We start from the raw sequence: 57,671 nt of genomic DNA, 5'->3' as shown, positions 1-57,671 counted from the left end.
CGCTCTGCACTTTCTAACGAATCAGAACCATGGATAATGTTTTTCGCAACAGTTACACCGAAATCTCCACGAATTGTTCCAGGAGCTGCTTCATGTGGTCTTGTTTTACCCATCATGTTACGAGCTGTATCTACTACGCCTTCACCTTGCCATACCATTGCGAATACAGGTCCAGATGTAATAAAGTCTACTAATTCACCAAAGAAAGGTTTCTCTGTGTGCTCAGCATAGTGTTGTCCAGCAATTTCCGGAGTGACTTGCATTAATTTTGCACCAACTAATTGAAAGCCTTTTTTCTCAAAACGAGCTACGATTTCCCCAATGAAGGCACGTTGTACACCGTCTGGTTTTACCATTAGAAATGTTTTTTCCATAAAAAATCTCTCCACTTCTGAATTATGTATGTAATTGTATATCCCCACACACATATTAACACCCTTATCACAATTGCGCAATAGTTTTGAAATAGAGAGATTATTTTATTTTTTAGAAAAAACACTAAAATTTTCGTTTCCCAATATACTTTGCTACATTTTGTAATGCATACTTCGCTTGTCCACGCGGAAGTGGTTTTATGATTTCTAATGCTTTATGTAAATAACGTTCACTAAACGCAAATGCTTGATCAATAGCGTCACTATTTTTTACAGCCTCAATAATTCCTTTCATTTCGTCCGCTGTTGTATTTTCATGTACAGATGTGATTTTCTTACGAAGCACGGGATCTTCCATAGCGTATAGGGCAGGAAGCGTAATATTCCCTTGTAACAAATCACCACCAGCAGGTTTTCCAAGCTTCTCTTCTGTGGAAACGAAGTCTAAAATATCATCAATAATTTGATACGACATTCCTACAAAATACCCATACCAAAATAGTCGATTTACCGTATCACGATTAGCGCCAGCAGCAATTGCTCCTAGTTGACAACTCGCAGCAATTAATAAGGCTGTTTTTCGCTTTATTCTTCTTAAATACGTTCGTAAATTTTGGTCATAATTGTACTTATCTTTAATTTGTTCAATTTCACCTTTACACACTTCTAAAATGGTATGCGATAGCGCCTGATGCGCCTCTGGAATTTCGATATTTGTTATACATTCAAGAGACTTAGCGAACAAATAGTCCCCTGTATACATTGCAATACGATCTCCCCATTTCGCATTCACAGTTGCACTACCACGTCGTAAAAATGCAGCATCAATAACATCATCGTGAACAAGAGAAGCCATATGAATAAGTTCTAACGCAACAGCTACATGTTTAATTGCATCTAACTTATAATCTCCAAATTTTCCCGCAAGCAACACAAATACAGGACGAATTCGCTTCCCACCAGCTTCAATAAGTTGTAATGCCGCCTCTTCTACCAATGGCTGTTCAGAAGCAACTGTCTTTTTTAATTCTTTTTCTATCACATTAATATCCGATCGTAAAAAAGAGTACATAAGTTGTAACTTCATATTGTTCACCTTAACCTAAAACTTCTTTTTTCTTTTTTCTTTTTTCTTTTTTCTATTTTGATTCTGGTTTCATACCTAAGTGCATCGCTGCTACCCCAAAAGTAAACGGCTTCACTTGTACACGTTCAAGTCCAGCTTTTTCGAACATATGAGCCAATTCTTTCATACCTGGGAATGTACTAGCAGATTCTTGCAGCCATGAATATTCTTTAAAACTTTTCGCAAATAACTTTCCAAATAACGGCATGATATATTTAAAGTATAAAATATACCCTTGTCGAAAACCAATCATTGTTGGTTGAGATGTTTCTAAACAAATCACTTTTCCACCTGGTTTTACTACACGCGTCATTTCTTTTAATACGTGCATATAATCCGGTACGTTACGTAAACCAAATCCAATCGTTACATAATCAAATGTGTTATCTTCAAATGGAAGTTCCATTGCATTCCCGTGTAAAAGTTCTACTTGTTTTAATTGTAACGCCTCTACCTTTTGCTTACCGACAGATAACATATTTTCACTGAAGTCTAAACCAACAACCTCGCCCTGTTCACCTACCGCTCCAGCTAGCGCAATTGTCCAGTCCGCTGTCCCGCAGCATACATCAAGAGCTTTGCTACCTGGTTTTACATCCATAATGCGCATCGTCTCTTTACGCCACGCTTTATGTCTTTGAAAACTAATGACAGAATTCATCACATCGTATTTATCAGAGATTTTCTCAAATACATCATGTACTCTTTCTTCTTTTGATTGTTGCATGCTCGTACCTTCTTCCAATGTAAAATTGCTTATGTCTTCGATTTATCTCTTAACACAGAGTTTATTTCGCTTATATCTGTGTGGTTTTCCAAATATTGATTTTCTTTCTTTCTGAGTTCCATCATCCATCCATGAATAACTGTTTCTACCTCCGCTTTATCCTTCATAATCCCTTGAACTGCTTGAAAAACAGGCGAATGTTGTTTATCAGCGTGCAGTTCATATTCTTTTTGAAGACGGTTTTTTCCTAGTACATACGTTATAAATGGCTTCCAATGCGATAAATGAAAATGATCACATGTTTTTTGCAAGAGTGCAGACTCAATCGTTACTACACTTTCCATTATGTCATCCATCGTTTCATGCGCTTTTTGATATAACATTATTTTGTGTTCATTAATTTCTTTAATTCCTTCAGCAAGCGCGCGAATTAAAACAATATCACAATTCATAGACAGTAAGTAATAATATAACCCGCTATAGTAATCACCAGCAAGCACTGTTAACTGGCGACGTTTATGCGATTCAACCGCTTCTTCCCCTGCTTTATTTGATACTCTTTCATGTGTATCAAGCGCAATTTGCACAAGCATAATCGTTACTACATAATGCTCAATTTGTTCTATATGTAAATTTTTACTTTTTAAAGCACCATATAACAATGCTATTTTTTCTTCATCAATAAATGGTTCTTCAATATAGTTTATAAAATAAGGATGGCGTAATTTCTCCATCAATTTCTCTCTTATACCCGCATACCCTCCGTAGATGTCACACACAAAAATCACCCTTGTTTTCTAATTCATAAAACTTATTATAACACATACATTCTATTTTCTATAACCAAAACTTGGCTACTCTTTCCAAACTTCCACCGAACTAAATAACATCTTCCATTCTTTTTAGTAGTCTTTCTATTCTCACTCTGCCTTGCTAAAACTATATCATTTATTTACATAAAAAAAAAAGAAAAGCAGTTTCCTACTTTTCTTTACTTTGTTTTAATAAAAGATAAAATTTCACTACGTGCCGCTGCATCATTTTCTAACACACCACGTACTGCTGTTGTTACAGTTTTCGCGCCCGGCTTTTTCACACCACGCATCGTCATGCACATATGTTCCGCTTCTACTACTACCATTACACCATGCGGTTCTAGTACTTCCATAATAGAGTTCGCTACTGTTGATGTAATACGTTCTTGCAGTTGTGGACGACGTGCAATTGTATCTACAGTTCGAGCTAATTTACTTAACCCTGTCACTTTTCCGCCTTGCGGAATATATGCAACGTGAGCAACTCCATAGAATGGAACTAAATGATGCTCACACATCGAATAAAACGGTATATCTTTTACTAGTACAAGCTCCTCGTGATCTTCTCCGAACACTTTATGCAAATGTTCTTTCGGATCTTCATGCATACCCGCGAACACTTCTGCGTACATTTTTGCCACACGCTTTGGTGTATCAAGTACTCCCTCACGATTTGGGTCATCTCCGATTGCCTCTAAAATAAGGCGTACTGCATGTTCAATTTGTTCTAAATTAACTTTTGCCATCCGCTAGCCCTCCCGAAAACCTAAAAGTGATACGAACACATTCTAGCATATTTATGTTTTTAAAAGCAAAAAGAAGAGTTCCCAAAAAGGAAACTCTTCTTCCCTGTTAATATGTAAGGATTATTTAACCGCATCTTTTAACGCTTTACCAGGTTTGAATGCAGGTACTTTACTTGCAGCGATTTCAATCTCCTCACCTGTTTGTGGGTTACGACCTTTACGAGCCGCACGCTCACGAACTTCGAAGTTACCGAATCCGATCAGTTGTACTTTATCACCTTGTTTTAAAGCTTCTAAGATAGAATCAAAAACAGCGTCTACTGCTTTTGTTGCGTCCTTTTTAGAAAGGGAACTTGCTTCTGCAACAGCATTGATTAAATCTGTCTTGTTCATGCCATTCACCTCCTCCCAAAGATAAGACTGTATAATGATCATAAAATGAGTCTTACTTTCATTTGTAGGCAATTTTTACAAATTCTATACTACAAAGATGTAGATAAATCATTATCAACGCCTATATTATACGATTCTCCTTTATAATTCAATATTTTTAAGGAAATTGTTACTCTTAAAATGTGAAAATCTGATGAAACTTGACAATTTACAACAATATATTAGATAATGACTGTTTATTTTGCTATTCTATACGCGAAAATCAAAAAAAATCCCTCTAAGATGAGAGGGATTTTTTCTTATAATATAATCGCAATTAATCCGCCAGATCCTTCATTAATAATTCTTTCTAGCGTTTCTTTTAATTTATACCTTGCATTTTCTGGCATTAAAGATAGTTTCGCTTGAATGCCTTCTCGAACAATAGAGCTAAGTGAACGTCCGAATATATCAGAATTCCAAATTGATAATGGGTCATCTTCAAAATCCTGCATTAAATAACGAACTAATTCTTCACTTTGCTTTTCAGTACCAATAATTGGCTCAAACGTTGACTCCACATCTACTTTAATCATATGAATAGACGGAGCTACAGCTTTTAGTTTCACACCAAACCTTGAACCGTGACGAATAATTTCTGGCTCATCTAAGCTCATGTCAGCTAACGCAGGCGCTGCTACACCATATCCTGTTTGCTTTACCATACGCAGGGCATCCGCCACTTGATCGTATTCTATTTTCGCATGAGATAAATCGAGCATAAGCTTTAATAAATGATCTTTCCCTCGAATTTCTACTCCTACTACTTCTTTTAAAATTTGATCATATAATTCATCTGGTGCATATAAATCAATCTCTGCTACACCTTGCCCCATATCAATGCCAGCTAAGCTCGCTCGATCAATAAATTCATACTGACTAAACTGCCAAACGACACGGTCCACATCACGAAGACGTTTTATATCCTTCACAGTCTCTTGAACAGCTTCTTGATAACTTTGACGCAACCAATGCCCTTCATTTAACACCATCACCCAGCTCGGAAGGTTAACGTTCACTTCTAAAACCGGGAACTCAAATAAAGCCTCTCGAAGCACATTGTACACATCTGTTTCCCTTAAACTTTCTACACTCATCGCAATGACTGGGATATCATATTCTTCAGATAAACTTTGGCGCAATTGCTCTGTATCTGGATGATACGGCTGTACAGTGTTAATGATCATAATGAAAGGTTTTCCGACTTCTTTTAACTCATTTACTACGCGTTCTTCTGCCTCTATATAATCTCTTCTTGGAATTTCACCAATCGTTCCATCTGTTGTAATTACAACACCAATTGTGGAATGTTCTTGAATTACTTTACGTGTTCCGATTTCTGCAGCTTCATGGAATGGAATAGGTTCTTCATACCAAGGAGTATTAATCATGCGCGGGCCATTCTCATCTTCATAGCCTTTTGCTCCTGGAACCGTATATCCAACGCAATCTACCAATCGAATATTCACTTCAAGACCTTCATCTACTTCGATAGAAACCGCTTGGTTTGGAACAAACTTCGGTTCCGTCGTCATGATTGTACGACCAGCAGCACTTTGAGGCAGTTCATCCTGCGCCCTTTGACGGTCAGACTCATTCTCAATATTAGGAATAACTACAAGTTCCATAAATTTTTTAATAAATGTTGATTTCCCTGTTCGAACAGCTCCTACAACTCCAAAATAAATATCACCGCCTGTGCGTTCCGCAATATCTTTAAAAATATCTACCTTTTCCAAGTGATTCCCTCCCTCAATATTTTTGGGAATAATTCCACATTTATAGTCAACTAATACCTTCTCTAACGTTGCCTATAATATCTGATATAATATAATGGTATTCTAGAAGTTCGGACAATATATCATATAATTTTGTCCAATTTCATATGACTATTAAAAAATACCTTTTGTTTGCATCGCAAGTTGTGTAACATAAAAAACCTTTCTTCTAGAACTTATTCACTAAAAGAAAGGTTCATGACTTATGATTTTAAAAAAATTGGTTCTCCATTCTTTACCGTATACGGTAAAGAATACGCAGGTACAAATGGAGAATCTTTCGAAAGTATATTCCGAATATCTTCCCCTTCCTTAAATTGCCCTTCGTTTTTTTTCAATGCTTCATATAAGTCGATTCGATAATCAACATAAATTTCTCCCTTTTCATTGATTACAAAAGGAAGCCCTTTACCAGAATACGGACTTGTCACTTGCGGCACATCTTTATATCCTAGTTTTTTGAAATCTAATTCATATACACCATCTGAAATTACCTTTTTAAAAGGCGGATATTGATGTTCATCCCGATACATCCTAAGCTTTAATGATAATTCCTGGATTTGTTCAGCCATCCTAACATCAATTAACTTTACTGTCGGGTTTGTTTCAACGTCTATTAATACGTATTGGTATACTCCTCCGCTTTCATACGCATTTCCTGGCGCTTCCTGTATGTAACGCGGAGCAATCTTTTGAAAATCGATTGGATACTTTTGATAAATAGGCGTACTCATATCCCGCGTCTTAATTGGCAATATCCCCTCATTTTGCTCCTTAAATGTCACTACAGCTTTTTGAACAACCTGTATCTGATCTTCATAAGGAACGGCATTTTGTTTCATATTTTCTTTCGGATACAGACATCCTGTTAAAAGGCTCATACAACAAAATATTAAAATAATATGGACTTTTTTCACTAGCAATCACCTTTTCATACTAATATAACTTGCTCCGTATGTAGCATTTTCGAGACCATTCCCTTTACTGCTGTACAGGTCCACTAAATACAACAAGAAAAATAACAATTCCTGACACAATCATAAGGGTGTACGCTACTAACGCTGTAATCCCTTTCAAAAATTTATTCTTTATTTTGTATCTACTTAGTAAAATAAAACTTACTGCAAAAAACATAAATCCAATTGCTCCTAAAGCAAACCACATTTTTATGAGCCCTTCTGACATATACACACCCCTTTTTATTAATCTATTTTTATACTATTTTAACAAATTAAAATCTTTAAACAAATACAAAAAGAACATTTTACTACAAATTACGAATATATAACTTTAATCAACAGGGTTTTTCGCATCTTCCACTAATCTAAATAAAAATAAAACCGAAGCGAGTGTATCTCTCGCTTCGGTTGACTAAATATGCCCAAAACAGCTCTATTCCCATACTTTCATGGCTATCATATGCAATCTACAAACTCTTTGTTTCTTATATCTTATTTTTTAAACATTTTGCTTAACGAACCAAAATCAGCGGGCATATTATTGTTAATAATCGCTTTTACAATTTGATCCTCTTGTTCTTTCGGCACTTCACGTCCTGCCATAAGAGCCACTTGATGAATCAATTGACGAAGCACAGTCTCATCACGTAAATTCGCATTCTGTACAGATGATGCTAATTTAAAAATATCTTCTTTATTCACTTTCGCTTCTTTTTCAATGTTATTAAAAATGTTATTATCCATTCTTTTCACCCTCTCCTCAAGTTACTCTTCATCCTATGCAAAATTTAAAAAATGGTGAAAAGACCCATAAAAATAAAAAGCGACAGAAGTACAAATGTACTTCTGTCGCTTTTCTTTAAAGTAAGTCAGGTATAGCTTCCACTTCATGTTTTCGAACACGTCCCATTAATGAGCCTACTGCATCTTTCACATTATTCCCATTGAATAGCACGTCATATAAAGCAGCTGTAATCGGCATTTCAACTTCCATTTTCTCTGCTAATTCGTGAGCAGCTTTCGTTGTTCTTACACCTTCTACAACCATACCCATGCTTTCTAACACCTCTTCTAAAGAGTGTCCTTTTCCAAGCATATTTCCAGCGCGCCAATTTCGGCTATGAACACTTGTACAAGTTACAATTAAGTCTCCCATACCAGTTAGACCAGCAAACGTTAATGGATTTCCGCCCATTTTTCTTCCTAAACGAGCAATCTCCGTTAAACCACGTGTCATTAATGCCGCTTTCGCATTATCACCTAATCCAAGTCCATCAGTTATCCCAGCAGCTAATGCGATAATATTTTTTAACGCACCACCAAGCTCAACTCCAACGATATCTGGATTTGTGTATACACGGAAGTAACTATTCATAAACAAATCTTGTACTTCCTCAGCCGCTTCCATACGCTTTGCTGCAGACGTAACAGTTGTCGCTTGACGTAAACCAACTTCTTCAGCATGACTCGGTCCAGATAGTACAACAACATCTTTAATCAAGTCCTCTGGAATTTCTTCCTCAATCACTTCCGAAATACGTTTTGATGTACCAGGTTCAATCCCTTTACTTGCATGAATCCAAGTAGTCGGACCTGCTACATATTTCTTCATATCTTGTAATACCTCTCTATACGCTTTCGTTGGTACTACAAGAAGTACTACATTTACATCTACTAATGCTTCTTCTAAAGAAGAGTAGGCTGCGATTGTGCTTGGCAATGTAATTCCTGGAAGGTATCGACTATTCTCATGTTTTGTATTAATCTCATCCATAAGTTCAGAACGATTTCCCCAAATACGTACATCATGTCCATTGTCAGCTAATACCATCGCTAACGCTGTTCCCCAGCTACCTGCTCCAACTACTGTGATTTTTGTCATAAAATCACATCCTCTCCATTAGTCTCTTGCTCTAGCGATAATGTGAATCGGCGTTCCTACAAAACCGAACGCTTCACGTAAACGATTCTTTAAGAAGCGCTCATATGAAAAGTGCATTAATTCTGTATCGTTTACAAATATAACAAATGTTGGTGGTTTTACCGCAACCTGTGTCGCATAGAAGATTTTCAGACGGCTACCATTATGAGTTGGTGTTGGATTCATCGCTACCGCATCCATAATTACATCATTTAACACGTTCGTTTGAATACGGATACTATGGCTTTCATTTACTTCATTAATAACTGGTAATAATGTTTGTGTACGTTTTTTCGTTTTCGCAGATAAGAATACAATCGGTGCGTACTCTAAAAATTGGAAATGAGCACGGATGTTTTCTTCAAATGCTTTCATTGTTTTTTCATCTTTTTTCACTGCATCCCATTTGTTTACGACGATAATAACAGCACGTCCTGAATCATGAGCATATCCAGCAATTTTTTTATCCTGTTCAATAATTCCTTCTTCTCCGTCTAAAACGACTAAAACAACGTCAGAACGTTCAATCGCTCTAAGTGCACGAAGTACACTATACTTTTCTGTGCTTTCGTATACTTTCCCTTTTTTACGCATACCAGCTGTATCGATGATTACATAATCTTGACCATCTTTACTATATGGTGTATCAACAGCATCACGTGTCGTTCCCGCTATATTACTTACAATTACACGTTCTTGACCAAGAAGTGCATTTACAAGTGATGATTTCCCTACATTTGGACGTCCAATTAAAGAGAAACGGATTGTTTCATCATCATACGCTTCTTCTTCAATCTTTGGAAAATGATTTGCAGCTTCATCTAACAAATCACCAAGTCCTAAACCGTGTGTACCTGAAATCGGGAATGGCTCGCCAAATCCTAATGCATAAAAATCATAAATATCACTACGCATTTCTGGATTATCAACCTTATTTACCGCAAGTACAATTGGTTTTTTAGAACGATATAAAATTTTAGCAACTTCTTCATCTGCTGCAGTTACACCATCGCGACCATTCGTCATAAAAATGATAACATCTGCTTCATCAATCGCTACTTCCGCTTGTTGACGAATTTGTGTCAAGAACGGCTCGTCTCCAATATCAATTCCACCTGTATCAATAATGTTAAATTCATGATTTAACCATTCTCCCGCACTATAAATACGGTCTCGCGTTATACCTGGTATATCTTCTACGATTGAAACTCTTTCTCCAACAATTCTATTGAAAATAGTAGATTTTCCTACGTTCGGGCGGCCTACTATTGCTATTACTGGTTTCGGCATATACTTTCATCCTTTCAACTTGCTTCTGTTTATTATGTAAAAAACCCTTCTTTGTGCAAGAAGGGATTTGCATTCCAGAATATTTCTCAGCGTATCAAAACACCTCACATTATACCACACGTTACTAATGTTTCACAATAATATATACATTCTCTTGTAAGCGATGCGCAATACCATCTAAAATTGCCTCTAAATTATTTGCAACAAATTCTAACTCATCTGTCGATTCACAAGTAAACAAAGGGGCACCACCAGCAAATTTCTCCGGCGTTGTTGTAATAACCGCGAGAATTACACTTTCTAACATCATCTTTTATCTCCCCTTCCTTTCAGGGCTTCCGATGACATATGAACAGCACTTTCTAACGTCGGCACATTCCCTATGACACCTATCGCTTTCTCTGCATCTTGATCTTGTGGCAAGACAAAAATCCCAACCCTACCATCTTCTAAATCACGCTTTGCTAGCGGCACAAGCGCCGGCGTACCAGAATCTCTATAAATCCCTAAAGCAACAGAAACATCATGTAAAATAGCTTGTCGTTGTCCTAAGTTTGAGATTGTCACCATCGCATCAATTGTTTTCGGCCTTAAAATAAAGCCCATTCCATATTTCATAATTTCCTCTTGCCTTGCTGGTAATCCAATATTCATAATGTAAATATTATCAATATACAGCCCCGCTCCTTCAAAACGAAGTGGAACATGCTCGATATCAACAAGATCATGTAACCTTCTGCCAGACATTAATTTTTTCGCGATAATAAATGCGATTATAGCCATAATTACTCCAGCAATCCATGAATGGAATCCTATATACGCAAACGTCGTTGCAAACGACGTTAACATCGCCAAATAGTTTCGACTTTCAAAAACTAATGCAATCCCTTCAATATATGTATTTCCACGCGGTACGAGCTCATATCCATCTAATTGTTGAAGGGTATTTCTTTCCATATTACGCACATCACGAAACTGTGTTGCTGCTAATGTAAGAAATGTAATAGCAGAAAAATCTTTTTTCAAAATTGACGGAATCGCAATCGCTCCTAAAGCCGCTGCAATTAACCCCATCGCAACGTGAATAATTTTCCCGTGGAGCCTCGTCGGATATTGACGCGTATCTGTGCGGAGCATTAGCACTCTCGTTACTGTCCCCGCTATTACTCCGCATAAAATGGCCGGTGTATATTCAGTCATGTATTACCCTCGCCTTTCTTTTACGTGATTTCCTCTTGAACTGTTCCATGTATACTGATGCTTTTGCAATCCAAAACAAAATTGCCATGAAAAATGTAGCAACGGCGACGATATCAAAAAATGCTAAACTTCCGTAATCATAAGGGAAATGTAGTTTTCGAAAAATAAGTGTCACTAACAATTCCCCCTGTAACATTCCTATATAAAGAGAACATAATCGTAATATGCGATCCTCATGCAATAAAACCGATGCATACACAAGAGCACCACTTACCAAAAACAACCTGTCCACCACAATCCAAATCGGATCATATACTTCTAACAAATGAAAACTTGTATATAACATTGCAATAATAAGTGCCGAAAGTAAGCTATATAATTTTTTCCAAATAGAATATAGTGCGATTCCGATAAAAGCAACAATACAAAGCAAAATTGCATTTACTGATACCGTGAATGAAGCAATCGTTACATGTAACGGAGAGCAAATAATAAAAATCAATATACAAGCGCTTATCTTCCACCGCATAGAGTCCTTTTTCATAAAAAAAGTTACAACAATCCACCCTATCCAAGCTAAAAAATAAAAAGTACTCCCTTCCATCATTTCACCTCCTATGTTTTCCATTATGGGAACTTTTTATGAAAGTTAATCCACTTTCTTCGCGCATAGTTTTTTCATATAACAGCAACACTTTTAATAAGGAGGTGCTATTCATTATGGGTAAAGATCGTCAAGAACGAAAACTAAGAGAATCACGACGCGTTGAATCTGATCGTGACCAATCACTACAATATCCGGGTGCAACTGGACTGGATACACCAGAGCAAGCCCGAAAACAAAATCAGCACTAATGAACACAAAAAGACGGTTTCGATATTGTACGAAACCGTCTTTTACATAATTATTTTAATGATTTTTACTTATATCAAAATAACATTTAACATCCGAATTCTTCTATGGTTTATTTTTATCTCCACCTATTTTTCCTTTGCGAAATTAAACCCTCCCCAATAATTCAGTAGCAAACTATCTACATTTTCCAGCCTCTTTTTCAGTCGCAACTTGCACAAGATAGTGTTTATATAGGAATAATTTTATTTTGATAGAATATTAATTCCATTCCTCACCTTATATTACTAAAACGAACAAAAAACAAAAAAATCAACCAAACGGTTGATTTTTTTATCTTCTACTATAATGCGTCGTATCAATACCACGCTGCGTTAACCAATGATACGTTTCGCCCTTTACAACAAGAGGTACAGCCTGTAACTCTTCTATCGTCTTTGCACCAAGAGCTGTCATAATAAATTTCAAATCTGTATGTAAAAGATCAATTTCATCCACTAACTTCTCGATACCATCTTGCATTAAAATACGTAAAAAGTATCCAGCAAACGCAGTTGTATTCGCCCCTAATGCGATTGCTTTCGCTACGTCAAGCGCTGTTTGTATACCCCCAGATGCAATAAAAGAGAGGTTATTATTTGTAGAGGTTGCTTCAATAATCGAGGTTGCTGTTTGTATGCCCCAGTTATTAAAATAAGAAAGCATTCGCTGTCTTCTTTCATTTTCAACAGCAGCAAAATTTGTACCACCTTGTCCACCAATATCAATTGCCGTTACACCTATGCTCGCTAGCTGTTGTATTGTTTCCTTACTCATTCCAAATCCAACTTCTTTCACAATGACAGGAACTTTACTATTTAATACAATTTTCTCAATGCGCTGAAGTACACCAGTAAAGTCACGGTCTCCTTCTGGCATCGTTAACTCTTGTATGACATTTAAATGAATTTGCAATGCATTCGCTTCAATCATATCAACGGCACGCTCTGCTTGTTCGATAGTTGCCTCACTACCTAAATTAGCAAAGAAAATACCATTTGGATTTACCTTTCTGATAATCGTATAAGAAGCAGCCTCACTTTCATCTTTTAACGCCGCCATTTGCGACCCTACAGCCATAGCAAGATTATGATGTTTCGCTACATATGCTAATTGCTCATTAATATGTAACGTTTTCTCTCCCCCACCACCAGTCATCGCATTGATAAAAATCGGCGAACTTAGTGAAAGTTCGCCGATTTTTGTTTCACATGTTATTGTGTCATAACTTGAATTTGGCAATCCTTGATGCACAAAATCAATATCATGAAATCCATGCGTACGAGACTGACCAGTAGAAAGAGCGTATTCAATATGATCTAATTTACGTTTTGCCCTTACCACTTGTACCCCTCTTTATTTCTTTAATTTTTTCAGTTGTTCACCAATAATATCACTTAATTGGAAAGTAGCAGAATCAGCATTTGGTTCATACTGACTGTAATCCTCAATTACATTATTTTCCTCAAGCGTTTCTTTTATACTTAAAGAAATACGTTTCTCTGCAACATGGACTTCAAGCACTTTCACTTTTACTTCTTGTCCCATTTCCAATACTTCATTTGGATTTTTCACGTGACGATTTGCAATTTGAGATACATGCACAAGACCTTCAACGCCAGGTAAAATTTCAACGAATGCACCGAATGTAACAAGACGTTTTACTACTCCCTCACGAATATCTCCAGCTTTTATTTCGCCAGCAACATTCTCCCAAGGTCCTGGCTGAGCTGCTTTAATTGATAAAGAAATACGTTGTGTATCAGCATCAACAGATAATACCTTTACCTTTACCTTTTGACCTTGCTCTAATACTTCAGAAGGTTGCTCTACACGTTCGTGTGAAATTTGTGAAATATGAACTAAACCGTCCACACCACCAACGTTAACGAAAGCACCAAAATCCGTTAATCGTTGCACTGTTCCTTCAACAACGTCCCCTTCTTTTAATGAAGAAATCGCTTCTTTTTTCTTAGAATCTAGTTCTAATTCTACTACTGCTTTATGCGAAAGGATTACACGATTTTTTTCGCGGTCTAATTCAACAATTTTCACGGCTAATGTTTTGCCTTTATAGTCAGTAAAATCTTCTACATAATGTACTTCTACAAGTGAAGCTGGGATAAAACCACGAACACCAAGGTCCACAACTAATCCACCATTCACGATATCTTTTACAGTAACATCAAACACATGACCAGAAGTAAATTTATCTTGTAATTCTACCCATGCTTTTTCTGCATCAACAGCACGTTTAGATAAGACAAGATCATCTTCTTCTAATTTAATAATTTTCAATTCTAGTATTTGATCTAATTCTACAACATCGCTTGCTTTTTCAATATGAACGTTAGCTAATTCACTAATTGGAATTACGCCATCTGTTTTGTATCCAACATTTACAAGCACTTGTTTCTCTTCAACTTTCGTTACAGAACCTGTAACAACGTCACCAACTTGTAATTCTTTTGAATCCATAACTTCTTCATTCATTTTCTCTACCATGGAAATACCTCCCTACAGAATTGACAAAGCATTTTTTATGTATATACGAAATGAAAACATATGTTTTCATTTGCATGTTTAAGAATTTATCATCACATACTCAGTTTTCATACATTTCACTAGAAAATATATTAAACCTATATAAATAGTATACAGCAAAATCATCTTGAAGAAAGTATGTTTTGAAATATAATAGCGAATATATTCTGAAAGTTTTATCCTTCTTTTACTAACTTCTTACAAATCCGAGCATTTGTCAAGGAAAGAGACTCACAATTCACGCATCCTTTACATTTCTATATAAACAAAAAAAGAAAGAGGTTATCCCCTTTCTTTATTTCGCAAACACTCCCGAAATAATACTCATAATTTTTTGGACAACTTCTTCAATTGATAAAGAAGTTGTATCTAATTCCAATGCATCATCAGCTTTCTTTAGAGGAGAAACCTCGCGTTCTGAATCTAATTTATCACGCTGAGCAATTTCTTTTTTTAACTGCTCTAAATTAGAATCGAAACCTTTATTTATATTTTCTAAATGTCTTCTTTCTGCTCTTTCTTCAACAGAAGCAAGCATAAAGATCTTCACTTCAGCATCTGGTAACACATGTGTACCAATATCACGGCCATCCATTACAACGCCGCCTTTTTCCGCTAACTCTTGTTGACGACGTACCATTTCTTCACGAACAAGGCGATGTTTCGCCACAATAGATACTCGATTCGTCACCTCAGGTGTACGAATTACTTCAGAAACATCTTGTCCATTTAAAAATACAAGTTGTGTATTTTCTCCTTGCTGAAACTCAATATTTACATTCTTTACAACTTCCATTAACTTCTCTTCATTTTCAATGTCCACTTTTTGTTCAAGGGCTGCATATGTAATCGTACGGTACATTGCGCCTGTATCAATATAAACGTAAGAAAGTTTCTTTGCCACAACTTTTGCAACCGTACTTTTTCCAGCAGCTGCTGGACCATCTATAGCAATTGAAATTCGTTTATCCATTGTAACACCTCATTTTTTCACTTATAAAACAAAACGAAAAGCAGGTATTCTCCTGCTTCTTCTCATTTGCTTCACGTCATTAAATCCTCAATTATTGTAGCATAATCCTTCATAGAAGAAAATGAAAACTACCTATTCACCTGTAAGATTTCTGCTTTGTTTTTTACCATGACACCTTCATAATAAACAATTTTAGATAAATATTTCACTGATGACTTATGTATAAATAACAATTGCACAACAGAAAGACAAATGAATTGTATTACTAATATACGAATAAAAATTTTCTCCATCTTTTTCAATGTAATTGCTCCCTCCTATCCTACATTTACACATTTCGTTTCGTGATTTTATACATCGTATATATAGCAGCTAACTTTATTGTCATTTTCGAGGCATACTTTTATACATTTCCATTGTCGAATTTACTCAAAACATGTTATGTTCTAAATGTATTTTTCAACTTGAAAGGGGTATAAGCATTGAAAAGAATCCTAGTTTTACACACAGGTGGAACAATTGCAATGGAGGAAGATAAAGAAACTGGGGTCGTACAGCCAGGTGAAAAAAATCCTCTTTTAAAATTTATTCCTGATTTAGAAGGCGATGTTGATTTAATCGTTGAAGACGTGTTCCATCTACCATCTCCTCATATGACACCGAGCGAAATGTTACAATTACAAGTCATCATTGATGAAAAAGTAAAACAAGACAACATTCATGGCGTAGTCATTACGCATGGTACGGATACATTAGAAGAAACAGCCTATTTCTTAGATTTAACAGTGCAAGCAACTATTCCAATCGTTGTAACAGGTGCAATGCGTTCTAGTAATGAATTAGGTGCTGATGGTCTATATAACTTCTTATCGGCTGTAAAAGTAGCTAGCTGTAGTGAAGCTGCTGAAAAAGGTGTTTTAGTCGTATTAAACGACGAAATCCATTGCGCTACAAATGTAACGAAAACACATACAAGTAACGTGGCAACATTCCAGAGTCCACAGTATGGACCAATTGGTATGGTAACAAAGCGCGGCGTTGTATTCCATCACGCTTTAGTACACCATGAAACATATTCAGTAAATAAGGTTTCTAAAAACGTAGTTGTTCTAAAAGCATACGCTGGTATGGACGATACATTGTTAGCAGCAATTGAAAACCTTCCAGTAGACGGGATTGTTATTGAAGCACTTGGACAAGGTAATTTACCTCCAAGAACACTTCCTAGTCTAGAACGATTAATCGACAAAGGAATCCCTGTCGTATTAGTTTCTCGCTGTTTCAATGGCATCGTGCAAGATGTATATTCATATGAAGGTGGCGGCAAACAATTAAAAGATATGGGTATTGTATTCACATACGGTTTAAATGCTCAAAAAGCACGTATTAAATTATTAGTTGCATTAGAGAATACAAATTCTCATGAAACAATCCAAAATATGTTTATGCATAATTAAAAAGAAGCTGTCGAAGTTTATTTCGACAGCTTCTTTTTATATTTCCCTTGACGCAATGGTTTGCGCAATCGCATCCCCATGAAATCGACCGTTCTCAATAAATATTTCATTCGCATTATTTCCAGCAGCAATTACACCTGCAATGAAAATATTTTCAGCGTTCGTTTCCATTGTATCCTCTGCATAAATCGGACGTCCTGTTTCTACATCAATCCGAACACCCATCTTCGTTAAGAAACTATGATCAGGATGGTAACCAGTCATCGCAAATACAAAATCATTTTGGATTGTATATGCCTCATCATCGACTGTAAACGTTAATGTATGTTCAGTAATTTCTTTCACGTGAGCCCTGAAATGCATTTGAATTGTGCCGCTTCGTACTAACGCCTCAAACTCCGGCAAAATCCACGGCTTAATGCTTGGTGAATACTCACTTCCGCGATATAAAACCGTTACACGCGCACCGGTTTTAACAAGTTCTAACGCGGCATCTATACTCGAGTTTTTCCCACCTATAACTACTACATCTCGATCAAAATAAGGATGTCCCTCTTTAAAATAGTGAGCTACTTTCTTCAGTTCCTCGCCGGGAACATTCATATAATTTGGATTGTCATAATATCCAGTTGCTACAACAACATATTTCGCTATATATATTTCTGTACTTCCGTCACGCTTTGTTGTCTCAACATGAAAAACTTCTCCATCTTTTTGTACTTTCTCCACTCGCTCAAAAGCATTTACACGTACAGATTTACGCTTTACTACTTCACGATAATACGCAAGCGCTTGATTTCGAACTGGCTTACGATTTTCTGTAATAAAAGCTACATCACCAATTTCTAATTTTTCACTAGAAGAGAAAAATGTTTGATGAGTTGGATAATTATAAATCGCATTTACAATGTTTCCTTTTTCAATTACTAACGGATTTATCCCTACCTGTTGCAACGAAATTGCTGCTGCTAATCCGCACGGACCGCCTCCAATTATGATAGCTGTTTCTTTCTGCATACTCAGCTCACTCCTAGTCTTCTACCAATACGCTATTTATAAAAACAAGAAAAAACCTACTTACAGCAGTAGGCACCTATCTTTATTGTATTCATTTTTCATATATTTGTCATCTAAACGAAACGTACATCCGATAGACATCTGCTAAAAACTGCTGAAATTTAATACCTTGTTTCCCTAATACATTTTCAGGATCAATCTTTCTAGCTGGGTCAAGTGTTTTATGTGATACGATATCTTTCTTCGGATTCAAGCCGAAGTTTTGACATAAATACGCATGATACCACGTAAAACGGGTATACGCTTCCCAAAAGTTAACATCACCGCCATAACAAAGTTCCACTCCAATGGCAGCCTTATTAGCATCATAACCATATAAGTCATTATCTGTCGGCACACCATATCGAACGTGATAGGCAACTTCATTTATAGGAACAATTTCCAATATTGTTTTATCATCTATAAATGTATGTGCCGAAGCTTTCGGTTGTATTTCATTAAAATAATCCCGATTCCCTATCGCATTGCTACCAGGGTTCCCCGTATCATGACTTACAATAAACCTTACTTTAGAAAGAGGAATTCCCGGTCGTGAACTTCCATACCCAATATAGTTACGCTCTATAGGAAACATCGCCATTACTACCAACTCCCGCTTCAGAAGATTACCTTACTTCTTTATATATGTATTCGGTAGCAATGTCCTTATCGCATATTTCTTACGCGAAGAGAAAATCGAAAATATTTGATGTGAACACCATAAATAATAAAATACTTACAGCAACTCCATAAAAACCGTAAAACCAAACACAATCTTCTTTCGTATCTAAACCGAAAAATTTATTTACAGATTGTAATAATGTGCCGCGCTTACTTTGTTTGTTTCTTAATACTTCCACTCGTTCTACAACATCTGCTGGCATCATAAATCTTTGGTCTACTGTCATTTTCATCATTTATCTCTCCTTAAAATCATTTCCATTTTGTTTATCTAAGGAAAGTATAGCACGTTTGTTCGTGTAGAACAAGCGTTCTTTTTTGTTTTTATTTTATTTTTCAACAATCCAAGTAAGAATTGAGATTACAAAAGCGATAATCGGCCCTACTACAACTGCACCAAATATTAAAAACAGTAGTCCTTCTCCGAACATCCGAACGTTACTTGTTTTTCGGGCTTTCATCGTTCTTGAGAGTTCTCCCTCTAACCTCTTAACCTTTTCTTCTAATTGTTCTACTCGTTCCATCATTTCATTTTCCATGTACAACACCTCACACTAATACTTCAACAAAAAAACGTGATTCCCTCGAAAGGAATCACGTTTTCTCACGATATAATATTATACCCAACCTCTGAAGCGACTTGCTTCAGCCATTTTACGAACACCGACCATATACGCAGCTAAGCGCATGTTCACTTTACGAACTTGTGCTGTTTCATAAATAGAATCAAATGATCTTACCATTACTTTTTCTAAACGTTGTTCTACTTCTTCTTCAGTCCAGTAGTAACCTTGGTTATTTTGTACCCACTCAAAGTAAGATACTGTTACACCGCCAGCACTTGCTAATACGTCTGGAACAAGTAAAATTCCGCGATCTGTTAAAATTTTAGTTGCTTCTAATGTTGTTGGTCCATTTGCAGCTTCAACAACGATTTTTGCTTTAATATTATTAGCATTTTCTTCTGTAATTTGGTTCTCAATTGCAGCTGGAACTAAAATGTCGCAATCAAGTTCTAACAATTCTTTGTTTGAAATTGTATTATTAAATAGTTTTGTTACTGTACCGAAGCTATCACGACGGTCTAATAAATAATCAATATCTAATCCGTTTGGATCATGCAATGCACCGTAAGCATCCGAGATTGCAATAACTTTCGCGCCTGCATCATGCATAAATTTAGCTAAGAAGCTACCAGCATTACCGAATCCTTGAACAACAACGCGTGCACCTTTAATATCAATGTCGCGTTTTTTTGCAGCTTCGCGAATACAAATTGTTACACCTTTCGCCGTTGCTGTTTCACGTCCATGCGATCCACCTAATACAAGTGGCTTACCTGTAATAAATCCTGGTGAATTAAATTCATCAATACGACTATATTCATCCATCATCCATGCCATGATTTGAGAGTTTGTGAATACATCTGGAGCTGGAATATCTTTCGTCGGTCCTACGATTTGGCTAATTGCTCGTACATAACCGCGGCTTAATCTTTCTAACTCACGGAATGACATTTCACGTGGGTCACAGATAATTCCACCTTTACCTCCACCGTATGGTAAATCAACAATACCACATTTTAAACTCATCCAGATTGAAAGTGCTTTCACTTCATTTTCTGTTACATTCGGATGGAAGCGAATTCCACCTTTCGTTGGACCAACAGCATCATTATGTTGTGCACGATATCCTGTAAATATTTTAACAGTCCCGTCATCCATACGAACTGGTATTTTCACTGTCATCATACGAATTGGTTCTTTTAATAATTCATATACTTCGTTTGGATAACCCAATTTTTCTAATGCTTCACTAATAACAATTTGTGTCGAATTCAATAGTTCAAAATGTTGTTCCCTTTGTTGTTGTGTTTTTGTTTGAGTTCCCTTTTCGGCTACCATAGTAAGTAAACCCCCTGTAATTTCACTTGTTTAGTAAACCTTCATTGCCTAGTATACACCGTTAAATTTGGAATGCAATAGAAAACGCTAACAAATATATACAAACTATTTCCTGTTGCAAGCGTTTTCACTATCATTATAGTCCTTTTATTGCTTTTAGAAAAGTAAAATACTTAAATATTTAAATATTTTTTATTTTACTTATATATAACAACTTAAGAAGATATTTTTAAGTATAGTAAAGAGCGCCCAAATATTTATGATTCCCGCTATACCATTAATCGTTTTGACATTTTCAGACCAACATTTTAGGTTTCTCCAAATAAAAAACAAAACCTTAGCTTTGTTATATTAGCTAAGGTTTTGTTTTTTCACAAAGTAATTGTGTATTTGTTCAATTGCTTGAGAAGCCATTAATTCTTTACCATACTCCATTAGACGATAAATAGTTGCTGTAGACGGATTACCATATTCCGCTAAAATAGCTATAAAATCTGCCTTCAGTAATTGAACCTGCTCCTCTTCTTCCATCCAAAGATAGAAACGCCCATCCCACGTATATAGTTTTCCGCCAGTTACATCAAGGTTATATAAACGATTCGACAGGTTAATTACGTCATCTAGTGTAGCAAACTCATAAAGTATATGCTCGCTTTCATCTAGAGTCACTTGCATTTCAATAAACTCGTCACGGAACTCATCATCTGTATCCACATCTTGATGTTCTTTCGTTACAATTACGACCATTCCTTGCGCTTGTAGAGAAAATACTTCAACTGCAATTGGACCATCCGCTTCAAACCCTAGTTCCTTATTTGCTTCTTGCATCATATCACGAAATAATTGCTGTACTTTCGGTGCATTTCTCCACAAATCTTCTTTCGTTAATCCTCGTTCAGATAAATCATCAAATGTTAAGAAAATTTTTATCTTATTGTAATTTAATCGTTCCAGCCTCATCTCATACCCTCCCTACGTAACCAATGAATATAATTTTTATTATATGAAATAGAAAATAGATGGTTCTTTTCGAACAACTATTCTAACATTTTTAACCAATCATCCCATTCTTCTTTCGTATCACCAATTAGGCATGTTTGAATGTTCAACTGATCTCGAGCACCTATTTCTCCTATAAACCCAACAGAAAGTTTCTCACTTTTTTCTTGCAACAAATTCATGTCCTTCATCGCGTTCTTAAGTTCTCGTTCCTCATCAAAAGAGACTACTACATATGTAGGTTGCATTTGCTCAACAGCTAACAAAATACCATCTTCCGCTAAGCTTGACCTAATATATATCACCTCATACCCTTTTAAGCGTAAATACGTTGAGAAAACAAATCCTTTCAACATATTATTTTCTAACACGACAACTTTGTGTATAGAAGAAAATGATGATGCATTATGATACACCATTCCTAGACGAGTTTGTAAAAATGATACGACATATTGGAATTGCACCATTGTAACTTCATTATTATTTTTTAACGTTAACAATTTATTTGACACTTGAAGAACAATACTTGCTATGACTTTTTCTGTTGCATAAATACTGAAAGCCTCGTTTAACAATGCAGAAGTTGTAATTTCATCAAATTTTAACAAAGCTTGCAGTAAATCGTCCACTAAAACAACTTCTCTATCGTAATGTATTTCTTTTTGAACATTACTCTGCAAACGATTCCCTTCTAATAATTGAACTGCTTGTCCAATCATCATGCCGGAAGAAACCTTGTCCATTAACCATTTCAAAATTTGAATATGCTCTTCTGTATATAATCGATGCCCCGCATGATTCCGCTTTGGGGCAATAATTTGATATCGTCTTTCCCATGCACGAAGCGTACTCGGCTGAATTCCAATTATATTCGAAACAGCTTTTATGTTATATTTCCCGTTTAGAGTTGGCATCATTTCCCTCCGCATAACGTAATAATATGTGTTTGAGCAGGTGCTCGGAAGCGAAGTGGAATCAACGTTGTTCCATACCCATTACTAACAAAAAGAGTCATATTTGAATGCTTATATACGCCACCTTTTAAATATTTTTTAGATGGGAATAATCGAATCTGTCCTCCATGTGTATGTCCACTTAACACAAGTGAAATTTGTTCTTTTCCAGACATTTTATTTATTATATCAGGGTTATGGCTAATTAATATGCGAAAACCATCTTCTTTGCAATCAGCCAAAGCTAAATCTAAACGATCACGCTTCAAACCAACATCATCTACACCGAGCAAACAAATTTTTTCTCCTAGTTCAGAATCAAATACAACTCTTGTATTATCTAAAACTTTCACATTATTTTCTAATAACAAAGCATCTAATTCATGATATTCAATCTCATAATCATTATTTCCCCACACAAAATATACAGGAGCTATCGCTCTTAACTTTTGTATATTCGCAGAAATTTTCGATAAAGGGACGCCTCTTTCCGCTAAATCACCGCCAATAATTACAAGGTCTACTTTTCCTTTTACTTGTTCAATTAATGAACTTGAAATGACCCTTCTATGAATATCAGAAATAAAAAACACCTTTACTTTTTGAAAACTTTTCGGAAATTCTTCAAAAAGTAAAGTATGTTCTAACACAGTATTACGCATCGCTTCTGTATACATTACAAGAAGAAATATAATACCAATACATATGAGAGCACTTAATAAGATAATCCATATCATATATTTTTCACTCCCTTCCGCATAAAGATAATCCTCAGTTTTTATAGTAGGTATGTTACTAGCTATCCTGTTTTGCGGACTTATCTTTTATCGGAATTTTTATTTCTTGACCTACATTCACTTCATCTTCTTGTAAATCATTATACTTTTTAATCACTTCAATCCCAGTTTCATCTGAAAAATATTGCTTCGCTATACTTTCTAAAGTTTCTCCTTCTTTTACCGTATGCGTTACTACTTTCTCAGATGTTGCCTCAGACTCAGATTTAGCTGAATCAAAGAAAATGACCTCAAACGCACTTTTCCCAGCGTTATTACCATCACTTTTCACCTGAATATATTTATCTGTATACCATAAGATACTAATTGGTAGTAATATGAATAGAAATGTTAAAACTCGGACGAAAATATGATTCATTTTAAACTTTTCTTTTTTCTCTTTATTTCTATGAATTTCACTACGCGGCGGTAAACTTTCTTTTTCTTCCACTCGCTCAACTTCTAATTCCTCTTCGAAATCAGGAATTCGTTTTCTCATGTTGTTCACCACCACCTTCCATTTATTTTCTTAATTGGAGTCCCATTATAAAATCAACAAGAAAGTGTGCAAAGATTGTTATAAACAAATTTCCTGTCCATTCAAACACATAACCAAAGACAAAACTAATGAAACAGACGAAACAAAACAAAAATGGCTTTGTTATATACCGAATATGTAACACTGCAAATACTAAACTCGCTATTACAATTCCAAAGTGCGTCTGCACTACACCTCTAAATAAAAATTCTTCTGCAAAGCCGATAATGAACGTAATAACGAGTAGGTGCATAACTGACATTCCTTGAAACATCTTATCGTTAATACCACCATCATCAAACCAAGACTCTGGAAATACTCGCATTGCAACATAATCTAATAACACAATACCAATCGCCAACAAGCCACCTATTATAAGTATAGACACCGGTTCCCACTTCCACAGACTATACACCGATTTTATATCTCGGAATAATACATATGCTAGTAAACAACCGATACCGATAATAATGAACTGTGTGATATACAGATTCAGCCTTATTTCTTTCGGACTCATATCTTCAATATTATGCCTTTGAATGTTCATCATTCCCCCATCTTTTCTAGACCGAAAAGCTTTTGTAACTCTGTTTCCCAATTATAGTCGAAATCCGATTGTTGCGCTTGTCTTTTTTTATAATCTGTTTTTGTAATACCACAATAGTCACAGCAATTTTTCAACTCGTTCTCTTTTCTATAACCGAACTGTTGTAACAAATATTCACGCCTACATTCTTTCACTTGTATCCACGATTTCATGTTTTCTAGCTCACTATATTTATTACGTAGCCTTATTTCTACTTCAGCTATTAATCTGTTCATAATTTCATCTGACAAGCTCTCTAATTTTAATTTTCGCTGTTGTATGATTCCAAGCTGTTCAAGATGATAGCGAATGAAACGCCAATATTGTTCACTAAATCTTGCTGCATTATAACAAATTTCTTCTACCTCTTCTATTGGTAATTCTTTCGTTTGAAACATTCTTTCTTGTAGTAAAGAGAATAAAAATTGTATTTGCGACTGACTTGGCAATTCATCTTCAATTATCGAAATTGGTAAATCGTGATCTAACGGACTACATAGTAAGATAGCTATACTTGGTTCACCATCTCTTCCAGCTCTTCCGATTTCTTGTAAATAGGAAGCTATATTAGTCGGATAATGAAAATGAATAATATAGCTCGTATTCGACTTATTTACTCCCATACCAAAAGCACTTGTACATATTACAAGCTGCAACTGGTCATTCATAAACTGCTGTTGAATTAACATACGCTCTTCATGTTCCATACCACCATGATAAAAAGCGACACCAGTCACGCCTTTTCCTCTTAAATACTCCGTTAAACGTTCTGTCCACGCTCTGCTTGAACAATATACAATCCCTGGCCCTTGTAAATACATCACCTGGTTCAAAAGCGCTTCTTTCTTCTCTTCTATCGTCTCCACAAATTGTACTTCCATCGCAATATTTGGACGATCAATAGAGTATACATGCTGCGTCACTTTCTTCAAATCTAAACTCTCTGCTATATCTCGGAGTACATCTTTTGTCGCTGTTGCCGTTAATGCTAGCACCGTAGGAGACCCGATATTTTCAATGACTACATTTAGTTTTTTATAGTCTGGCCTAAAATCATAACCCCATTGTGAAATACAATGAGCCTCATCCACAACAAATAATGAAATATGAACTTTCTTCAATTCTCTTATTAACACTTCCGACTGCAACATCTCTGGTGAAACAAAAATAAATTTATATGAAGCTAATTTTTTCATCGCTTCTCTTTTTTCATGTAATGTCCGAAAACTATTAAATGCTATTACTCGGTTTTTCACAACATACTTTAATTGTGTAACTTGATCTTCCATCAAAGATAATAATGGTGATACAACAAGCACGGTTCCTTCTTGCATTAGCCCTGGAAGTTGATAGCACATAGACTTCCCTCTTCCAGTCGGGAGCATTGCTATAACATCTTTTCCTTCTAATAAATCTGTAATTACCCCTTTTTGCCCTGTACGAAATTCAGAATATCCAAACCATCTATATAAATATTCCTCAAGCTTCATTTATACCCTCCATCCGCGCCAATACAAGACGAACTTCAAAATAAGAGATACCCTCTCCAACCGCTTGTTTCAACTCACGCAACTTACGTGTTTGTAATGCCTCAATTACTTTTGTTACTTTATCTATTTTGTCTTTTTCCATAAACATCTCGATTGAAAACTCTTTTTCCCGCAAAGCAATTTCAACAAAATGATCTTCTATCGTTGCAACCTTTAAATTTCTAATTGTCGCTATTTCATCTAAAGAGCGTCCTTGTCTCCAAAAATTATATGTTTTTTTCGTTGATAAACTAAATAATTCAGCTCTCTCATTTGGATAAGAGATAATCTCAGCCAATAGCGGAAATTCATTTTCTTTATCGTGAACTTCTTGTATAAAGAAGTGAATCGTACCCCAAAATAAAAAATACACCCGGAATATATCTTGTTTCGTAATTTCCGCTAATTGCTGCAATGTACAACCGATACGTTCATATCCTGTTAATCTATATGTTACAATCGTCGCTTCTACTACATCACCTTTTCCTAAAAGATTATGTATTTCTTTCCATAATCTTTTAGCCAATTCACTTCGCCTATATGGTATACCTGTTAAAAAGCGTTTTACCCACATCATTATTTCTGTATCTTGTTGAATGGGAATAAATTTCGTATTATTCTGTTGTAAATTAGATATAGTTTGAATAATTAATGATAAACGTTTCCAAAATGTTTCACCTAATTCACCATAGTGTAAACTATGTAGATGCGCGGGAAAAGCATACACTTCCTCCCATGTATGTAACTGCATTTTACCTTTAGGTGTTAACAAATATGTATTTTCATGTATTTCTCGAATCAAATCTGCTTGCAACAACTTTGCAACTTCACGATCATAGTCTGTTCTATTTAACGATTTATATATTCCAAACAAAAATGAAATTCGGAACATGTTTCCATCTTGTAACGTTTGCGAAGATCGTTTTCCTTTTAATAAATAATAAATAGAAGAAACGGTCCTTTCACCATTCAATTGTTTTAAACAATACAATAAAGTATATTGTAGTTGCATTACCGCTTCCACCTTTCAATCTAGCTTAATTACTTTTTAGTATGATTGCACTTACTCATTAAACTTATCATATCGGCACTATGTACTTGTATATAGTATATTGTACCAAACGAAATAACATTTACGTATTTTGAAAATCTTATGACATAATGTAAAAATTAGTTGACACTCTAATTGATAAGGATTATCATTATAATTTTATGTTGAAAAGTTTTAAAAACCGTTTTACAATAAGGTTATAATTTTTATGGCGAGCTTTTCACATACATATTATCAGGAGGGAAAAAAGATGGCAAAATATACAATCGTTGATAAAGATACTTGTATCGCATGTGGTGCTTGCGGCGCTGCTGCACCAGACATTTATGATTATGATGATGAAGGTATTGCATTTGTAACGTTAGACGATAACCAAGGTATCGTTGAAATTCCAGATGTATTAATTGAAGATATGATGGATGCATTCGAAGGTTGTCCAACTGACTCAATTAAAGTTGCTGATGAATCATTTGATGGCGACTCTTTAAAATTCGAATAGTCTTTTATTAACTTCAAAAAATATCCCTCATTCATATGAGGGATATTTTTTGTTTTCTATTTTCATTCTACTTAATAAAAAACCACTAGTAGTTCCATACTACTAATGGTTTTATTTTATATTTTATGCATTTTTCATTTTTGCAAACACCCATACTTTCAGGCGTGAGAATAACGCTACAAATACAATTGTCACAACAATTCCTTTAATCAAATTAAATGGTAAGATTGCCGTTACAACCGTTGTTCTTATAGCCTCGCTAGACATAGCTGGTGAATTTAAAAACCAAGTGTAAGCCGGGAATATAATGATGTAATTTAATACACTCATAATGAGCGCCATTGTAATTGTCCCTAGCATTAATCCTGTCGTTAAACTCTTAACAGTACGATACTTTCTAAATAAGAAAGCTGCCGGTCCAATAAATAAACATCCTGCAATAAAGTTAGCAATTTCTCCAACTGGCACTCCCGTTAAACTCCCTTGAATTCCGTAATGTAAAATATTCTTTATCGCCTCTACAATTATCCCTGCAACTGGCCCGAAAATAATTGCTGCAATTAGAGCTGGTACATCACTAAAATCAATTTTTAAAAATGGCGGAAGCCCTGGAAACGGGAAATCCAACATCATCAGTAAATATGCAATACTACTTAGCATCGCTACACTCACCATCTGCACTACACTGTTTTTTTGTTTCATCTTTCTCTCTCCTTTTCCATCGATCTTCTCATGGAAAGTGGAAAGGTTCTGCTATGCCTACTTTTTCATAGAACGAAAAAACCCTTTGTGTTTTACACAAAGGGAGAATTTAAGGCACATCAAACAGACGTTCAAATCCATATCTTTTTTGAACGCTTGAACCTCCATCTTCTCCCATCCAGACTATACTGTCGGCTTTGGAATCACACCAAATCCTGCCTTAACGGCTCGCGGGCTTAGAACAAAATCACATATAGTTCATCACCGCCGGTCGGGATTTTCACCCTGCCCCGAAGATAGACCGATATTCTATTTTCCACTTTATTATACAACAACATAATCGTATTGTGAACAAAAAAAGTGTAACTTATTAAAAATAAGTTATTAATTTTATATAATTAAAACCAATCACTATATTTTACAATACACCCCAGATTTTTTAGTATTCGGCATTTCCCCTATGAATCCCCTAGTCATATATAATGAAAAGTGATAAGATGTTGAATTGTTAAGATAAGAACATTTTCTGGATTATGGAGGAAATGTCATGAAAAAAGAAAAGAGACACTCTATTCGAGAAGCAATGAAAAAAAACTTAAGAAAAGAATACTTTTACTTAAAAAAAGAATTACTTTTCTACTGTCCAATTGATTTAGGCACATTCTCAAGCGAGACATACTATGCTGCTTTCGATGAAGATGGCATCAGTATTTATCAGTATGATAAAAAAACAGAGAGTAAATTAAAACTGTGTGAGCGTCACCCATGGAAAAGTTGGAATAAAGTGAAGGTGGATCATTATTTGACAACTTCTCAATTTATTTTTCAAGGTGAGCGAAACTGGATATTATCCCTTTTTCAAAAAGGAAAAGAAGCTCAAAAAATAATTGAAGAGCACACATCTTTACAAACTGAAGTTGTTTCCCGTTCTTTCTTAAAAAAACTTCCAGGGTTCCGTTCTAATGCACCGTTGAATAAATACATCGGCAGCATTTGCTACACTGCACTTATTGCATTTTTATTAAAATGGATGATTCCATTTCAAGCACCACAAATCGCCCTGTACTCCATTTCAATCGGTTGTATGCTTCTTGGTTTACTTTGTTTGACAATCGGTTTAATTGAACCGACTATTGTACTATTTCGAACGAACGAAAAAACAAGAACGAAAGTATTTTACTTATATAGCTACTTAGCTATTTCTGGATTTATATGTGTCTTTATTTTTTGGTAAAAAAAAGAGCTAGTTTAACTAGCTCTTTTTTTACTTTACGTATAATTGTTGATTTGGATAAATCCGATCTTGCTGCAGTCCATTTTTATCTTTAACTTCCTTAACTGACATACTAAATTTCCGTGCAATACTAACTAAAGTGTCCCCTTTTTGGACGACATATAAGGATGAGGAAACAACTTCATTTCTCTGTTCATTTAGAACTAGCAATGGATTCATCGCATTCTTTTTCGCCATCGTCCATCTTCCTTGATGAACTTCTAAATGTAAGTGTGCACCTCTCGATTCTCCTGTATTTCCTACTTCTCCAATTATTTCTCCTTTTGAAATATAATCCCCTTGAACTACATATCTCTTATTTAAATGCGCATACACAGCCTCATATTCTCCATGTTTAATAAATACAACGTTTCCATAACTACTTGAATAATAAGACTTTGTTACCTTACCTTCTTGAATAGCTGCCACAGGCGTGCCAATCGGTGCTGCTATATCTATACCGTAGTGTTTTCCATGCCTTGTCCCAAAATAATCACTTATCTGCCCTTCAACAGGCCATGTCCATTGATTTCCCTCTGCGTACACATGTAATTGAGATAAAAACAATACCGTCAATAACATGACGCCACATTTTAACACTTTCATATACATCCTCCGTTTTCTAATTAACACCATACCTTCTCTTATTTTGGTATATTACAGAAAAAAGTATACAAAAAAAGAAAGTGAATCACTCCACTTCCTTCTCGTTTTTATCACGAAAAACGATTGCACTGCGATTATACTCCACATCTTTTACTTGTAATCGAGCGTTTATTACTCTAGCTACCGCAAACAAATAATCAGATAATCTATTTACATACTTTAGAACAACTTCATTTATTTTCCCTTCTTTTTGCAAGGACACTACACATCGTTCTGCTCGCCTTACAACTGTACGTGCAATATGAATAGCAGCTGCCGCTTCGCTTCCACCTGGTAAAATAAAACGCTCTAACGGCGGTGCTTCTTCTATATACGAATCAATCCCTCTTTCTAAGCTTTCAACCATTTCAACCGTTACTTTATAAGGAATTTTCCCCTCTACTATCGCCAAGTCTCCCCCGCAATCAAATAGTTCATGTTGAATATTTTCAAGTTCATTGTAAATATCCCCAAAAGATCCGCCTTGTAGCTTAGTCATTGCATATCCAATATGAGAATTCGCCTCATCTATCGTGCCATATGCTTCAACTCGGATATTATCTTTATCCACTCTGCCGCCTATTACACTTGTTGTCCCTTTATCTCCTGTTTTCGTATATAATTTCATCGCTTCACGACACCCCTCTTGCTATTCTTCATTCGAATAAGATAGAAAAAAGTTCTACTATTATTTATTTAATTGATTTTACAAAAAAATAAAAAACAGTAGAACTTTATTCATTATCAACTTTAAAAACGTATATCTAAATTATACGATTCGGTAAATATACAGAGAATGTAGTTCCCTCTCCAACAACACTTGAAACAGCAATTTTACCATCATGGCCTTGCACAATATTTTTTGCAATCGCAAGCCCGAGCCCCGTTCCACCTTTTTTCCCACGTGTTCTTGCTTTATCAGCTTTGTAGAAACGATCAAATAAAAATGGAATATCTTCTTCTGGAATACCAGCGCCCGAATCTTGTACTTCAAAAGTAAGACCATTATTTTTCGTATTAATTACAAGCGTTACATGTCCGCCTGCATTCGTATGACGAATTGCGTTATCAATTAAATTCGTCAATACTTGTTCCATACGATCTGCATCAAACGGGTATTGTTCAATTGGATTCTGGAAATCAACCGTTAATGCGACTTCTTTATCCTTTGCAATTCCTTGGAATTTACGACCTATTTTTTCAACGAAAGGATGAATATCAACTTCACCTATATGTAACTCTACATTACCACTTTCCATACGCGCTAAATCTAATAGTTCATTTACAAGTTTACCTAAACGAACGGATTCATCATAAATAATTTGAACAAACTCATTAATTTCTTCTTTCGTTTGCACAATATCATCTAAAATCGCTTCACTATACCCTTGAAGCATTACCATCGGTGTACGAAGTTCATGTGATACGTTCGCAATAAAGTCTTGACGCATCTTCTCAAGACGGCGTTCTTCCGTCATATCACGTAGTACAGCTACAGCGCCACGAATTTTCGTTTGGTTGTAAAGCGGCGTCATAAGAACTACATAGTTCCCTTTTTGTAAATTAATTTCAACCACTTGTTGTTGTTCACTTTCTACAACGAGATGGAATAGTTCAACAAGTTCAGAAGGTAGTTTTTTACTGAGCTCTACTTCCTTTTCCTCTTGCCAAACTTGTAAGAAATGTTCAGCCGGCGGATTAATTACAACGACTTCACCTTCTTGATTTAACGTAATAACCCCATCTGCCATACTACTTAAAATACTAGCTAACTGTTCTTTTTCTTGCTGCAGGGCATTCATATTAAACTTCAACTGTTTCCCCATTTGATTTAAGGCCGTTGCAAGCTCACCAATCTCATCCTGAGATACCATAGGTGCTTTCGCATCAAACTTCCCACGCGCGACCTCAAAAGCAACCTCACGCATTTTACGGAGTGGTGCTGTAATTCGAGTAGATAAGAAGAATGCAAAGAACGTTGTTAATATAATCGCAATCCCTGCTGATAAGAATATAAAATCAGTCGTTCTCTCCATACCTTGTATCGGTACTTGTAAAGATTCGTATACGAACACTGCACTTTGATTTTTTGAATGCACTGGTTTTCCGACAATCATAATATCATTTTCAGTGTTTTTATTCTTTCTACTATTAGAGGCTTTTCTAATGTTATTCTTAATTTCTTTTTTGTCTGTAAAAACAGCCGCTAATTCTTTGTCTTCTTTCAAATCATCCATTGTAAGAGTGACTAATCCTTCTTGTTTCGGCGAAGAAGATATTTCTTTACCATCTTCTACAATAATGATCCTTGAAAGTGGATCAGAGAATTTGTACGCGATATTCTCAATCGTTTTTACATCGGCACCTTCTTCAATTAACTCTGAAACACTTGTTGCAACTTTTTGAAGCCTAGCTTCACTCATATCAACATAATATGTTCTAAAAAACTGTGAAAGTAAAATCGCAACAAATCCGAGCACAAACGAAACGAGAAGCAATATGGTCATCCATAACTTCCCTACTACACTTCTCCAAAGCATCAGTCGTTCACAACCTCAAATTTGTAACCTACGCCCCAAACGGTAACAATCATCTTCGCAGCATCTGGTGATTTTTTGCTTAACTTCTCACGTAAACGCTTTACATGCGTATCAACTGTACGTAAATCTCCGAAGAATTCATATTGCCATACTTCTTTTAACAATTGCTCACGATCAAATACCTTATCAGGCGCTTTCGCTAAGAATAATAGTAATTCGTACTCTTTCGGTGTTAAGTTTACTTCATTACCATCTGCTGTAACACGGTGTGCATCATTATCAATTGTTAAATGAGGGAACACAGTAACATCTTTTGTCGTTGTATCTTGTGTAAAGAACGTTGTTGGTACAGAACGGCGTAAGACCGCTTTCACACGAAGCACTACTTCACGTGGGCTAAATGGTTTCACAATATAATCATCAGTTCCTACCTCAAACCCTTGTACTCGGTTTACTTCTTCACCCTTCGCTGTCAACATAATAATCGGCGTCGCTTTCTTCTCACGAACCCCTTTACACACTTCAATACCATCTTTACCTGGCATCATAAGATCTAATAGGATTAAATCGTAATCATTTTGTAACGCCATTTCTAAAGCTGTATCACCATTGTCCGCTTCTTCAATTGTGTATTGTTCTCTTTCTAAATACATTTTCAACAAACGACGAATACGATCCTCATCGTCTACAATTAAAATTCTTGATTCATTTTCCATTTCTACCCGTTGCGTACTTTTACCACAACGGTTTACACCTACCCTTCTACACTAGTATGTTGCGCTATTCTCGTTTATTTAAGCAATCTTCTAAATGTTTCACTTCCCATATTATGCTTCACAAGAATAATAAAGTTTGTTCAATTTTTTTCCAAAACTATGTATTTTTTTTGAACAGGATATAATGTCCTCGACATCATTTTACAAAATCAACCGCTACTTTGTCATGTTTTTCTCAAAAAAGAAGAAAAGTTGACAAAAATAAAATAGGAAAGTGACATTCACTCTCCTATTTTATTTCTCTATGCGTATGAATGTAAACCCGCGATAATTAAGTTTACTACAATAAAGTTAAACATAATGATTGCAAAACCAATTACCGCTAACCACGCTGACTTCTCTCCGTGCCACCCTTTTGATAAACGTAAATGTAATACCGCCGCATAAAAAAGCCAAGTAATAAGCGCCCAAACCTCTTTTGGATCCCAACCCCAAAAACGTGTCCACGCTATTTGAGCCCAAATCATGGCAAAAATTAATGCACCTAATGTGAAAACCGGGAATCCAATTGCAATAGAACGATATCCGATTTCATCCAGTAAATCACTATTTGTATTCTTTACTAACGGCTGAAGTGCTGCCGATACTCGTTTGCGTAAAACAAGTCTTAATACAATATAAAGTAATGTCCCAACTAACACTGACCAAATAACAGTATTTAATTTTTTCGCATTTACAATCGCTGGAACTTCAACTGTCGGTTCTAATTTATTTTCTGTCAATAACTTTCCTTCGTGCGGTCCTACTAAAGCTGGAAGATTGTACTTCATTTCCACTTGTTGTTCATTTTTATCAACCCATTGAAACTTCGCTTCATATTTCATACTAGAAAATAACGTTGTCACTCCAATAAAACCAACTGTACAAACAAGTGTGAACACTACCGTTTCTAACCAAAATGTACGTTTGCTTCTCGTTGATTGGTCTACATTTTTCAATAAATACATAACGCCCGTAATAAAACTAATTGCTAAAATTGCTTGTCCTGCTGCTGCAGTCGTCACGTGAATATGCAACCAATTACTTTTTAAAGAAGGAATAAGCGGAGATATTTCCCTCGGAAACATACTTGCATAGGCAATTAATAAAAGTGCAACTGGTAATGCAAAAAGTCCGATTATACTTACGCGATACATAAAATACATAACAATAAATGCTCCGACAAGCATCATGCCGAAAAATGTACCGAATTCAAAAAAGTTACTAACTGGTGCATGTCCTGATGCAATCCATCTTGTAACAAAATATACTGTTTGTGCAATAAACCCTAAAATTGTAATCGTTATTCCTATATTTGCCCATTTATGACCTTTTTCTTTAATTGCTCCCCCGAAAAATAGAGTTGCAATTAAATATAAAATAAATGCGGTAAAGAGAAAGTTACTACTTATTTGCACCATATCGTTTCCCCACCTTAACTAATTTTTTTATCCACTACTTTATCGCTTGGCTGCGGAATTGCCGTACCTTCTAGTACTCTTTCAATATCTTTCTTTAAACCGAACCAATTTTTATTCGTGTGTCCTGCAATCCACCATTCATCATTAACGCGTTGTATCCAAATACGACGATGATTCCAATACATCCCTTGAATGACACCAACCATAAATATAAATCCTCCAATACCGAGAATCCAAAGCGTTAAATCTTTCCTTACAGTAAGTGCTGTTGCATTTTGCATTTCCACACCTGCAAACGACATTTTATATTTATTATTTCCATCAGGTTCTATATTTTGCTGAATACCAACAAAACTCACTTCACCATCTGGTGTTTCAGGCGTAAACATTTTAAACACAAATGCAGGGTTGTTTGGTAATTTCGTTTTCGTATTTGGTCTTCCACTCTCATCAAAATAAAAGTCAGGGAAATAGCTTAATAGTTCTAAAGAATAACCATTTCCTAAATCAAATTTTTCTGTAGGATTCGTTAAATCAACTTTGATCGGTCCCCACTTTTGATTATTTTCTTTGTTTTGCAAATGGAATGACATGCTTTTAAATTCACTTTCTTTGTAATCCACTTGATATATAGCAAATTGATCAAATTTCAGCGGTTCATTCACTCGAATTTCCGCTTCTTTTACTTTTTCTAATTTCGGTTTTTGTCCTGCTATATTTTCGCCGACCGCTTTATATAATACAGCATTCGTTTGGAAGTTTTTCGCAATCATTTTATCGCCTACACGATCAATCGCTTCATCAAAAACTTCCTTGTCCTTACTTTTATCATAAACTTCCTTAATAAATTTCTCGTTTTTTAAATAGTATTGACCATCCGTTCCTGGTATTTCTTTCGTTTCACCGTCACGTAACCAAAGGGCTTCGTCTACGTACATACTCGGTAAAAAACGGAGCATTGCACCGAATAAAAAGATAATGAGACCAATATGATTCACATATGGACCCCAGCGTGAAAACCGTCCCTTTTCCGCCAAAATATTTCCGTCTTCCACTTTCACGTTATAGTTTCTTTTCTTTAAATTCTTTTGCACTCTTTCAAGATCACCATCTTGCGGTGTACCAGTACCGTATAATCTTTGTCTCTTTAAAAAGCTAGGGTGTCTTTTCACCCCTTGCTTCTTTAAAGCTTTATAAAGTGGAATGACACGGTCTAAGCTACATATCACAAGTGAAATACCAATTGAAGCAATTAAAATCATATACCACCATGAACCGTATAAATTATTAAATCCTAATTGATAGTATAATTGCCCTAAAAATCCGTATTCTTGCTTATAATATTCAGCTGGTGCAATTCCTGGAGTTATGTACATTTCTTGTGGAAAAATAGTTCCTATCGCTGATGCAGCTAAAGTGATTACAATGAGCCATACACCCACTTTTACAGAAGAGAAAAAGCTCCAAATTTTATCGACTATCGTTTTTGTTTGCGTGAGAGATCTCCGAGCACTCCCCTCATAGCGCATATCCAATAGTTTTATATTTTCATTGCTTTCAAATGGTTTCCCACATGCTTCACAAAAAACAGTTCCTATCGGATTAACGTGTCCACATTCACACTTAATTTCTTTCAACACTCTCACCGCCCCTATATCTATATGTACTATTGTATATTCTACCCTCAAGTTACCGCAATACTCAGAATTTTTAAATCAAAGACGCTATAGGTAAGCGCCTCGTATGTAAAGGCTTTCTTTATTACGGAGTAATTTTCTTTAAATACTCTTCCAATTGTTCTATCGTTTGTTCACCTTTAATCTCTTGAATCACCTTACCATCCTTATCAATCAAGAAGCTTGTTGGTAACGGTATTACTCCATACGTTTTTATAATTTCTCCACCTTTATCAATTGCGACTGGGAACTTAAGATCGTATTGTTTCACAAAATTCTTAACAGCAATATCCGTTTCATCTGCATCTAACGCAATAATTTCAACGCCTTTTTCTTTATACTTTGGATATAATTCGTTCATATAAGGCATTTCTTTTTCACACGGTTTACACCAAGTGCCCCAAAAGTTTAAAAATATACCTTTTCCCTTTAAATCTTTTAATTCAATTTTCTTTCCTTCTAAATCTGTTACAACAAAATTAGGTGCTTCTTTTCCGATTTGCATTTTCTCTTCTTTAGTGAAATATCCTTGATAAAGTGTAAATCCTACAGCACCGCATAAAATGAGTAGAATCATAACGCGAAATAATAAGCGATTTTTTTTCATATTGTCTCCCCTCTCTTCGACGAGTGATAAATATATGTATTTTTTAATAAATCACCAGCGGAGCATTCCACTGGTGAAAGTTTCACACTATCGATTAGCGCGGCTTTGTAGAAGCCAATGCACGTAATTGTTTCACCTCATGTGGTGACAATTCTCTCGCATCACCAGGTCGCAAGCTACCCACTTCTAAAAAGGCGTAGCGTTCACGCTTTAGTTTCACTACTTTACAATCTAACGCTTCAAACATGCGGCGTACTTGACGATTACGTCCTTCATGAATCGTTAATTGTACAATCGCAGTCTCTTTACGCTTGTCCCAAGAAATAATTTTCACTTGTGCTGGTGCTGTTTTCCCATCTTCTAATGCAACACCTCGTTCTAACATGCGAATTTTCTCACCTGTTAATGGCCCTTTAATTTTTGCAACATACGTTTTTTCAACTTTATATCTTGGATGCATTAATACATTTGCAAATTCCCCATCATTTGTCATCAATAATACGCCAGACGTATCATAATCTAAGCGTCCGATTGGGAATAAACGTTGTCTAATTTCAGGGAAAAAGTCTGTTACAACACTTCTTCCTTTATCATCTGATACACTTGAAATTACGCCAGTTGGTTTATATAGTAAAAAATAAACAGGTTCTTCTTTTTCAAGAGGGATGTTATTTACTTCTACTTTATCTTGAGGAGTTACTTTCGTTCCTAACTCCTTCACTATTTTTCCATTCACTTTTACTTTTCCTTGCTGAATTAATTCCTCAGCCTTTCTTCTCGATGCAATACCTGCTTGCGCAATCACTTTTTGTAATCGTTCCATTTCTTTTTTTCACCTCGAATTTATCTTACCTTACATTAGAAAGACTTGGCAACCGCATACGCTTGACGGCCATTCGCTTCATCTTACTTAAACAACATAGCGATGATAATAAACATATAAAGGGCAAATCATGTTTTTACCTTTTATTATTGTCCATATTCTTCATATTGCTCACAATAAAAGTTCATCATTTTGTCAAAAATACCACATAAAAAAACCACTATTAAGCAACACCTTAATAGTGGTCGTATACGTATTATAAGCGAAATAGCATAAAAAATGAATAGCCGCCTTACTTAAACATTAAAGAAACAAACACAATTGAACAAATAATCCCGATTAAATCGGCAAAAAGTCCTACTTTTAATGCATCTCCCATTTTTCTAATTCCAACAGCTCCGAAGTATACTGTTAAAATATAAAAAGTCGTATCTGTACTCCCTTGCATCGTAGAAGCCAATCTTCCAATAAACGAGTCTGGCCCATATGTGGCAATTAAATCGGTCGTAATACTTAAACCAGCAGAGCCTGAAATAGGGCGTATAAGTGCTAGTGGAACAATTTCTGCTGGGACATGAATTAAATCTAACATCGGCTTCATTACTGATATCATTGCATCTAACGCTCCAGACGCCCGAAAAATCGAAATAGATACAAGCATTCCAACCATAAACGGTAAAATAGAGATCGCAATTTGAATCCCTTCTTTTCCCCCCTCAACGAACGATTCATACGTCGGCACTTTCTTTATCGTGCCATATAAAAGGATAAAACCGATTACACAAGGGATTACCCATAATGATATCGTATTGACAATACTCATTTTTTCCGCCCCTTCCTACTCCTTCTTCGGTAAAAATAGCGGTCAATCCAAATCGCTCCGATCATAGAGAGTACTTGTGCAATGAATGTTACCCCAACAATTTCAGTAGGATTCGCTGATTCATACGTCATTCGAATCGAAATGACAGTAGTAGGAATTAAAGTAATCGCTGATGTATTTAATGCGAGAAACGTCACCATAGAACGGCTCGCCGAATCCTTCCCTCCATTTAACTCTTTCAATTGTTCCATCGCTTTAATACCAAGAGGGGTTGCTGCATTACCTAACCCAAAAAAGTTCGCCATCATATTCGATAAAATAAATCCCATTGACGGATGATCTTTCGGTATTTCTGGAAACAACCTTTTTACTATCGGCATAAAAAGTGACACTAACTTTTTTAACAACCCTGCTTCCTCTGCAATTTTCATTAAACCGAGCCAAAATACTAATACACTAATAAGTCCTATACAAATTGTTACTGCATCTTTTGCTCCGTCAAATACGGCTTTATTTATTGCTTCCATCGTTCCATTTATCATGGCATATACAATCCCTATGACTGCCATCGCTACCCATACGAGATTAACCATCGCTCCCAACACCTATCATATGAGAAAAAATTTCTTTCACATTATTCCAATACATTCCCGTTGTAGCTACTAACTTTCGTTTACTATAAAATAAATTCCGTTCTCCAACTTTCTCATTGCCAACATAAATTTCCGTCTTCCCAACCTTTACTCCATCTTTAAGTTTTGCACTTTTATCAAGTTCAACTTTTAATACGACATTCTTTCTTTCCTGCTCAGTTAATGGCACCGCAAAACTATTTTTTGTATATACATGATTGGCATATTTCTTTTCAGTTATTTCAGCAAGAGCTCCTTGTCCTACAACGTTCGTTTGCTTGAAACGTTCAAAACCTTTATCAAATAAATTCATATGATCATCCCAATCGCTAGAAGCGCTCAAAGTTACGACAATTAGATCTAGTCCATCTTTTGATGCTGTTGTAACAAGTGTCCGTCCTGCTTTCTTCGTAAAACCTGTTTTTCCTCCTGTCGCAAATTCATAATAAGATGTCACGAGTTTATGTTTGTTTTTCCACGGATAATCCCACGAATCTGATTTATACGTTTTTGTCCCAAAAATCTTCTTAAAGGTTTCGTTCCCCATTGCATACTTTGTTAAAAGTGCCATATCATAGGCTGATGAATAATGGGATCCATCACCATCCAAACCATGTGGGTTTGAAAAGTGAGTATCTTTCATTCCAATTTGTTTCGCCTTTTCATTCATTAAATATACGAACCCTTCTATACTTCCTCCTACATTTTCAGCAATTACTTGTGCTGCATCATTACCAGATCTAAGCATGAGTCCGTATACTAAATCCTCTAACTTCACTTTCTGTCCAGGCTTTAAATAAATTGCTGATCCTTCTACTCTCACCGCTTCATTACTAACCGATACCATTTCTTTCATTTTTCCTGATTCAGCAGCTAACAAGGCTGTCATAATTTTTGTTATACTAGCAATTTTTTGTGGCTCATGTTCTGCTTTTCCGTATAATACACGACCGGACTGTTGCTCCATTAATACAGCATTTCGAGCACTGACATTACTGTTCATCTTTGCATATGTAGGAATTGGTATAACGCTTGCGCACATAATAAGAAGCGTGATTATTACACAAATTCGTCTCATATTTCCCCCCACGTCCTTTTGGCACTTTTTGTACAAGTGTATGCTTGGCCTTTTAAAATATGAACGAAATCTCTTTCTCCTTCTAATAAAAAAGACGCAGAGAACCTGCGTCTAATACGGTGTCCATTCAATTTGTTTCGCACTTTCAAATCTTTTTTCTACATCAGGCCAATTTACAACATTCCACCAGTTTTTAATATATTCATCTTTTCGATTTTGGTATTGTAAATAATACGCATGTTCCCACACGTCTAGCACGAGGAGCGGTATCGTATCCCATTGTGTAAATAATTGATGAAGTGTACTCTGCAAAATTTCTAATCTTCCAGATCGTGGTACCCAAACGAGAAGCGCCCAGCCTGATCCTTCCACTTTAGAAGCTGCTTCTGTGAAATGTTTTTGAAAACGTAAAAAACTCCCAAAATCTTGTTCAATCTGTTGTGACAGAGTCCCTCTTGGACTTCCGCCACCATCTTTTTTCATGTTATTCCAAAATATCGTGTGTAAGTAATGACCTGATCCATGAAAAGCCGCTTCTCTTTCCCAATGCTTAATTAAATCAAATTGATTTGTTTTTCTCGCTTCTTCCATCATTTTCTCTGCCTTATTTAACCCTTCCACGTAACTGCGATGATGTTTATCATGGTGTAACATCATAATTTCTCTAGAAATATACGGTTCTAACGCATTATACGGATAAGGTAATGGTGGAAGTGTATGCCCTCCAATTGGAACAGCTCGTTCACTATCCCCTCTTTCATATAGTTCATATTCCTCTTCTCCTTGCACGAATACTTCCTGCAAATGATGCTGAATATGTTCTACATCATCACTTATTTCATACATAAACTCTGCATCTGTATCATACTCATGCTCTTTCATACGATCTAATAACGTTTGAATTTTATAAGCAAGCATATGGACATCATACACTTCCATTGCACGGCTATCTAATACGTGAAGAACACTTTCACACCAGCTTTCTACTTCATGAAAGTAATCTGTAAATACACCTTGCTGACTCATGTTACACCTCCTTAATGCTATCCCCATAAATATATTCAAAGGAAATCCCTTATATAACTGTACAAAAGGAAAAGAAGCTAAGTCCCCTTAGCTTCGTTTTCGCAATTAATATTTGTGTAACATCTTTGTTTGGTAATCCGTCTCATAATATTCTAGTTCTTCACGCATCAATTGAAATTTCCCTTCTAAACTCTTCATCACTTGCTCTATAGATGCTGGTGGTGTTTGTTGAAAAACGATGGAGTTTTTCCCTGTATAGGCAGACCGACTATTTTCATACCAATGATCACTCTTTGGTGAGAAAAACTCTGCAATTACTTGATGATAAATTTTATATAAAATTTTCTCAGCTGCTGTTTTTCGAAATGGCTGGCTATTTAACAAAACAAAACATGCATCATGTCCTTCTTCACAAAAAACGAGAAGACGTCTTATTGATGCTAATAACCCTTTATAATATTGCTCGTTCCCTGCTGGTTTTTCTTCTAATAAAGAAGGCAACGTATGATAATTTACATAATTGGTTATTAAAGTAATAACATCTTCTAAAAACATAGAAACTTGTTCTGTTTGATTTTCAACCATTAGATTAGACATTTTTTCCCTCTCCTTTGCCATTTCACGCTATTTCTACTCTTTTATTTTTATGTAATTCAGCTAATATTTCTTGTACTTTCACCACTGTTTCCTCATCAAAATATTGTTGGAATGCTTCTATATTATTTAAATATAAACGTTTTTGCATGCGATGCTCATTCTCTTTCAGTAAACAACATATCGCTACAATATCCCGTAAATATATGTCTTGTTCTTCTACTTTACATACTGGATTTCCTTCAAAAGGAGTAATTTCTTGTAAAACTTCTTCAAAATATCGAACGTATAAAACGGAAAAAGTTCTCTCTTTATTATTTAATATATATGTCACTTCAGATCTATTAAAGAAATCTTCTGATGTATTAGGTTTCGCTTTCTCTAACTCATATCCCGCATAACCTATTATAATCATCTACTTCCCCTCTCTTCCTTCTTTCAATTCATTTTAACTTAATTTTCTGACAAACGAAATACTCTTTTAAATATGACCCATATAAAAAATAGCTTCTCTATACAGGAATTTACCTTTTTATTTTTCTTGAAGTTTGTCATAATAATATTATTGTCTCAGTTTTCTTATACAAGGAGAGTTGTATTTATGTCGTTTTCATGGAAACGTTTCTTACAAATCGGGAAAATTATCTTCCCATTTGTTGTATTAACAATTGTATTCTTTCAAGCAAAAAAAGAATTAGCAGGCATTTCTTTTTTAGAAGCAATCAATACAATTAAAAACATTCCAACCGGAGGAGTCTTTTTAGCAATTACACTTGGTGCATTTGCCGTATCAACAATGTTCTTTTATGACTATGTTATGCTTCGTTATTTAAAAGCTGATATACCAGTCCAAAAGATTTTTCGTATCTCATGGATTGCTAATACTTTAAATGGATTTATTGGGTTTGGTGGTCTCGTTGGAGCTGGTGTACGCACAATGCTTTATCGTCCATACATAAAAGAAAATGGCAAACTTATTAAAAGTATCGCCTGGATGACAACTGCTTTTATTAACGGACTCGCAATTCTTTCTTTCCTCGGTCTTATTGGAATATTAGACACAAGTTTTATTTTGCATGAAAAACCGTGGCTATGGCCTGTTCTTATTTTCTTCGCCCTTTTCGTCCCTATATACATTGGCTTTTCTAAACTAAAAAATAGAAAACCAAAGCAAACCGAAGGGCAAGAAGAAGGGGAAGAAGAAAAAAATCCAACTGTTTTATACTCATTAGTTTCATTAGTTGAGTGGGTATCTGCCGGTATTGTTATGTACGTCATACTAATATTATTTGGTATCGATATCGAATTTCAAAAGTTTTTAGGTGTGTATGTAATTGCTGCTTTAGCTGGTGTTGTTAGTCTCGTTCCTGGTGGACTTGGTTCATTTGATCTTGTCTTTTTAACTGGACTCGGACAATACGGCATTGATACAGGCGTATTACTACCTGCTATGTTATTATATCGCCTCGTCTATTACATTTTACCTTTCTGCCTTGGTCTTATTTTTGCAGCTTTTGAAATGACAGGCGTGGCCATTAAAAAGTTTGAAGATAAACCTTTTATTGCGCCTGCATTAGAAACAACTGGTGTTATATGGACTTTGCAGCGTGATTTTCTAGGAAAACTAGGTTCATGGGCCTCTGCTGCTTTAACAGTATTTGCTGGATTAATGGTTATTTTATCGACCATTCTACCGACAAGTATAAACAGAGCACACGCCTTACATATTCTAGCTCCAAAACATCTTATTCAATTTTCTTTTAGCTTATCACTAACATTTGGTATTCTCCTCCTGATCCTTTCGCGAGGGATATATTATGGAACAAAGCGTTCTTACTATATGACGATTATTTCTTTAATCGGAGCAGCCATCTTTAATACGCTAAAAGGGATTGATATTGAAGAGACGTTTATTTTATTAATCGTACTCGCTGTATTATATATGCTTCGTAAAAGATTTGTACGCGAGAAAATGGAAGTCTCACTTTCTGATATGGTAAAAGTTTTTATATTCTTACTCATAACTTTATATTTATATAAAAACTTAGGTATTTTATTTGCAGGTGCAAAAGAAGCTTTTAAACCTGATTTTGTCGTTCGTAATATTACACAAGTGAAACGAAGTGCATTAGCAGCTGCCTTTTTCGTTCCTACATTTTTACTGATTGGCTCACTCATTGCCAATCGTTATCGAAATGAATTTCCCGGGCAACCAGCTAATGATAAAAGGTTGCAAAACTTTTTAGATGAACATGATGGTAATGTACTTAGTCATTTAGGATTTTTAGGAGATAAACAATTTTTCTTCAGTAGTGATGGGAAAGCGCTCCTTCTCTTCTCTATAACTGGAAAACGTCTCGTTGTGCTAGGTGATCCAATTGGGGATCCTTCCTCCTACCGTACTGTGTTACAAGAGTTTTTAGCTGAGGCTGATCGATTTGGATACATTTGTGTATTCTACCAAATAGAAAGTAAATGGATGAGTTTATATCATGATTTTGGTTACAACTTCTTTAAACTTGGTGAAGAAGCTGTCGTTGATTTGAACACATTTACAATAACAGGAAAAAAACGAGCCGGTATGCGAGCGACTTTCAACCGTTTCGAACGAGAAGGCTATACATTCTCTATTCATCAGCCACCATTCTCAAACGAATTATTTGAAGAGTTAAGAAAAGTTTCAGATGCGTGGCTCGGCGGAAAAAAAGAGAAAGGTTTTTCACTCGGATACTTTGATCGTGAATATATTAGCCGAGCACCTATCGCTACATTATGTGATGCTGATGGAAAAATCATTGCATTTACAACCTTTATGCCCGTATATCAAGACGGATCATTGTCTGTTGATTTAATGCGCTATTATCCAGATGCACCTAGCGGCATTATGGATGCAATTTTCATCCACCTATTCCAGTGGGCAAAAGAAAATGAATACCACTCCTTTAATATTGGTATGGCACCACTTTCAAATGTAGGTTTATCGACACAATCTTTTTGGTCCGAACGAGTTGCTGCTGCCATCTTTAATAATGTTCGTTATACGTATAGCTTCAGCGGGCTACGTCATTTTAAAGAAAAATATAAACCAGCATGGAGCGGTAAATATTTAGCATTTAGAAAGAATCATTCTTTACCAATTACAATGCTCTCTGTAACAAAATTAATAGGAAAAAGAAAAAACAGCTAAACATTTAGCTGTTTTTTCTTTTTTGAACTTGTACAATAAATTCTTTTTCATATTTCTTACCATTTATATAGAAATCTCCCCATATTTTATACGTTCCTTCTATAGGAAATGTAATACGGTATTGTAATTGCTCATCTGTATCAACAGGTATTGCGTATAAAAAGTTTTCTCTCGTTTCGTCCACGATATAGAGCGCCTCCACTTCTCCTCTCTCTGAATGTAATTTCAATTTCTCACCCTTTTTCGCTTGGAATTGAAATGTTAACGTCGCTGGTTCATTCGGATGCAATGCACCAAATAATAGAGAAACTTCATACTCCCCTATTTTTTTTGTAAGCACACTATCAATTGGAAATTTTACTTTTTTCTTATTTTTCTCCTCTATTTCTCTCCCAAAATCATTCTTCGCAAATGATTTCACAGACTTGTTTTTGTCTTCATATAAAAATATTGTATACCTTTCATCTTTCGCTATTTTGGAAGATACCTTATATGATCCATTCCCTGCAAATGTAGGTTTCATTTGTTGTACATGTTTTAATTGTCCGTCTACAATAACTGCCCGAATTTGATCATTCACACCACGAACTTCGTTATTTTTATTATTTAGCAATTGAAACAAAATATCTACTTTCTCATTTCCTTTTCCATTTGACACATCCCATTTTACTTCCTGAACATCACCTACAGTCTCTGTAGTTTCCTGATACTTTTTTATGTAAAATCCGCCTACTACAATAAATAGCAAAGCAACAAGTCCAATGACAAGATTTTTCAAAACATCACCTACCATTTTTATTGTCTCTGTTCATACAAAACTTCTTACATATATATTCTAGATTATGATTTATGAAATCCTCCTACTTTGCACATATTACAAATAATTAAAAGATTTTAATTGAAAGGATTGATAGTGTATAATGCAAATGATATTGATTTCTATCAATACATTATAAGGAGGACTTTTCATGAGTGTACATATTGAAGCAAAACAAGGCGAAATTGCTGAATCTATTCTATTACCTGGTGATCCATTACGTGCAAAATATATTGCTGAAACATTTCTAGAGGACGTTACTTGCTATAATAACGTGCGTGGTATGTTAGGTTTCACTGGAACTTATAAAGGAAAACGCGTATCTGTTCAAGGTACAGGTATGGGTGTACCTTCTATTTCTATTTATGTAAACGAATTAATCCAAAGCTACGGAGTTAAAAATTTAATTCGCGTTGGAACTTGCGGTGCGATTCAAAAAGACGTAAAAGTACGTGACGTTATTATTGCAATGACAGCTTGTACAGATTCTAATATGAACCGTTTAACATTCCCAGGTTTTGATTTTGCACCAGCTGCAAACTTTGACCTTTTAAAGAAAGCTTACGATGCTGGAACTGAAAAAGGCTTACACGTTCGTGTTGGTAATGTTTTAACAGCAGATGTATTTTACCGCGAAAGCATGGACATGGTTAAAAAACTTGGAGATTATGGTGTACTAGCAGTAGAAATGGAAACAACTGCTCTTTATACATTAGCAGCGAAATACGGTGTAAATGCGTTATCTGTATTAACAGTAAGCGATCACATTTTCACTGGTGAAGAAACAACATCTGAAGAGCGTCAAACTACATTTAACGAAATGATTGAAATCGCTTTAGATGCAGCAATTCAACAATAATACATTAAAGAACTCGTCATACGTCTGTCGAGTTCTTTTTATGTGACTTTTTACTAAAAACTACTTTCGGAAGAGACAGATTTTCTCCTCTACTTTTTTGTAACGTTTGTTATAATAAAGAAATCATTTACAGTATTTCTCACAAGAGGTGACGCAGTGAAAAACAGAAGTATCGTCTTTAAACTATTTTTATTAACATCAACATTATTTACAATCATATTCCTCCTTTTTTTCTTAGGACAATCTCTATTTTTAGAGAAATTTTACATTAATAAAAAAGTAAAAACAGTTCAAACTGCTTTTGAGAAGTTCGTAAATACTTACGAAGAAAGTGGTAAAACTTATGAGGAAATTCGAAAACTAAAACAAGAATTTCATGATAAAACAAATGCTGAAATGCAGTTTTTAAATACGAACGGCATTATTAAAAGTGACAATAATTTCTACATTGATGTAATTAATCCTAAAAATAATAAAGCATATTCCATTCCACTCAATAATGTTTTAACGCCAGAAGAATATAATAAATTCGAAAACTTAGGATTGAAAAAAGATGGGATGATAAACGTCGTCGGTTTTGTACAAGATTCCACCATAACACCACTAGAATTGACAACAAACTATAATCGATGGCAAAACGAAAATGTCAACTCAGATTTTCAATCCATTAATGGAAACCCTGCTAAAAATAGAATTACAAGCCGATCCAAAACTGTGACTCAAATTGAGTTTACTGGTATCGTATCTAAGTTACAGCTTCCATCCAAAGCGGATGTTCGTCTTGCAAATGATTTTGAAACATTACAAGCCGTTCAATATTTTGCAGAGATTATTAGAAATGGCACTGCTAACTCACACCAATTAAACACTTATATAATAGATGGTGGAGAGAATATAAAAAATAGTATCTTTGTAAAACCTATTGTGGAAAATGGAAAAATTACAGAGTACGCTTTTGCGATAGCATCTTTACAACCTGTTAATGAAGCGATGCTCGTTTTAAAGGATTATTATGTCTATGCCTTAATCATCGTATTTCTCGTAATTATTTTATTATCCTTCTACTACTCAAAAATCATTGTGAAACCATTAATTAAAATGAATCGCGTTACAAAAAAAATGGCCAATTTTGATTTTAGTGAAAAATTACCTGTGACAGCAGACGATGAAATTGGCGGGCTTTCCGGTAGTATTAATACGTTATCTGTAAACTTAAAAGACCGAATCGATCGATTAAATGTTGCCAATACAAAATTACAACAAGATATTGAACGTGAACGTCAATTAGAGAAAACGCGAAAAGAATTCATTTCTGGTGTATCACACGAATTAAAAACACCACTTAGTGTAATTAGAAGTTTCGCAGAAGGAATTAAAGATGGCGTTAGTAAAGATACGACGTATTACACAGATGTTATTTTAGAAGAAACAGAAAACATGAACAGACTTATTGTTGAAATGTTAGAATTAGCAAAACTAGAATCTGGTACGTACAAACTAGATATGACGACATTCTCAATCGGTGAATTAATTCAACAAGTCTATACAAAGTTATTATTTAGCATGGAGGAAAAGCATTTACAAGTGAACGTAGATGTAGACTCTTCTATATTCGTTAAAGCGAATCGTAGTCGTATTGAGCAAGTCGTTGTGAATTTACTTAGCAATGCAATTCGCTATACGCCAGATGGAGAAAAAATACACGTCTCCGTTATAGAACTGGAAGATATAGTAAAAGTCGAAATCGAAAACACAGGAAACCCTATCCCTGAAGAAAGTCTTGAAAAAATTTGGGATCGTTTCTACCGTTTAGATGCATCTCGTAGCCGTCATACTGGAGGTACCGGTCTCGGGTTATCTATTGTAAAAAACATTTTAGACCTCCACCATGCCGAGTACGGTGTATATAACACGACTAATAGTGTTGTATTCTACTTTAATTTACAAAAAGTAAAAGAAGTCAAATAATTTGTCTTAATTTCACTAGGAGTTCACATGAAATTCACACTCTCCCTTTATAGTAGGAAACAAGTTAATCCTTTCCTTTACACACATAAAAGAGGAGAGTGCGTGAAATGAAACAAGCAGGACAACCTATTCAAAATGAAAAACAATTAGAAACTATCAAAAATATACTTTTACAATCTTCGAAACGTGATGGCTTATTATTCGTATTAGCTGTAAATTCTGGCTTAAAAGTAAGTGAAATCTTACAATTAAAAGTTAGTGATGTAATCGATGAACATGAAAATGTTCGCCATTCCATTTTATTTTACAATGAAAAAGTAAAGAAACATAAATGGTTTGCTGTAAATGAAGACTTGCAGCACGCGATCGAAGACTACATGAAAGAACGTAAAACTTGGAAACGTAATGAACCATTATTAAAGTCTCAAAAAGGAACGAAATCTATTACGAGACAACATGCATGGTACATTTTAAACAAAGCTGCAAAAGAAGTTGGATTAGAAGGGATTAGCTCACATACACTTCGAAAAACTTGGGGATATTGTGCATACAAATCAGGTGTTGATATCGCATTTTTACAACACTTCTTTGATCATAGTACTCCATCAAAAACTTTAAAGTATATCGGTATTGCTTAATAACTCTTATACATAAAAAAGGTTACCATTTATAAATGGTAACCTTTTTTATGTTTCACATTCTCTTTTCTTGTCTCTCCTATATTGTAGTGGTACTCTAATAGTAAGGGGGAGAAATTATGAACACATTAACAATTGAATTACCGAAAGAAACGGCTGAAAAACTTGATTTATTAAAACAAGCTTATGAAAAGAAAACAGGTGCTTCCATTTCTGAAAGTACTCTTGTTCAAACACTTATCTCAAAAGAGTTTATCCAAGCGATAACTCCTTTTGATTTACAACAATTCGTCACTGGAAAAGAACAGCATTAATTGCTGTTCTTTTTTTTTGATACTTTATTAGGAGTTTACTAGCATTCTCCCCCGAAAAACTTCTTTGCTTCAGCCAAACCTTTTATCAGGAATCTTCCTACCCGGTAATGTCTCATAAAAAGTTTTTTATTTATTTTTCGGAAAACTATTGACAATGATAATGATAACCATTATCATTTATTACGAAGCCAACAATTGATGAATCAACCAAACGCTCAGTAACATTGTTACCCCTCTTTTTCATATAGAAAGGCACTGTACATTCCCCCTGTTTGTACAGTGCCTTTCTTGTTTATTATCATTCAAACAAATTTAATTGCTCAGGCTTCGGCTCACCATATGTAATGTTCATCATTTTCATAAGCTGTTTCGCATTATCCGCTGCATCTCCGCCCGAATTATTGTTAAATAGTACATATATGTCCTTTGTCTTCTTTTTTAATTGCTCTAGTCTTTCTACCCATTCTTCTAATTCTTTATTGTTGTAGCGATATAAGCAACGAACCGCTCTCCAATTTTCCCCTTTATCAAGCCACCCATGAACATTCCTGCCATGAAAACGTATTAACACCATCTCTGCATTCGTTACTTCTAATACGAGCGGTACCGAACCTATCCCAGCCTGCGGCTCATCACAAATGGTATGAATCCATTTCTCATGTTCTAGAAACTGTATCGTCTTATCTTTCATTTCGGGATAAAACCATGTTTGATTTCGAAATTCTATGGCACACGGTAAACCTTCCATTTTTTCTTTCGTATATCGAAGAAAATCCACATTTTTCTTTTTACAATCAAACCATGGTGGATATTGAAATAAAATCATTTTTAATTTATCAGCTTCTATTAAAGGCAGAATAGATTGTTTGTACACATCAAACATCTCATCAAACGTAGAAAAAGGGATTTCACCTTTCATATGTCCTGTCATTCCTTGATATGCTTTTACTATAAAAGCAAAATCTTTCGGTGTTTCCATTGCCCATTTTGTATAGTTTCGTGCAGGTTGCATCGCATAAAATGAACTATCCACTTCCACTATAGGAAAATACTCACTATATGTTCGTAATTTATTTCTATTTTCATAGGGATCTATATATAAAGAATCATGATCTCCCCACCCTGTCACTCCAATGAAAAGCAAATATATCCCTCCCTTTTTAACTTCACCTTCTATTCATTCTACTCACTTCCCGAACACTTCAGCTAATCAATTTTATTAAGTAGCCCCTTCTTTAAGAGTATCCGTATAAAAATATGATATACTAGATGGAAGAATTTTTAAATTGAGGGGTTATTTATTTATGCTTCCAAACGATGATATTGTATCTCATGAAAAACGAATAGAAGAATTAGAAAATAAAGTACGTTTTTATGAAGAACTTGTGAATCAATTACCACATCATTTCACATACAAAAATCCACATATTGGTTTACAAATAAAGAAAACGAGAACGACTCATTCCATTCAAAACATAAAAAAAGAGAATAAAGAGGCTGATTTTCAACTTACTTGCGATTCATTATTTTTATTTGAGCAACTTGAAACATACTTCATTCATATTTTTGATGCTTTTTCACATCATGTAACCTTTGTTGATGCTAAAGGAAATATCACTTTATGTAACCAAGCTGCAGCAGATGATTTTGGTGTAGTACGAAATGATATAATCGGAAAGCCAATTCAACAATTACTACAATTGCCAGAAGAAAAAATTAAAGCTCTTGAAACATTAAGAACGGGAACAGAAATATATAATGAAGAAGTTTTAGACAAAAACTATGGCATTTTAAATAACCGAATTATTCGTGATTATAACGGAGAGATTTTTAGAGTTATTAGTGTCTTTCATTATTTAAACACAGAACGTGATGCAGAGAAATTTTCTTTAGCAGGGCGAATTGCAGCTGGGATTGCACATGAAGTACGTAATCCTCTTACAACCGTACGAGGTTATTTACAATTTTTACAAGAAACTGTTTCTCCATCTAATAAAGAATTATTTGAAAACTTACTTATTCCTGAATTAGACCGCGCAAATAGTATTATTACAAAATTTTTAGCTATTTCAAAAACACGCGAATTTACAAGAGAACCGTTTCCTATTAATACATTTTTACGTGAGTATATTCAACAGTTACTAGCTAGTGAAGTCTTTTTACATAATATTTCAATTGATTATAATTTTTCTACCGAATTAGATGATGTATTAGTCCATATTGATCGTCATGAACTTGTACAAGTTTTTTTAAACCTATTTCAGAATGCTGTCGATGCTCAAGGTGAAAAAAAACTTTCTATCCAAATTACTAGTTATCGCCTAGATAATTTTGTTCGTATTACTTTCACTGATAATGGAATTGGTATTCCAACAGCCATTCAAGAGTATATCTTTGATCCATTCTTCTCAACAAAAGATTCGGGCACAGGACTGGGCTTGTCAGTAACGAAGAAAATTATTCAAAATCATAACGGTACATTAAAAATGACCAGTAATCAAGATGGTACAACTTTCACTATTTCAATTCCAATTTTACCTAAAACAACCCTTGAAAGATTAAATGACTACAAATGAGGTACTCCTCCACAAACTGCATGCCAATTGTTAAATACCTACAACAATTAGCATGCAGTTTTTTATGCTGAATTTTTCGTCTTTACATTATATAAACCTTCTCTTTATCTTACTTATTTTTGCTAAGAGGGCCAATTTCTTATTTTTTTTAGAAATGGTAGTTTGTTCATCACGAATTTAGTATAAATTTTATTTTAATATATAGTAACGACTATTGATTCTATGAAAGAAAGGAATGAAAAGATGAACAATAAAAATAAAGGAAAAGTATTTTATGGTAATGATTGTTGCGAAGTCAGAGCTTGTAGTTATATTAACATCTCTAAGTCCGAACTTACAGAATTCGTTAGACTTCTTCAAGCTCTTGGCCAAGCTATTCAAGCTGTCTTTCAAAACCCTTCTCAAAATAATATCGATAACTTGATTGCTGCCCTAAATAACCTACAAAAATTCCTCAATTGCTTAGATTTATCTCCAGCACAAAAACAAATTGGAAATTCTATTATCGCTAATCTATTAACTATTTTAAAAACAAAACCTTTCTCATGCGGAGCATTGTACGTTGAGCTACAAAGCTTGCTTAATTATTTATTGTATATCGCTAAGTTATTCAAAGTAGATTGCTGCACTATCGACAAACTAGTTAAACTCATAACAGAGATCCAAACTATCCTAGTTCAATACGGGTCAGGTTGCCTTGGAGGAGGAGCAACAGGTGCTACTGGGGCTACTGGACCTCAAGGTGCTACTGGACCTCAAGGACCTCAAGGTGCTCAGGGACCAGCGGGTGCTCAAGGTGCTACTGGTGCCCAAGGACCAGCTGGTGCTCAAGGTGCTACTGGCGCAACAGGTGCTACTGGACCTCAAGGACCAGCTGGCGCAACAGGTGCTACTGGTGCTCAAGGACCGGCTGGCGCAACAGGTGCTACTGGACCTCAAGGACCAGCTGGCGCAACAGGTGCTACTGGTGCTCAAGGACCGGCTGGCGCTCAAGGACCAGCTGGCGCAACAGGTGCTACTGGCGCTCAAGGACCAGCTGGCGCAACAGGTGCTACTGGTGCTCAAGGTGCTACTGGCGCAACAGGAGCAGCGGGTACTCCAATTCCTGTAACTACAGCTGTCTTAGGTAACACAAATGCGCAAACAGTATCACCAGGAAGCAATATACAATTCAATGAAACATTCGAATTAACAAACATCTCCTTTAACGGCTCTGATACTCTAACTGTTTTAGAAACTGGTGTATACGATATTAACTTCTCCGCGTCTACAACCTTCCCAGGCTCTTCACCATTTGGTTTCGGTCTTTCATTTAACGGCCAACCACCTACTCGTAATTTCTCAACTAACGTTATCGGTAGTGCGGTTTCTTTCTCAACGATTATTACTTTAACAGCTGGCACAACAATCTCTGTACAACCTACAGCAAACACTATCTCTATTCCAAACACAGGTGAAACCACTGCAGTACTAACTGTCTTCCGAATTTACTAATTTTTGCCGAATAATCATATTTATAGTGATATGTTTAATTGACTGTGTATTAAATCTCTCTTTATATAGAAAGGAGCACTTATTTGGGAGGATAAGTGCTCCTTCTTTACGTTTCTTTACCTCAAATTTACTCTATCTTAATCCTCATTTTGTATGATAAATAGTGAAGTCAAAGATATGAAAGAGGGATGAAAATGAGAGTTATGTCACTAATACGCATTTGGGTTGCTCTTATGGTATGCATTATTTTATGTGTAGGATTTTTTTTAACTCTAAAATATTCCACTATATCAAAAGCAGAGAGAAAAACTGTTCCATACAAACTTTTGTATACAAAACAAAGCAACATCCCTTATTCCAATGCCTCAAATAATGAAAAAAAAGTTATAAAAGGAATGCTTATTACGAAAGCTTCTAGTTCCGAAGCGTTACTTCAAATTGCTGAAACGATTAAAGTTCAGTATACAAATAAAGAAATTGATGAAATCATGCTTTCTATCCATAATGAAAATAATGGTGTTTACGAAGAAGAATTACCTTACGAACCTATTAGTAAAGGAAAAATAATCATCACATACGATTCTCAATCCTTTGGCAGTACAAATGTTACACTTAACGAGTAATACTATTTATCCCAATTGATATGGGCTAACAACTCGTAAGGATAGATACAGCTCTTCCCAACGATTAAAAGTTCACTTAATTTCTCATACGAAAAAGAGGCGAATTTCGTTATTCGCCTCTTTCTTTTACCAAAGTGAAGGAATCCATTCTTTTACTTTGTCGAGCCACTCTTGTTGCTCTTTTTTTCTTTGCTGTTCCTCTTCTTTCCTTTTCTTCTCTTCTTCTTTTCTTCGTTTTTCCTCTTCTATTGTATTCAATTGTTTTTTATAATCAGCCTCAGATATGAGCGATAACTGGAATGCTTTTTGAGCTGGATTGGCATTCGCTTTTTTCATAATATCCCGGAACATTGTCGTCGTAATTTGACTCCCCCCTGGAACATAATGATCGCTATCTGTTTTATCAAATCCTACCCAAATCGCACCTACTAAATCTGGTGTGTATCCAACAAACCATGAATCCTTTGCACCGGTGCTTGGTCCGTTTACAATTTGAGTAGTTCCTGTCTTACCGGCCGTATCAACATTATTAACTTTCGCCTTTTCGCCCGTTCCCTTTTCGACAACACCTTTTAATAAATATGTCATCTTTTGAGCAATTTTCTCGCTCGTCACTCGTGTCTCTTTCTTATACCACTTTCCAATTGTTTCACCTTCAGCATTTTGTATCTCTCTAATCGCATGAGCTTCCACTTGGACACCGTCATTTGCAAATGTACTGTATGCTTGAGCCATTACAAATGGAGAGGTCCCAACATGCATCCCGCCTAAAGCAATTGGATACGTACGATCTTCTGGCACTAATGGAATACCAAATCGCTCTAAAGATTTCAATCCTTTATCCAATCCAATTTGTTCCAATAGCCAAACAGCCGAAACATTGTACGACTTTGCCACGGCTTCATACATTGTCACATCACCGTGAAAAGTGTGATCACTATTTTGCGGTTTATATTCTTTAATATTAAATGGTTCATCTTTTAATATATCGTATACTTCATACCCTTGCTCTAAAGCTGGTACATATACAGCCAAAGGCTTTAACGTTGAGCCAGGTTGTCTTTTTAATTGGGTTGCATGGTTAAACTGTAAAAACTGATACGGTCCTCTACCTCCAACTAAAGCTGGTACACCACCTGTTTTTGGATTCATAAGAACTACACCCGTTTGCATAAGCTGGTCTGAGCCATTATCTTTGAAATAACTCTCATTATTCACAACGTCTTCTACAGCCTGTTGTTTTTTCGGATCAAGCTCTGTGTAAATACGATAACCACCTGCTAAAATTTCATTTTGTGTTAATTCGTACTTGTCCATAGCTTCCCTAACAATATAATCTACATATTGAGAGTATTTCCCCTTGTATTTATCATCCACACCACGTTTTAACACAAGACCGCTCTCTTTTTCTTTATTATACTGTTCGTCAGAAATATATCCTTGCTCTTTCATTAAACTTAATACAACATTACGTCGTTCGATTGACTTATTAAAGTTTTTATATGGTGAATATGCAGACGGTGCTTTAATCAAGCCAGCAATCGTTGCAGCCTCTGAAACCGTTAAATCTTTTACATCTTTATCAAAATAAGATTTAGCTGCCCTTTTTATACCCCAAGCACCTTCGCCAAAATAAATTTGGTTCATATACATTTCAATAATTTCATCTTTCGTATACGTACGCTCTATTTTTTTTGTTAAAAAATATTCCTTTATTTTTCGAGAGTATGTGCGGTCTTGTGTCAGAAATACATTTTTCGCAAGTTGTTGTGTAATTGTACTTCCCCCTGCTACAACTTCTCCTGCTGTAATATTTTTAAAAACTGCACTTATAATACCACTATAGTAAATACCGTGATGGTTAAAAAACTCCTTATCTTCTACTGCAACAATTGCCTGAACCATAATGTCAGGAATATCTTTCCTTTTAACACCTTCTGTTTTAGAAGAAGCTAATTTAGTCGCAACTTCATTATTTGCATCATAAATTAAGGTCGGTTGCGGAACAGCTTGTTTTAATTCAGATATGTCTTGAATGGAAATTATTATATTTATAGCAACAAATAGAGTAGCGAGTAAACTCCCTAATACAATTAATGAATTACGAAGTTTCGTCCTCTTGTTGAACCACTCCTGCATTTTTTTTAAGTGAGTGTTCTTCAATTTCATTCGTTCACTTCCTTCGTTTGTTTACACTCTTCTTTTCAAAAGGAAGAATATACCTCCTTTTAAATTTATTATAATAACGTAGTCGTTCCTATAGTGTAAAGCTTTTCTTTCACATTCATACTTTTTGCAAGAAAAGGACATTCTACAAGTAAGATATTCACTATTGATTATTAATATTATTAATACAACAATGAGAGTTATGTTAAGTTTTTGTAAACTTTTCGATAAAATGTTTTAAAAAACGACAGTTTTTTGTTAGAATTGATTAGCCAATATATTTTACATATATTACTTTTGTGGGGGTAACTAATAATGGTATTTAAATCAAAAAAAGATAAATTTTCTGAAATGTTAATGAATGTTTCAGAAAATTTAAAAGAAGGCGCGCAGTTTTTCGTGGAGTATAAAATTAAAAATGCTAGCGATTTAAAAGAGTTTTCTATGCGCATGAAAGAGTATGAGTCAAAAGGTGACTCATTTATTCACGAAATCATTATGGAGCTAAACAAAGCGTTTATTACTCCAATTGAACGTGAGGACATCCTACAACTTGCAATGAGTATGGATGATGTATTAGACGGATTAGATCATAGTGCTGGTCTATTCGAAATGTATTCTATTACAG

General features: G+C 35.3%; 62 protein-coding genes and 1 riboswitch (2 of these 63 cut by a window edge). Of the genes, 13 read left to right on the top strand and 49 right to left on the bottom strand.

The genetic code is table 11. The annotated features are described in order from the left end of the window. The 15 genes from ndk to DM800_RS17250 all read right to left on the bottom strand — a co-directional run. A protein-coding gene (gene ndk, locus DM800_RS17320; RefSeq protein ID WP_000415885.1) for a nucleoside-diphosphate kinase crosses the window boundary here: on the bottom strand, positions 1 to 374 show its 5' portion. 73 nt of this gene lie to the left of the window's left edge; 374 of the gene's 447 nt are visible here — the first part of the coding sequence; the start codon lies at positions 372 to 374; the stop codon falls past the left edge of the window. Positions 375 to 498: 124 nt separating this feature from the next. Then, positions 499 to 1,461 carry a heptaprenyl diphosphate synthase component II gene (gene hepT, locus DM800_RS17315; protein WP_000776075.1) on the bottom strand — a complete coding sequence of 321 codons (963 nt, stop codon included), beginning with the start codon at positions 1,459 to 1,461 and terminating at the stop codon, positions 499 to 501. Between the two features lie 52 nt (positions 1,462 to 1,513). Further along, complete coding sequence (menG, locus tag DM800_RS17310; RefSeq protein ID WP_087985543.1) at positions 1,514 to 2,227, bottom strand: 2-heptaprenyl-1,4-naphthoquinone methyltransferase; 714 nt, start codon at positions 2,225 to 2,227, stop codon at positions 1,514 to 1,516. 29 nt (positions 2,228 to 2,256) lie between these two features. After that, on the bottom strand, positions 2,257 to 3,006 hold the full coding sequence (locus DM800_RS17305; RefSeq protein WP_147787256.1) for a heptaprenyl diphosphate synthase component 1: 750 nt from the start codon (positions 3,004 to 3,006) through the stop codon (positions 2,257 to 2,259). Positions 3,007 to 3,218: 212 nt separating this feature from the next. Beyond that, complete coding sequence (folE, locus tag DM800_RS17300; RefSeq protein WP_001151478.1) at positions 3,219 to 3,788, bottom strand: GTP cyclohydrolase I FolE; 570 nt, start codon at positions 3,786 to 3,788, stop codon at positions 3,219 to 3,221. 120 nt (positions 3,789 to 3,908) lie between these two features. Beyond that, positions 3,909 to 4,181, bottom strand: coding sequence for an HU family DNA-binding protein (locus DM800_RS17295; RefSeq protein WP_001043860.1), 273 nt, complete (start codon positions 4,179 to 4,181; stop codon positions 3,909 to 3,911). A 299-nt stretch (positions 4,182 to 4,480) separates the two neighbouring features. Continuing rightward, a complete protein-coding gene (gene spoIVA / locus DM800_RS17290) occupies positions 4,481 to 5,959 on the bottom strand; it encodes a stage IV sporulation protein A (protein ID WP_000416519.1) in 1,479 nt (492 codons plus the stop codon). Between the two features lie 242 nt (positions 5,960 to 6,201). Continuing rightward, a complete protein-coding gene (locus tag DM800_RS17285; protein ID WP_000755477.1) occupies positions 6,202 to 6,915 on the bottom strand; it encodes a hypothetical protein in 714 nt (237 codons plus the stop codon). A 64-nt stretch (positions 6,916 to 6,979) separates the two neighbouring features. After that, positions 6,980 to 7,183 carry a DUF2768 domain-containing protein gene (locus DM800_RS17280; protein WP_001288995.1) on the bottom strand — a complete coding sequence of 68 codons (204 nt, stop codon included), beginning with the start codon at positions 7,181 to 7,183 and terminating at the stop codon, positions 6,980 to 6,982. Positions 7,184 to 7,449: 266 nt separating this feature from the next. Beyond that, positions 7,450 to 7,701: a stage VI sporulation protein F gene (locus tag DM800_RS17275; protein WP_000369753.1), complete on the bottom strand. Its 252-nt coding sequence runs from the start codon at positions 7,699 to 7,701 to the stop codon at positions 7,450 to 7,452. A 115-nt stretch (positions 7,702 to 7,816) separates the two neighbouring features. Further along, positions 7,817 to 8,839 carry an NAD(P)H-dependent glycerol-3-phosphate dehydrogenase gene (locus DM800_RS17270; protein ID WP_000161769.1) on the bottom strand — a complete coding sequence of 341 codons (1,023 nt, stop codon included), beginning with the start codon at positions 8,837 to 8,839 and terminating at the stop codon, positions 7,817 to 7,819. 18 nt (positions 8,840 to 8,857) lie between these two features. Beyond that, positions 8,858 to 10,168, bottom strand: a complete 1,311-nt coding sequence (gene der, locus DM800_RS17265; RefSeq protein ID WP_001125888.1) for a ribosome biogenesis GTPase Der — start codon at positions 10,166 to 10,168, stop codon at positions 8,858 to 8,860. A gap of 124 nt (positions 10,169 to 10,292) precedes the next feature. Continuing rightward, positions 10,293 to 10,478, bottom strand: coding sequence for a capping complex subunit for YIEGIA (locus tag DM800_RS17260; protein ID WP_000979052.1), 186 nt, complete (start codon positions 10,476 to 10,478; stop codon positions 10,293 to 10,295). Next, the gene (locus tag DM800_RS17255; protein ID WP_147787255.1) at positions 10,475 to 11,368 is read right to left on the bottom strand and encodes a YIEGIA family protein; all 894 of its coding nucleotides are present in this window, start codon (positions 11,366 to 11,368) and stop codon (positions 10,475 to 10,477) included. Before DM800_RS17255 ends, DM800_RS17260 begins: the two co-directional genes overlap by 4 nt. Continuing rightward, the gene (locus DM800_RS17250; RefSeq protein ID WP_147787254.1) at positions 11,361 to 11,972 is read right to left on the bottom strand and encodes a YphA family membrane protein; all 612 of its coding nucleotides are present in this window, start codon (positions 11,970 to 11,972) and stop codon (positions 11,361 to 11,363) included. Before DM800_RS17250 ends, DM800_RS17255 begins: the two co-directional genes overlap by 8 nt. Before the next feature lie 116 nt (positions 11,973 to 12,088). Between DM800_RS17250 and DM800_RS17245 the strand changes: the two genes are divergently transcribed. Then, a complete protein-coding gene (locus tag DM800_RS17245; protein WP_000513900.1) occupies positions 12,089 to 12,223 on the top strand; it encodes a YpzI family protein in 135 nt (44 codons plus the stop codon). 331 nt (positions 12,224 to 12,554) lie between these two features. Here DM800_RS17245 and DM800_RS17240 read toward each other — a convergent pair whose 3' ends face one another. The 4 genes from DM800_RS17240 to DM800_RS29250 all read right to left on the bottom strand — a co-directional run bounded on the left by DM800_RS17240 (position 12,555) and on the right by DM800_RS29250 (position 16,079). After that, entirely contained in the window at positions 12,555 to 13,604 is a 1,050-nt protein-coding gene (locus DM800_RS17240; protein WP_087985539.1) for a type 2 isopentenyl-diphosphate Delta-isomerase, read from the bottom strand. Positions 13,605 to 13,616: 12 nt separating this feature from the next. After that, a complete protein-coding gene (gene rpsA / locus DM800_RS17235; protein ID WP_087985538.1) occupies positions 13,617 to 14,765 on the bottom strand; it encodes a 30S ribosomal protein S1 in 1,149 nt (382 codons plus the stop codon). Positions 14,766 to 15,099: 334 nt separating this feature from the next. Continuing rightward, positions 15,100 to 15,777, bottom strand: coding sequence for a (d)CMP kinase (gene cmk, locus DM800_RS17230; protein WP_147787253.1), 678 nt, complete (start codon positions 15,775 to 15,777; stop codon positions 15,100 to 15,102). A gap of 128 nt (positions 15,778 to 15,905) precedes the next feature. Next, complete coding sequence (locus DM800_RS29250) at positions 15,906 to 16,079, bottom strand: YpfB family protein (RefSeq protein ID WP_000738047.1); 174 nt, start codon at positions 16,077 to 16,079, stop codon at positions 15,906 to 15,908. A 180-nt stretch (positions 16,080 to 16,259) separates the two neighbouring features. On the opposite strand from DM800_RS29250, the gene ansA reads away from it, so the two are divergent. Continuing rightward, on the top strand, positions 16,260 to 17,234 hold the full coding sequence (gene ansA / locus DM800_RS17225) for an asparaginase (protein WP_087985537.1): 975 nt from the start codon (positions 16,260 to 16,262) through the stop codon (positions 17,232 to 17,234). Positions 17,235 to 17,270: 36 nt separating this feature from the next. On the opposite strand, the gene DM800_RS17220 is transcribed toward ansA, so the two are convergent. The 12 genes from DM800_RS17220 to DM800_RS17165 all read right to left on the bottom strand — a co-directional run bounded on the left by DM800_RS17220 (position 17,271) and on the right by DM800_RS17165 (position 27,268). Continuing rightward, entirely contained in the window at positions 17,271 to 18,251 is a 981-nt protein-coding gene (locus DM800_RS17220; protein WP_147787252.1) for a YpdA family putative bacillithiol disulfide reductase, read from the bottom strand. A 109-nt stretch (positions 18,252 to 18,360) separates the two neighbouring features. Next, positions 18,361 to 18,891, bottom strand: a complete 531-nt coding sequence (locus tag DM800_RS17215; RefSeq protein ID WP_001240648.1) for a peptidoglycan recognition protein family protein — start codon at positions 18,889 to 18,891, stop codon at positions 18,361 to 18,363. A gap of 79 nt (positions 18,892 to 18,970) precedes the next feature. Next, positions 18,971 to 19,207: a DUF3961 domain-containing protein gene (locus DM800_RS17210; RefSeq protein WP_001983018.1), complete on the bottom strand. Its 237-nt coding sequence runs from the start codon at positions 19,205 to 19,207 to the stop codon at positions 18,971 to 18,973. Positions 19,208 to 19,300: 93 nt separating this feature from the next. After that, positions 19,301 to 19,510 carry a hypothetical protein gene (locus tag DM800_RS17205; protein WP_000426773.1) on the bottom strand — a complete coding sequence of 70 codons (210 nt, stop codon included), beginning with the start codon at positions 19,508 to 19,510 and terminating at the stop codon, positions 19,301 to 19,303. A 78-nt stretch (positions 19,511 to 19,588) separates the two neighbouring features. Further along, positions 19,589 to 20,875: an NAD-specific glutamate dehydrogenase gene (gene gudB, locus DM800_RS17200; protein ID WP_000225171.1), complete on the bottom strand. Its 1,287-nt coding sequence runs from the start codon at positions 20,873 to 20,875 to the stop codon at positions 19,589 to 19,591. Positions 20,876 to 21,226: 351 nt separating this feature from the next. Continuing rightward, positions 21,227 to 21,835 (bottom strand): genetic competence negative regulator, encoded by a 609-nt coding sequence (locus DM800_RS17195; protein ID WP_001235391.1) that lies wholly within the window; start codon positions 21,833 to 21,835, stop codon positions 21,227 to 21,229. 77 nt (positions 21,836 to 21,912) lie between these two features. Continuing rightward, positions 21,913 to 22,788: a MerR family transcriptional regulator gene (locus tag DM800_RS17190; RefSeq protein WP_147787251.1), complete on the bottom strand. Its 876-nt coding sequence runs from the start codon at positions 22,786 to 22,788 to the stop codon at positions 21,913 to 21,915. Next, complete coding sequence (locus tag DM800_RS17185; protein ID WP_147787250.1) at positions 22,788 to 23,564, bottom strand: metallophosphoesterase; 777 nt, start codon at positions 23,562 to 23,564, stop codon at positions 22,788 to 22,790. The genes DM800_RS17190 and DM800_RS17185 overlap by 1 nt, the downstream gene beginning before the upstream one ends. 58 nt (positions 23,565 to 23,622) lie before the next feature. Further along, on the bottom strand, positions 23,623 to 24,102 hold the full coding sequence (locus DM800_RS17180) for a LysM peptidoglycan-binding domain-containing protein (RefSeq protein ID WP_001231546.1): 480 nt from the start codon (positions 24,100 to 24,102) through the stop codon (positions 23,623 to 23,625). Positions 24,103 to 24,124: 22 nt separating this feature from the next. Next, entirely contained in the window at positions 24,125 to 24,688 is a 564-nt protein-coding gene (locus DM800_RS17175; RefSeq protein ID WP_001025770.1) for a CPBP family intramembrane glutamic endopeptidase, read from the bottom strand. After that, on the bottom strand, positions 24,688 to 26,217 hold the full coding sequence (locus DM800_RS17170) for a RecQ family ATP-dependent DNA helicase (protein WP_147787249.1): 1,530 nt from the start codon (positions 26,215 to 26,217) through the stop codon (positions 24,688 to 24,690). The genes DM800_RS17175 and DM800_RS17170 overlap by 1 nt, the downstream gene beginning before the upstream one ends. Beyond that, positions 26,207 to 27,268, bottom strand: a complete 1,062-nt coding sequence (locus tag DM800_RS17165) for a YpbB family protein (RefSeq protein WP_147787248.1) — start codon at positions 27,266 to 27,268, stop codon at positions 26,207 to 26,209. The genes DM800_RS17170 and DM800_RS17165 overlap by 11 nt, the downstream gene beginning before the upstream one ends. Positions 27,269 to 27,557: 289 nt before the next feature. Here DM800_RS17165 and DM800_RS17160 point away from each other — a divergent pair, with 289 nt between their 5' ends. Then, positions 27,558 to 27,806 (top strand): ferredoxin, encoded by a 249-nt coding sequence (locus DM800_RS17160; RefSeq protein ID WP_001151994.1) that lies wholly within the window; start codon positions 27,558 to 27,560, stop codon positions 27,804 to 27,806. A 123-nt stretch (positions 27,807 to 27,929) separates the two neighbouring features. On the opposite strand, the gene DM800_RS17155 is transcribed toward DM800_RS17160, so the two are convergent. Continuing rightward, positions 27,930 to 28,508: an ECF transporter S component gene (locus tag DM800_RS17155; protein ID WP_000810851.1), complete on the bottom strand. Its 579-nt coding sequence runs from the start codon at positions 28,506 to 28,508 to the stop codon at positions 27,930 to 27,932. 162 nt (positions 28,509 to 28,670) lie between these two features. After that, a riboswitch (FMN riboswitch) is annotated at positions 28,671 to 28,810 on the bottom strand. 245 nt (positions 28,811 to 29,055) lie between these two features. On the opposite strand from DM800_RS17155, the gene DM800_RS17150 reads away from it, so the two are divergent. Continuing rightward, positions 29,056 to 29,742: a hypothetical protein gene (locus DM800_RS17150; RefSeq protein ID WP_000711800.1), complete on the top strand. Its 687-nt coding sequence runs from the start codon at positions 29,056 to 29,058 to the stop codon at positions 29,740 to 29,742. 30 nt (positions 29,743 to 29,772) lie between these two features. On the opposite strand, the gene DM800_RS17145 is transcribed toward DM800_RS17150, so the two are convergent. The 14 genes from DM800_RS17145 to DM800_RS17080 form a co-directional block, all read right to left on the bottom strand. Next, on the bottom strand, positions 29,773 to 30,387 hold the full coding sequence (locus tag DM800_RS17145) for a peptidoglycan DD-metalloendopeptidase family protein (protein WP_000866129.1): 615 nt from the start codon (positions 30,385 to 30,387) through the stop codon (positions 29,773 to 29,775). Between the two features lie 85 nt (positions 30,388 to 30,472). Next, the gene (locus DM800_RS17140; RefSeq protein WP_147787247.1) at positions 30,473 to 31,054 is read right to left on the bottom strand and encodes a cob(I)yrinic acid a,c-diamide adenosyltransferase; all 582 of its coding nucleotides are present in this window, start codon (positions 31,052 to 31,054) and stop codon (positions 30,473 to 30,475) included. Between the two features lie 136 nt (positions 31,055 to 31,190). Beyond that, complete coding sequence (gene resE, locus DM800_RS17135; protein ID WP_000964666.1) at positions 31,191 to 32,966, bottom strand: sensor histidine kinase ResE; 1,776 nt, start codon at positions 32,964 to 32,966, stop codon at positions 31,191 to 31,193. Then, the gene (gene resD, locus DM800_RS17130; protein ID WP_000426862.1) at positions 32,966 to 33,682 is read right to left on the bottom strand and encodes a DNA-binding response regulator ResD; all 717 of its coding nucleotides are present in this window, start codon (positions 33,680 to 33,682) and stop codon (positions 32,966 to 32,968) included. Before resD ends, resE begins: the two co-directional genes overlap by 1 nt. 302 nt (positions 33,683 to 33,984) lie before the next feature. After that, positions 33,985 to 35,142, bottom strand: a complete 1,158-nt coding sequence (gene resC, locus DM800_RS17125) for a cytochrome c biogenesis protein ResC (RefSeq protein ID WP_087985530.1) — start codon at positions 35,140 to 35,142, stop codon at positions 33,985 to 33,987. 14 nt (positions 35,143 to 35,156) lie between these two features. Continuing rightward, positions 35,157 to 36,782: a cytochrome c biogenesis protein ResB gene (gene resB / locus DM800_RS17120; RefSeq protein ID WP_098047363.1), complete on the bottom strand. Its 1,626-nt coding sequence runs from the start codon at positions 36,780 to 36,782 to the stop codon at positions 35,157 to 35,159. 121 nt (positions 36,783 to 36,903) lie between these two features. Next, on the bottom strand, positions 36,904 to 37,425 hold the full coding sequence (gene resA / locus DM800_RS17115) for a thiol-disulfide oxidoreductase ResA (RefSeq protein ID WP_147787246.1): 522 nt from the start codon (positions 37,423 to 37,425) through the stop codon (positions 36,904 to 36,906). Between the two features lie 94 nt (positions 37,426 to 37,519). Then, the gene (gene rluB, locus DM800_RS17110) at positions 37,520 to 38,248 is read right to left on the bottom strand and encodes a 23S rRNA pseudouridine(2605) synthase RluB (protein ID WP_000440552.1); all 729 of its coding nucleotides are present in this window, start codon (positions 38,246 to 38,248) and stop codon (positions 37,520 to 37,522) included. A gap of 292 nt (positions 38,249 to 38,540) precedes the next feature. After that, a complete protein-coding gene (spmB, locus tag DM800_RS17105) occupies positions 38,541 to 39,071 on the bottom strand; it encodes a spore maturation protein SpmB (RefSeq protein ID WP_000029511.1) in 531 nt (176 codons plus the stop codon). Next, the gene (spmA, locus tag DM800_RS17100; RefSeq protein ID WP_000247806.1) at positions 39,068 to 39,664 is read right to left on the bottom strand and encodes a spore maturation protein SpmA; all 597 of its coding nucleotides are present in this window, start codon (positions 39,662 to 39,664) and stop codon (positions 39,068 to 39,070) included. The genes spmB and spmA overlap by 4 nt, the downstream gene beginning before the upstream one ends. Beyond that, complete coding sequence (dacB, locus tag DM800_RS17095) at positions 39,657 to 40,781, bottom strand: D-alanyl-D-alanine carboxypeptidase DacB (RefSeq protein WP_116443083.1); 1,125 nt, start codon at positions 40,779 to 40,781, stop codon at positions 39,657 to 39,659. Before dacB ends, spmA begins: the two co-directional genes overlap by 8 nt. Before the next feature lie 111 nt (positions 40,782 to 40,892). Next, positions 40,893 to 41,807, bottom strand: coding sequence for a superoxide dismutase (locus DM800_RS17090; protein ID WP_147787245.1), 915 nt, complete (start codon positions 41,805 to 41,807; stop codon positions 40,893 to 40,895). A 105-nt stretch (positions 41,808 to 41,912) separates the two neighbouring features. After that, a complete protein-coding gene (locus tag DM800_RS17085) occupies positions 41,913 to 42,404 on the bottom strand; it encodes a YpuI family protein (RefSeq protein ID WP_000067570.1) in 492 nt (163 codons plus the stop codon). 22 nt (positions 42,405 to 42,426) lie between these two features. Continuing rightward, positions 42,427 to 42,816 carry a hypothetical protein gene (locus DM800_RS17080; RefSeq protein WP_000583791.1) on the bottom strand — a complete coding sequence of 130 codons (390 nt, stop codon included), beginning with the start codon at positions 42,814 to 42,816 and terminating at the stop codon, positions 42,427 to 42,429. Positions 42,817 to 43,002: 186 nt separating this feature from the next. Here DM800_RS17080 and mprF point away from each other — a divergent pair, with 186 nt between their 5' ends. Further along, complete coding sequence (gene mprF / locus DM800_RS17075) at positions 43,003 to 45,588, top strand: bifunctional lysylphosphatidylglycerol flippase/synthetase MprF (RefSeq protein ID WP_048541887.1); 2,586 nt, start codon at positions 43,003 to 43,005, stop codon at positions 45,586 to 45,588. A gap of 4 nt (positions 45,589 to 45,592) precedes the next feature. Here the strand turns inward: mprF and DM800_RS17070 are convergent, their stop codons facing one another. Further along, on the bottom strand, positions 45,593 to 46,381 hold the full coding sequence (locus tag DM800_RS17070) for a hypothetical protein (RefSeq protein WP_137035154.1): 789 nt from the start codon (positions 46,379 to 46,381) through the stop codon (positions 45,593 to 45,595). 175 nt (positions 46,382 to 46,556) lie between these two features. Between DM800_RS17070 and deoD the strand changes: the two genes are divergently transcribed. From deoD to DM800_RS17050, 4 genes are all read left to right on the top strand, one after another. Next, complete coding sequence (gene deoD / locus DM800_RS17065) at positions 46,557 to 47,264, top strand: purine-nucleoside phosphorylase (RefSeq protein ID WP_000110707.1); 708 nt, start codon at positions 46,557 to 46,559, stop codon at positions 47,262 to 47,264. 156 nt (positions 47,265 to 47,420) lie between these two features. Then, the gene (locus tag DM800_RS17060) at positions 47,421 to 49,232 is read left to right on the top strand and encodes a sensor histidine kinase (RefSeq protein WP_147787244.1); all 1,812 of its coding nucleotides are present in this window, start codon (positions 47,421 to 47,423) and stop codon (positions 49,230 to 49,232) included. 107 nt (positions 49,233 to 49,339) lie between these two features. Then, positions 49,340 to 49,870, top strand: a complete 531-nt coding sequence (locus tag DM800_RS17055; protein WP_000806231.1) for a tyrosine-type recombinase/integrase — start codon at positions 49,340 to 49,342, stop codon at positions 49,868 to 49,870. 119 nt (positions 49,871 to 49,989) lie between these two features. Beyond that, complete coding sequence (locus DM800_RS17050) at positions 49,990 to 50,184, top strand: DUF3924 domain-containing protein (RefSeq protein WP_001094861.1); 195 nt, start codon at positions 49,990 to 49,992, stop codon at positions 50,182 to 50,184. A 298-nt stretch (positions 50,185 to 50,482) separates the two neighbouring features. Here DM800_RS17050 and DM800_RS17045 read toward each other — a convergent pair whose 3' ends face one another. Then, positions 50,483 to 51,328, bottom strand: a complete 846-nt coding sequence (locus tag DM800_RS17045; RefSeq protein ID WP_000897337.1) for a DUF72 domain-containing protein — start codon at positions 51,326 to 51,328, stop codon at positions 50,483 to 50,485. Positions 51,329 to 51,488: 160 nt separating this feature from the next. Between DM800_RS17045 and DM800_RS17040 the strand changes: the two genes are divergently transcribed. From DM800_RS17040 to DM800_RS17025, 3 genes are all read left to right on the top strand, one after another. Then, positions 51,489 to 52,760 carry an ATP-binding protein gene (locus DM800_RS17040; protein WP_000937261.1) on the top strand — a complete coding sequence of 424 codons (1,272 nt, stop codon included), beginning with the start codon at positions 51,489 to 51,491 and terminating at the stop codon, positions 52,758 to 52,760. 243 nt (positions 52,761 to 53,003) lie between these two features. Next, positions 53,004 to 54,254 carry a Gly-Xaa-Xaa repeat protein gene (locus DM800_RS17035; RefSeq protein ID WP_179955685.1) on the top strand — a complete coding sequence of 417 codons (1,251 nt, stop codon included), beginning with the start codon at positions 53,004 to 53,006 and terminating at the stop codon, positions 54,252 to 54,254. A gap of 194 nt (positions 54,255 to 54,448) precedes the next feature. Beyond that, complete coding sequence (locus tag DM800_RS17025) at positions 54,449 to 54,877, top strand: hypothetical protein (RefSeq protein WP_097815729.1); 429 nt, start codon at positions 54,449 to 54,451, stop codon at positions 54,875 to 54,877. Between the two features lie 126 nt (positions 54,878 to 55,003). Here the strand turns inward: DM800_RS17025 and DM800_RS17020 are convergent, their stop codons facing one another. Continuing rightward, complete coding sequence (locus tag DM800_RS17020; RefSeq protein WP_147787243.1) at positions 55,004 to 57,046, bottom strand: transglycosylase domain-containing protein; 2,043 nt, start codon at positions 57,044 to 57,046, stop codon at positions 55,004 to 55,006. Between the two features lie 312 nt (positions 57,047 to 57,358). Here DM800_RS17020 and DM800_RS17015 point away from each other — a divergent pair, with 312 nt between their 5' ends. Beyond that, positions 57,359 to 57,671: the 5' portion of a DUF47 domain-containing protein gene (locus DM800_RS17015; RefSeq protein ID WP_000231446.1), read on the top strand. It continues 308 nt past the right edge of the window; 313 of the gene's 621 nt are visible here — the first part of the coding sequence; the start codon lies at positions 57,359 to 57,361; its stop codon lies off the right edge, out of view.

Source organism: Bacillus sp. AY18-3 (genome assembly GCF_008042305.1).
GTDB lineage: Bacteria > Bacillota > Bacilli > Bacillales > Bacillaceae_G > Bacillus_A > Bacillus_A wiedmannii.
The sequence above is the reverse complement of the archived record's forward strand: the minus strand, read 5'-3'. Positions and strand labels throughout refer to the sequence as shown.

Excerpts from the sequence above, each read along its gene's own strand:
- rluB (WP_000440552.1), bottom strand. The coding sequence starts at position 38,248 with ATGGAACGATTACAAAAAGTGATTGCGCAAGCAGGTATTGCATCGAGA.
- DM800_RS17145 (WP_000866129.1), bottom strand. The coding sequence starts at position 30,387 with ATGAAAGTGTTAAAATGTGGCGTCATGTTATTGACGGTATTGTTTTTA.
- DM800_RS17245 (WP_000513900.1), top strand. The coding sequence starts at position 12,089 with ATGGGTAAAGATCGTCAAGAACGAAAACTAAGAGAATCACGACGCGTT.
- DM800_RS17055 (WP_000806231.1), top strand. The coding sequence starts at position 49,340 with ATGAAACAAGCAGGACAACCTATTCAAAATGAAAAACAATTAGAAACT.
- dacB (WP_116443083.1), bottom strand. The coding sequence starts at position 40,781 with ATGAGACGAATTTGTGTAATAATCACGCTTCTTATTATGTGCGCAAGC.
- resC (WP_087985530.1), bottom strand. The coding sequence starts at position 35,142 with ATGGTGCAAATAAGTAGTAACTTTCTCTTTACCGCATTTATTTTATAT.
- resD (WP_000426862.1), bottom strand. The coding sequence starts at position 33,682 with ATGGAAAATGAATCAAGAATTTTAATTGTAGACGATGAGGATCGTATT.
- DM800_RS17220 (WP_147787252.1), bottom strand. The coding sequence starts at position 18,251 with ATGCAGAAAGAAACAGCTATCATAATTGGAGGCGGTCCGTGCGGATTA.
- spmB (WP_000029511.1), bottom strand. The coding sequence starts at position 39,071 with ATGAGTATTGTCAATACGATATCATTATGGGTAATCCCTTGTGTAATC.
- DM800_RS17255 (WP_147787255.1), bottom strand. The coding sequence starts at position 11,368 with ATGACTGAATATACACCGGCCATTTTATGCGGAGTAATAGCGGGGACA.
- DM800_RS17275 (WP_000369753.1), bottom strand. The coding sequence starts at position 7,701 with ATGGATAATAACATTTTTAATAACATTGAAAAAGAAGCGAAAGTGAAT.
- spmA (WP_000247806.1), bottom strand. The coding sequence starts at position 39,664 with ATGGTTAATCTCGTATGGGTAGCGATGGCAGTCATAGGGATTGTATAT.
- DM800_RS17035 (WP_179955685.1), top strand. The coding sequence starts at position 53,004 with ATGAACAATAAAAATAAAGGAAAAGTATTTTATGGTAATGATTGTTGC.
- der (WP_001125888.1), bottom strand. The coding sequence starts at position 10,168 with ATGCCGAAACCAGTAATAGCAATAGTAGGCCGCCCGAACGTAGGAAAA.
- DM800_RS17090 (WP_147787245.1), bottom strand. The coding sequence starts at position 41,807 with ATGAGTCAGCAAGGTGTATTTACAGATTACTTTCATGAAGTAGAAAGC.
- DM800_RS17170 (WP_147787249.1), bottom strand. The coding sequence starts at position 26,217 with ATGAAGCTTGAGGAATATTTATATAGATGGTTTGGATATTCTGAATTT.
- DM800_RS17295 (WP_001043860.1), bottom strand. The coding sequence starts at position 4,181 with ATGAACAAGACAGATTTAATCAATGCTGTTGCAGAAGCAAGTTCCCTT.
- deoD (WP_000110707.1), top strand. The coding sequence starts at position 46,557 with ATGAGTGTACATATTGAAGCAAAACAAGGCGAAATTGCTGAATCTATT.
- gudB (WP_000225171.1), bottom strand. The coding sequence starts at position 20,875 with ATGGTAGCCGAAAAGGGAACTCAAACAAAAACACAACAACAAAGGGAA.
- DM800_RS17215 (WP_001240648.1), bottom strand. The coding sequence starts at position 18,891 with ATGGCGATGTTTCCTATAGAGCGTAACTATATTGGGTATGGAAGTTCA.
- DM800_RS17080 (WP_000583791.1), bottom strand. The coding sequence starts at position 42,816 with ATGATTATAATAGGTTATGCGGGATATGAGTTAGAGAAAGCGAAACCT.
- DM800_RS17040 (WP_000937261.1), top strand. The coding sequence starts at position 51,489 with ATGCTTCCAAACGATGATATTGTATCTCATGAAAAACGAATAGAAGAA.
- mprF (WP_048541887.1), top strand. The coding sequence starts at position 43,003 with ATGTCGTTTTCATGGAAACGTTTCTTACAAATCGGGAAAATTATCTTC.
- cmk (WP_147787253.1), bottom strand. The coding sequence starts at position 15,777 with ATGGATAAACGAATTTCAATTGCTATAGATGGTCCAGCAGCTGCTGGA.
- DM800_RS17280 (WP_001288995.1), bottom strand. The coding sequence starts at position 7,183 with ATGTCAGAAGGGCTCATAAAAATGTGGTTTGCTTTAGGAGCAATTGGA.
- DM800_RS17195 (WP_001235391.1), bottom strand. The coding sequence starts at position 21,835 with ATGAGGCTGGAACGATTAAATTACAATAAGATAAAAATTTTCTTAACA.
- rpsA (WP_087985538.1), bottom strand. The coding sequence starts at position 14,765 with ATGGTAGAGAAAATGAATGAAGAAGTTATGGATTCAAAAGAATTACAA.
- DM800_RS17070 (WP_137035154.1), bottom strand. The coding sequence starts at position 46,381 with ATGGTAGGTGATGTTTTGAAAAATCTTGTCATTGGACTTGTTGCTTTG.
- resE (WP_000964666.1), bottom strand. The coding sequence starts at position 32,966 with ATGCTTTGGAGAAGTGTAGTAGGGAAGTTATGGATGACCATATTGCTT.
- DM800_RS17205 (WP_000426773.1), bottom strand. The coding sequence starts at position 19,510 with ATGGAAAATGAAATGATGGAACGAGTAGAACAATTAGAAGAAAAGGTT.
- DM800_RS17020 (WP_147787243.1), bottom strand. The coding sequence starts at position 57,046 with ATGAAATTGAAGAACACTCACTTAAAAAAAATGCAGGAGTGGTTCAAC.
- folE (WP_001151478.1), bottom strand. The coding sequence starts at position 3,788 with ATGGCAAAAGTTAATTTAGAACAAATTGAACATGCAGTACGCCTTATT.
- DM800_RS17150 (WP_000711800.1), top strand. The coding sequence starts at position 29,056 with ATGAAAAAAGAAAAGAGACACTCTATTCGAGAAGCAATGAAAAAAAAC.
- DM800_RS17270 (WP_000161769.1), bottom strand. The coding sequence starts at position 8,839 with ATGACAAAAATCACAGTAGTTGGAGCAGGTAGCTGGGGAACAGCGTTA.
- DM800_RS17165 (WP_147787248.1), bottom strand. The coding sequence starts at position 27,268 with ATGCAACTACAATATACTTTATTGTATTGTTTAAAACAATTGAATGGT.
- DM800_RS17185 (WP_147787250.1), bottom strand. The coding sequence starts at position 23,564 with ATGATATGGATTATCTTATTAAGTGCTCTCATATGTATTGGTATTATA.
- DM800_RS17250 (WP_147787254.1), bottom strand. The coding sequence starts at position 11,972 with ATGGAAGGGAGTACTTTTTATTTTTTAGCTTGGATAGGGTGGATTGTT.
- DM800_RS17210 (WP_001983018.1), bottom strand. The coding sequence starts at position 19,207 with ATGATGAAAATGACAGTAGACCAAAGATTTATGATGCCAGCAGATGTT.
- DM800_RS17160 (WP_001151994.1), top strand. The coding sequence starts at position 27,558 with ATGGCAAAATATACAATCGTTGATAAAGATACTTGTATCGCATGTGGT.
- DM800_RS17085 (WP_000067570.1), bottom strand. The coding sequence starts at position 42,404 with ATGTCTAATCTAATGGTTGAAAATCAAACAGAACAAGTTTCTATGTTT.
- DM800_RS17190 (WP_147787251.1), bottom strand. The coding sequence starts at position 22,788 with ATGCCAACTCTAAACGGGAAATATAACATAAAAGCTGTTTCGAATATA.
- DM800_RS17180 (WP_001231546.1), bottom strand. The coding sequence starts at position 24,102 with ATGAGAAAACGAATTCCTGATTTCGAAGAGGAATTAGAAGTTGAGCGA.
- DM800_RS17155 (WP_000810851.1), bottom strand. The coding sequence starts at position 28,508 with ATGAAACAAAAAAACAGTGTAGTGCAGATGGTGAGTGTAGCGATGCTA.
- DM800_RS17050 (WP_001094861.1), top strand. The coding sequence starts at position 49,990 with ATGAACACATTAACAATTGAATTACCGAAAGAAACGGCTGAAAAACTT.
- DM800_RS17260 (WP_000979052.1), bottom strand. The coding sequence starts at position 10,478 with ATGATGTTAGAAAGTGTAATTCTCGCGGTTATTACAACAACGCCGGAG.
- DM800_RS17025 (WP_097815729.1), top strand. The coding sequence starts at position 54,449 with ATGAGAGTTATGTCACTAATACGCATTTGGGTTGCTCTTATGGTATGC.
- menG (WP_087985543.1), bottom strand. The coding sequence starts at position 2,227 with ATGCAACAATCAAAAGAAGAAAGAGTACATGATGTATTTGAGAAAATC.
- DM800_RS17140 (WP_147787247.1), bottom strand. The coding sequence starts at position 31,054 with ATGAAATTATATACGAAAACAGGAGATAAAGGGACAACAAGTGTAATA.
- resA (WP_147787246.1), bottom strand. The coding sequence starts at position 37,425 with ATGAAAAAAAATCGCTTATTATTTCGCGTTATGATTCTACTCATTTTA.
- DM800_RS17175 (WP_001025770.1), bottom strand. The coding sequence starts at position 24,688 with ATGAACATTCAAAGGCATAATATTGAAGATATGAGTCCGAAAGAAATA.
- hepT (WP_000776075.1), bottom strand. The coding sequence starts at position 1,461 with ATGAAGTTACAACTTATGTACTCTTTTTTACGATCGGATATTAATGTG.